Source organism: Gottfriedia acidiceleris, assembly GCF_004138285.1.
Lineage (GTDB): Bacteria > Bacillota > Bacilli > Bacillales > Bacillaceae_G > Gottfriedia > Gottfriedia acidiceleris_A.
This window is the reverse complement of record NZ_SCFN01000003.1, coordinates 230,686-288,356: the sequence shown is the minus strand read 5'-3', so window position 1 is coordinate 288,356 and position 57,671 is coordinate 230,686. Positions and strand designations below refer to the sequence as shown.

General features: G+C 32.9%; 56 protein-coding genes and 1 riboswitch (1 of these 57 running past the window's edge). Of the genes, 47 read left to right on the top strand and 9 right to left on the bottom strand.

The genetic code is table 11. The features are described 5' to 3' along the window. From EP747_RS06615 to mutL, 23 genes are all read left to right on the top strand, one after another. Positions 1 to 852 carry the 3' portion of an ABC transporter permease gene (locus tag EP747_RS06615; RefSeq protein ID WP_129689090.1) on the top strand. It extends 216 nt beyond the left edge of the window, so 852 of the gene's 1,068 nt are visible here — the last part of the coding sequence; its start codon lies off the left edge, out of view; its stop codon occupies positions 850 to 852. Positions 853 to 855: 3 nt separating this feature from the next. Further along, on the top strand, positions 856 to 1,803 hold the full coding sequence (locus EP747_RS06610) for an ABC transporter permease (RefSeq protein WP_129689089.1): 948 nt from the start codon (positions 856 to 858) through the stop codon (positions 1,801 to 1,803). A 789-nt stretch (positions 1,804 to 2,592) separates the two neighbouring features. Continuing rightward, the gene (gene yfmF / locus EP747_RS06605) at positions 2,593 to 3,864 is read left to right on the top strand and encodes an EF-P 5-aminopentanol modification-associated protein YfmF (RefSeq protein WP_419179278.1); all 1,272 of its coding nucleotides are present in this window, start codon (positions 2,593 to 2,595) and stop codon (positions 3,862 to 3,864) included. Further along, positions 3,864 to 5,147 carry an EF-P 5-aminopentanol modification-associated protein YfmH gene (gene yfmH / locus EP747_RS06600; RefSeq protein WP_129689087.1) on the top strand — a complete coding sequence of 428 codons (1,284 nt, stop codon included), beginning with the start codon at positions 3,864 to 3,866 and terminating at the stop codon, positions 5,145 to 5,147. The genes yfmF and yfmH overlap by 1 nt, the downstream gene beginning before the upstream one ends. Positions 5,148 to 5,333: 186 nt before the next feature. Beyond that, a complete protein-coding gene (ymfI, locus tag EP747_RS06595) occupies positions 5,334 to 6,062 on the top strand; it encodes an elongation factor P 5-aminopentanone reductase (RefSeq protein ID WP_129689086.1) in 729 nt (242 codons plus the stop codon). A 112-nt stretch (positions 6,063 to 6,174) separates the two neighbouring features. Beyond that, positions 6,175 to 6,966, top strand: coding sequence for a DUF3388 domain-containing protein (locus EP747_RS06590; RefSeq protein WP_097975425.1), 792 nt, complete (start codon positions 6,175 to 6,177; stop codon positions 6,964 to 6,966). Between the two features lie 20 nt (positions 6,967 to 6,986). Then, a complete protein-coding gene (locus EP747_RS06585) occupies positions 6,987 to 7,880 on the top strand; it encodes a helix-turn-helix domain-containing protein (RefSeq protein ID WP_129689085.1) in 894 nt (297 codons plus the stop codon). A gap of 71 nt (positions 7,881 to 7,951) precedes the next feature. Further along, positions 7,952 to 8,530: a CDP-diacylglycerol--glycerol-3-phosphate 3-phosphatidyltransferase gene (gene pgsA / locus EP747_RS06580; RefSeq protein WP_129689084.1), complete on the top strand. Its 579-nt coding sequence runs from the start codon at positions 7,952 to 7,954 to the stop codon at positions 8,528 to 8,530. A 23-nt stretch (positions 8,531 to 8,553) separates the two neighbouring features. Then, entirely contained in the window at positions 8,554 to 9,813 is a 1,260-nt protein-coding gene (locus EP747_RS06575; RefSeq protein WP_129689083.1) for a competence/damage-inducible protein A, read from the top strand. A gap of 249 nt (positions 9,814 to 10,062) precedes the next feature. After that, positions 10,063 to 11,106: a recombinase RecA gene (gene recA, locus EP747_RS06570; protein WP_129689082.1), complete on the top strand. Its 1,044-nt coding sequence runs from the start codon at positions 10,063 to 10,065 to the stop codon at positions 11,104 to 11,106. A 668-nt stretch (positions 11,107 to 11,774) separates the two neighbouring features. Then, the gene (rny, locus tag EP747_RS06565) at positions 11,775 to 13,346 is read left to right on the top strand and encodes a ribonuclease Y (protein ID WP_129689081.1); all 1,572 of its coding nucleotides are present in this window, start codon (positions 11,775 to 11,777) and stop codon (positions 13,344 to 13,346) included. A gap of 217 nt (positions 13,347 to 13,563) precedes the next feature. After that, entirely contained in the window at positions 13,564 to 14,355 is a 792-nt protein-coding gene (locus tag EP747_RS06560) for a TIGR00282 family metallophosphoesterase (RefSeq protein ID WP_129689080.1), read from the top strand. Between the two features lie 126 nt (positions 14,356 to 14,481). Then, positions 14,482 to 14,742 (top strand): stage V sporulation protein SpoVS, encoded by a 261-nt coding sequence (gene spoVS, locus EP747_RS06555; protein WP_044893696.1) that lies wholly within the window; start codon positions 14,482 to 14,484, stop codon positions 14,740 to 14,742. Between the two features lie 239 nt (positions 14,743 to 14,981). After that, positions 14,982 to 15,908 (top strand): dipeptidase, encoded by a 927-nt coding sequence (locus EP747_RS06550; protein WP_129689079.1) that lies wholly within the window; start codon positions 14,982 to 14,984, stop codon positions 15,906 to 15,908. Positions 15,909 to 16,138: 230 nt separating this feature from the next. Beyond that, on the top strand, positions 16,139 to 17,896 hold the full coding sequence (locus EP747_RS06545) for a 2-oxoacid:acceptor oxidoreductase subunit alpha (protein ID WP_129689078.1): 1,758 nt from the start codon (positions 16,139 to 16,141) through the stop codon (positions 17,894 to 17,896). Beyond that, on the top strand, positions 17,883 to 18,749 hold the full coding sequence (locus tag EP747_RS06540; RefSeq protein WP_129689077.1) for a 2-oxoacid:ferredoxin oxidoreductase subunit beta: 867 nt from the start codon (positions 17,883 to 17,885) through the stop codon (positions 18,747 to 18,749). The genes EP747_RS06545 and EP747_RS06540 overlap by 14 nt, the downstream gene beginning before the upstream one ends. Before the next feature lie 124 nt (positions 18,750 to 18,873). After that, positions 18,874 to 19,419 (top strand): GNAT family N-acetyltransferase, encoded by a 546-nt coding sequence (locus EP747_RS06535; RefSeq protein WP_129689076.1) that lies wholly within the window; start codon positions 18,874 to 18,876, stop codon positions 19,417 to 19,419. A 635-nt stretch (positions 19,420 to 20,054) separates the two neighbouring features. Next, on the top strand, positions 20,055 to 21,005 hold the full coding sequence (mraY, locus tag EP747_RS06530; protein WP_129689075.1) for a phospho-N-acetylmuramoyl-pentapeptide-transferase: 951 nt from the start codon (positions 20,055 to 20,057) through the stop codon (positions 21,003 to 21,005). Positions 21,006 to 21,339: 334 nt separating this feature from the next. Then, positions 21,340 to 22,869, top strand: a complete 1,530-nt coding sequence (gene miaB, locus EP747_RS06525; RefSeq protein ID WP_129689074.1) for a tRNA (N6-isopentenyl adenosine(37)-C2)-methylthiotransferase MiaB — start codon at positions 21,340 to 21,342, stop codon at positions 22,867 to 22,869. Further along, a complete protein-coding gene (locus tag EP747_RS06520) occupies positions 22,869 to 23,315 on the top strand; it encodes a RicAFT regulatory complex protein RicA family protein (RefSeq protein ID WP_129689073.1) in 447 nt (148 codons plus the stop codon). The genes miaB and EP747_RS06520 overlap by 1 nt, the downstream gene beginning before the upstream one ends. 271 nt (positions 23,316 to 23,586) lie before the next feature. After that, positions 23,587 to 24,132, top strand: coding sequence for an outer spore coat protein CotE (gene cotE, locus EP747_RS06515; protein ID WP_129689072.1), 546 nt, complete (start codon positions 23,587 to 23,589; stop codon positions 24,130 to 24,132). 165 nt (positions 24,133 to 24,297) lie between these two features. After that, positions 24,298 to 26,940: a DNA mismatch repair protein MutS gene (gene mutS / locus EP747_RS06510; RefSeq protein ID WP_129689071.1), complete on the top strand. Its 2,643-nt coding sequence runs from the start codon at positions 24,298 to 24,300 to the stop codon at positions 26,938 to 26,940. 111 nt (positions 26,941 to 27,051) lie between these two features. Continuing rightward, positions 27,052 to 28,995, top strand: a complete 1,944-nt coding sequence (gene mutL, locus EP747_RS06505) for a DNA mismatch repair endonuclease MutL (protein WP_129689070.1) — start codon at positions 27,052 to 27,054, stop codon at positions 28,993 to 28,995. Positions 28,996 to 29,259: 264 nt separating this feature from the next. Here the strand turns inward: mutL and EP747_RS06500 are convergent, their stop codons facing one another. Beyond that, positions 29,260 to 29,925: an O-methyltransferase gene (locus EP747_RS06500; RefSeq protein WP_129689069.1), complete on the bottom strand. Its 666-nt coding sequence runs from the start codon at positions 29,923 to 29,925 to the stop codon at positions 29,260 to 29,262. Between the two features lie 250 nt (positions 29,926 to 30,175). On the opposite strand from EP747_RS06500, the gene EP747_RS06495 reads away from it, so the two are divergent. Then, on the top strand, positions 30,176 to 30,553 hold the full coding sequence (locus EP747_RS06495) for a VOC family protein (RefSeq protein WP_129689068.1): 378 nt from the start codon (positions 30,176 to 30,178) through the stop codon (positions 30,551 to 30,553). 49 nt (positions 30,554 to 30,602) lie between these two features. Here EP747_RS06495 and EP747_RS06490 read toward each other — a convergent pair whose 3' ends face one another. Further along, positions 30,603 to 31,088: a QueT transporter family protein gene (locus EP747_RS06490; protein ID WP_129689067.1), complete on the bottom strand. Its 486-nt coding sequence runs from the start codon at positions 31,086 to 31,088 to the stop codon at positions 30,603 to 30,605. Between the two features lie 5 nt (positions 31,089 to 31,093). After that, a riboswitch (PreQ1 riboswitch) is annotated at positions 31,094 to 31,138 on the bottom strand. 184 nt (positions 31,139 to 31,322) lie between these two features. On the opposite strand from EP747_RS06490, the gene EP747_RS06485 reads away from it, so the two are divergent. Then, positions 31,323 to 32,276: a carbohydrate kinase family protein gene (locus EP747_RS06485; protein WP_129689066.1), complete on the top strand. Its 954-nt coding sequence runs from the start codon at positions 31,323 to 31,325 to the stop codon at positions 32,274 to 32,276. A gap of 97 nt (positions 32,277 to 32,373) precedes the next feature. On the opposite strand, the gene EP747_RS06480 is transcribed toward EP747_RS06485, so the two are convergent. Then, on the bottom strand, positions 32,374 to 33,531 hold the full coding sequence (locus EP747_RS06480) for an iron-containing alcohol dehydrogenase (RefSeq protein WP_129689065.1): 1,158 nt from the start codon (positions 33,529 to 33,531) through the stop codon (positions 32,374 to 32,376). A 21-nt stretch (positions 33,532 to 33,552) separates the two neighbouring features. After that, positions 33,553 to 34,089 (bottom strand): flavodoxin family protein, encoded by a 537-nt coding sequence (locus tag EP747_RS06475; protein ID WP_129689064.1) that lies wholly within the window; start codon positions 34,087 to 34,089, stop codon positions 33,553 to 33,555. Between the two features lie 337 nt (positions 34,090 to 34,426). Between EP747_RS06475 and EP747_RS06470 the strand changes: the two genes are divergently transcribed. The 8 genes from EP747_RS06470 (at position 34,427) to EP747_RS06435 (ending at position 41,410) form a co-directional block, all read left to right on the top strand. Continuing rightward, on the top strand, positions 34,427 to 34,747 hold the full coding sequence (locus EP747_RS06470) for a winged helix-turn-helix transcriptional regulator (protein ID WP_129689063.1): 321 nt from the start codon (positions 34,427 to 34,429) through the stop codon (positions 34,745 to 34,747). Between the two features lie 333 nt (positions 34,748 to 35,080). Then, positions 35,081 to 36,196: a 4-hydroxyphenylpyruvate dioxygenase gene (gene hppD, locus EP747_RS06465; RefSeq protein WP_088012860.1), complete on the top strand. Its 1,116-nt coding sequence runs from the start codon at positions 35,081 to 35,083 to the stop codon at positions 36,194 to 36,196. A 12-nt stretch (positions 36,197 to 36,208) separates the two neighbouring features. Further along, a complete protein-coding gene (locus tag EP747_RS06460) occupies positions 36,209 to 36,820 on the top strand; it encodes a flavin reductase family protein (RefSeq protein ID WP_129689062.1) in 612 nt (203 codons plus the stop codon). Between the two features lie 4 nt (positions 36,821 to 36,824). Further along, complete coding sequence (locus EP747_RS06455) at positions 36,825 to 37,721, top strand: fumarylacetoacetate hydrolase family protein (RefSeq protein WP_129689061.1); 897 nt, start codon at positions 36,825 to 36,827, stop codon at positions 37,719 to 37,721. Positions 37,722 to 37,731: 10 nt separating this feature from the next. Beyond that, a complete protein-coding gene (locus tag EP747_RS06450; protein ID WP_129689060.1) occupies positions 37,732 to 38,883 on the top strand; it encodes a homogentisate 1,2-dioxygenase in 1,152 nt (383 codons plus the stop codon). 174 nt (positions 38,884 to 39,057) lie between these two features. Then, positions 39,058 to 40,140 (top strand): histidinol-phosphate transaminase, encoded by a 1,083-nt coding sequence (gene hisC / locus EP747_RS06445; protein WP_129689059.1) that lies wholly within the window; start codon positions 39,058 to 39,060, stop codon positions 40,138 to 40,140. Positions 40,141 to 40,341: 201 nt separating this feature from the next. Further along, positions 40,342 to 40,617 (top strand): hypothetical protein, encoded by a 276-nt coding sequence (locus tag EP747_RS06440; RefSeq protein WP_129689058.1) that lies wholly within the window; start codon positions 40,342 to 40,344, stop codon positions 40,615 to 40,617. A 244-nt stretch (positions 40,618 to 40,861) separates the two neighbouring features. Continuing rightward, positions 40,862 to 41,410 carry a hypothetical protein gene (locus tag EP747_RS06435; RefSeq protein WP_129689057.1) on the top strand — a complete coding sequence of 183 codons (549 nt, stop codon included), beginning with the start codon at positions 40,862 to 40,864 and terminating at the stop codon, positions 41,408 to 41,410. Positions 41,411 to 41,789: 379 nt separating this feature from the next. On the opposite strand, the gene EP747_RS06430 is transcribed toward EP747_RS06435, so the two are convergent. Together EP747_RS06430 and EP747_RS06425 are read right to left on the bottom strand one after the other, a co-directional pair. Continuing rightward, a complete protein-coding gene (locus tag EP747_RS06430) occupies positions 41,790 to 42,266 on the bottom strand; it encodes a GyrI-like domain-containing protein (RefSeq protein WP_129689056.1) in 477 nt (158 codons plus the stop codon). Between the two features lie 273 nt (positions 42,267 to 42,539). After that, positions 42,540 to 43,019 carry a hypothetical protein gene (locus EP747_RS06425; protein ID WP_129689055.1) on the bottom strand — a complete coding sequence of 160 codons (480 nt, stop codon included), beginning with the start codon at positions 43,017 to 43,019 and terminating at the stop codon, positions 42,540 to 42,542. 253 nt (positions 43,020 to 43,272) lie between these two features. Here EP747_RS06425 and EP747_RS06420 point away from each other — a divergent pair, with 253 nt between their 5' ends. After that, a complete protein-coding gene (locus tag EP747_RS06420; RefSeq protein ID WP_268895586.1) occupies positions 43,273 to 44,241 on the top strand; it encodes a helix-turn-helix transcriptional regulator in 969 nt (322 codons plus the stop codon). A gap of 460 nt (positions 44,242 to 44,701) precedes the next feature. Here EP747_RS06420 and EP747_RS06415 read toward each other — a convergent pair whose 3' ends face one another. Together EP747_RS06415 and EP747_RS06410 are read right to left on the bottom strand one after the other, a co-directional pair. Then, positions 44,702 to 45,127 (bottom strand): SRPBCC family protein, encoded by a 426-nt coding sequence (locus EP747_RS06415; RefSeq protein WP_129689053.1) that lies wholly within the window; start codon positions 45,125 to 45,127, stop codon positions 44,702 to 44,704. A gap of 26 nt (positions 45,128 to 45,153) precedes the next feature. Continuing rightward, positions 45,154 to 46,170, bottom strand: coding sequence for an aldo/keto reductase (locus EP747_RS06410; RefSeq protein WP_129689052.1), 1,017 nt, complete (start codon positions 46,168 to 46,170; stop codon positions 45,154 to 45,156). Positions 46,171 to 46,943: 773 nt separating this feature from the next. On the opposite strand from EP747_RS06410, the gene EP747_RS06405 reads away from it, so the two are divergent. Next, complete coding sequence (locus tag EP747_RS06405; RefSeq protein WP_165346889.1) at positions 46,944 to 47,324, top strand: hypothetical protein; 381 nt, start codon at positions 46,944 to 46,946, stop codon at positions 47,322 to 47,324. Between the two features lie 171 nt (positions 47,325 to 47,495). Here EP747_RS06405 and EP747_RS06400 read toward each other — a convergent pair whose 3' ends face one another. Then, on the bottom strand, positions 47,496 to 48,098 hold the full coding sequence (locus EP747_RS06400; protein WP_129689050.1) for a flavin reductase family protein: 603 nt from the start codon (positions 48,096 to 48,098) through the stop codon (positions 47,496 to 47,498). 98 nt (positions 48,099 to 48,196) lie between these two features. Between EP747_RS06400 and EP747_RS06395 the strand changes: the two genes are divergently transcribed. The 12 genes from EP747_RS06395 to EP747_RS06345 all read left to right on the top strand — a co-directional run bounded on the left by EP747_RS06395 (position 48,197) and on the right by EP747_RS06345 (position 57,607). Next, a complete protein-coding gene (locus EP747_RS06395) occupies positions 48,197 to 48,883 on the top strand; it encodes an ArsR/SmtB family transcription factor (protein WP_129689049.1) in 687 nt (228 codons plus the stop codon). Positions 48,884 to 49,085: 202 nt separating this feature from the next. Continuing rightward, on the top strand, positions 49,086 to 49,262 hold the full coding sequence (locus EP747_RS24180; RefSeq protein WP_165346863.1) for a hypothetical protein: 177 nt from the start codon (positions 49,086 to 49,088) through the stop codon (positions 49,260 to 49,262). Between the two features lie 387 nt (positions 49,263 to 49,649). Beyond that, on the top strand, positions 49,650 to 50,567 hold the full coding sequence (locus EP747_RS06390; protein WP_129689048.1) for an ATP phosphoribosyltransferase regulatory subunit: 918 nt from the start codon (positions 49,650 to 49,652) through the stop codon (positions 50,565 to 50,567). After that, on the top strand, positions 50,564 to 51,211 hold the full coding sequence (hisG, locus tag EP747_RS06385) for an ATP phosphoribosyltransferase (RefSeq protein ID WP_129689047.1): 648 nt from the start codon (positions 50,564 to 50,566) through the stop codon (positions 51,209 to 51,211). The genes EP747_RS06390 and hisG overlap by 4 nt, the downstream gene beginning before the upstream one ends. Continuing rightward, positions 51,192 to 52,478, top strand: coding sequence for a histidinol dehydrogenase (gene hisD, locus EP747_RS06380; protein ID WP_205753812.1), 1,287 nt, complete (start codon positions 51,192 to 51,194; stop codon positions 52,476 to 52,478). The genes hisG and hisD overlap by 20 nt, the downstream gene beginning before the upstream one ends. Continuing rightward, on the top strand, positions 52,475 to 53,053 hold the full coding sequence (gene hisB, locus EP747_RS06375) for an imidazoleglycerol-phosphate dehydratase HisB (protein WP_328590708.1): 579 nt from the start codon (positions 52,475 to 52,477) through the stop codon (positions 53,051 to 53,053). The genes hisD and hisB overlap by 4 nt, the downstream gene beginning before the upstream one ends. Beyond that, positions 53,054 to 53,677 (top strand): imidazole glycerol phosphate synthase subunit HisH, encoded by a 624-nt coding sequence (gene hisH / locus EP747_RS06370; RefSeq protein ID WP_129689045.1) that lies wholly within the window; start codon positions 53,054 to 53,056, stop codon positions 53,675 to 53,677. Then, the gene (gene hisA, locus EP747_RS06365; protein ID WP_129689044.1) at positions 53,655 to 54,386 is read left to right on the top strand and encodes a 1-(5-phosphoribosyl)-5-[(5-phosphoribosylamino)methylideneamino]imidazole-4-carboxamide isomerase; all 732 of its coding nucleotides are present in this window, start codon (positions 53,655 to 53,657) and stop codon (positions 54,384 to 54,386) included. Before hisH ends, hisA begins: the two co-directional genes overlap by 23 nt. Next, positions 54,356 to 55,114 (top strand): imidazole glycerol phosphate synthase subunit HisF, encoded by a 759-nt coding sequence (gene hisF, locus EP747_RS06360; protein WP_129689043.1) that lies wholly within the window; start codon positions 54,356 to 54,358, stop codon positions 55,112 to 55,114. Before hisA ends, hisF begins: the two co-directional genes overlap by 31 nt. Positions 55,115 to 55,125: 11 nt before the next feature. Beyond that, positions 55,126 to 55,773 carry a bifunctional phosphoribosyl-AMP cyclohydrolase/phosphoribosyl-ATP diphosphatase HisIE gene (hisIE, locus tag EP747_RS06355; protein ID WP_129689042.1) on the top strand — a complete coding sequence of 216 codons (648 nt, stop codon included), beginning with the start codon at positions 55,126 to 55,128 and terminating at the stop codon, positions 55,771 to 55,773. Next, entirely contained in the window at positions 55,770 to 56,600 is an 831-nt protein-coding gene (gene hisJ / locus EP747_RS06350) for a histidinol-phosphatase HisJ (RefSeq protein WP_129689041.1), read from the top strand. Before hisIE ends, hisJ begins: the two co-directional genes overlap by 4 nt. A gap of 812 nt (positions 56,601 to 57,412) precedes the next feature. Then, on the top strand, positions 57,413 to 57,607 hold the full coding sequence (locus EP747_RS06345; RefSeq protein WP_129689040.1) for a hypothetical protein: 195 nt from the start codon (positions 57,413 to 57,415) through the stop codon (positions 57,605 to 57,607). The last annotated feature ends 64 nt before the right edge of the window (positions 57,608 to 57,671 follow it).

The window sequence follows — 57,671 nt, the reverse complement described above, 5'->3', positions numbered from 1 at the left end:
TTATTTAATATTGGTGCAGCTGGTCAAATGCTTTTCGCAGGATTTTGTGCTTCAGCAGTAGGATTAACTGTCGATTTACCTACTCTAATCCTAGTTCCGATTATGGTAATTGTAGCCTTTATTGCAGGTGCAGCTTGGGCATTTATTCCAGGACTACTAAAAGCTAAGTTCAATGTTCACGAAGTAGTTTCTACGATTATGATGAACTGGATTGCATACTGGACTGTTTATTATTTAGTACCACAATATTTTAAAGGTAGTACTGAAACAGAGTCAAAAATGCTTGCAGATGCTGCGACATTAAAAATGCCATTTTTATCAAATTTATTTGGTGGTTCATATATTAACTTCGGTTTATTTATCGCCGTTATTATGGTAATCGTTGTTTCATTTATTATTAATCGTACAGTATTAGGGTATGAATTAAAAGCTGTAGGTTACAACCGTAGTGCTGCTGAATACGCGGGTATTTCAGTAAATAGAAATGTTATTTTATCAATGATGATTTCAGGTGGACTTGCTGGGTTAGCAGGTGTTGTTCAATTCGCTGGTAATGCATCACTAATTCAAATAGGTGTTTTACCTACCGAAGGATTCGACGGAATTGCCGTGGCCCTTTTAGGAATGAATACACCGATTGGCGTATTTTTCTCAGCTATTTTCTTTGGACTATTATATTCTGGTAAAGGCTTTATGAGTGCAATGACTTCAATTCCACCAGATATTGCTGATGTTATCATTGCAATCATTATTTATTTCTCAGCAACTAGTATTTTAATTAAAAAAGTTATAGATCGAGTATCCAAATCACGCAAGTACAAAAACAGCAATGTAGGAGAGAAGGTGAAATAAGGCATGGATTTAATTATACAAATTTTCCCATATGCAATTGCCTATACGATTCCATTATTAATCGTAGCATTAGGTGGTTTATTTTCTGAGCGAAGCGGTGTCGTAAATATTGGTTTAGAAGGTTTAATGGTTGTTGGTGGTTTCGCTAGTGCCTTGACAATTTCAAAACTTCAAGAAACTCATCAAGGTGAAGTTTGGGTAATCTGGGTAGGAATTCTTGTGGCAGTTCTTACAGGTGCTTTATTTTCTTTACTACATGCTTTTGCAAGTATAAATTTACACGCAGATCAAGTAATTAGTGGTATCGCAATTAATATGATTGCAGGTGCTTTAACAATTTTCTTAGCAAGAAATATTACTGGATCAGGAAACATCAGTATTAACGGTATTACACGTACTGATATTCCAGTCTTAAAGGACATTCCAATTCTCGGAGATTTATTGTTTAAAAACACGTATTCTACAACATGGTTAGTAATCGGAATTCTAATCATTAGTACATTTATACTTTATAAAACTCGTTTAGGCTTACGTCTACGTGCATGTGGTGAATACCCACAAGCAGCTGATGCAGCAGGTATTAACGTATACCGTATTCGTTACCTTGGTGTTATTATTTCTGGTGCATTTTCTGGATTAGGTGGAGCAATTATTTTAGTAACATACTCTGGCGAATTTACAGGAAGTGTTGCAGGTCTTGGTTTCTTAGCAATTGCTGCATTAATTTTTGGACAGTGGAAACCACTTGGTATTTTAGCAGCGACATTATTCTTTGGTGTAGCTACAACAATTGCCAATGTATCGCAAGTTATTCCAAGTTTAGCTCATATACCACCATTAGCATTAAAGTTATTCCCATACGTAGTAACTTTAATCGCATTAGTTATATTCTCAAAAACATCTCAAGCACCAAAATCAGTTGGTGTTGCATATGAAAAAGGTAAACGATAAATAATTGTTTTTGAAGCTTCCTATTTAATTAGGAAGCTTTTTTTATTCTGTTTAAAAGGATGTTGTCAATTAATTACGAATAATATCGTTGTTATTGATTACCACTCAACTTTTTCAAGAAAGTTAAATTATAATTCGTGTTTTTCAAAATTGATTAAAATATATACAACACATCCATAGAAGATTCTGATAAATTGGAAGTTTTTTAGAATAAACGATAAATCAGTGTATTGATCCATTTTATGAAGAAGATGATTTTCAAGAACTAATTCCTCAAGGCATACAAATAACTTCATTTTGGTGTTCTTTGGAATTTGTTAACATCATGATACCTCAGCTATTTGAGGTTACAAAAGTTATCAAGAGATGAAGACTTAATCGGTTTAAATGAATAAAAAGAAAAGACATTGTTTAATGATTATTGGTTTTAAGATTTTACATTTATATTTAGGAAATGATTGGAACGTCAGGTGCGAGACTCCTGTGGGAAAAGAGGGAAGGGCGAGACCCCACAGGCGTGCAGAGGAGGCTCACCTCTCTCTCCACGGAAAGGGAGCATCCTGGAGTGTAAATCGACGAAGTACTTATTTTAAAAGACAGATAATGGAATTAAAAAAATGGCTATCGACTTTTCGACATCCTTAGACGTCTTAAAATTAGAGCTTCTTTTTAATTATTTTGGGTAAACTAAGCAGTAGGTTTTATTTTTGGTAAAATTAGAGATACAATGAAGATATTGGAAATAAATATGAGTAAATAGTATTTGTCTAAGGAGGGTTCAATTTGAATTTGTTACAGTACAAAAATAGTGATATTAACGGTATTAAACTACATGTGGTAACAACTGAAAAGTTTAAAACAAATTCGATTACATTAAAAGTACGTGGAAAACTTGAAGAAGAAACTGTATCATATCGCGGAATTTTACCTTATGTATTGCAGAGTGGAACAAAAGATCTTCCTACCAATGGTGAAATTAGAAGAAAATTAGAAGAATTATATGGGGCGACCTTTTTTGTAGACGTATCAAAAAAAGGTGATTATCATGTTATGTCATTTACAATTGACATTGCAAATGAAAAATACCTTTCAAATCAAGGTTCATTATTGAATGAAGCGCTATTGCTTATTGCTTCTATTTGGCAAAATCCATTTTTAGAAAATGGGGTATTTTCAGCTAAGCATGTTGAAACTCAAAAAAGAACACAAGTACAACGAATTCAGTCCATTAATGATGATAAATTGAAATATGCAAATCAACGACTAGTGGAAGAAATGTTTAAAGATGAACCTTATGCCTTACTTGCGAATGGAAAGACAGAAGATGTCAATTCAATTACAGCTGAGTCACTTTATAAGTACTATGAAAAAGCTTTGCAACAAGATTTAATTGATCTTTATATAGTTGGAGATGTTGCATTTGACCAATGTAAACAATTAGTTGAAGAGAACTTTAGAAACACAACTAATGGAAAATTAACAGTTGATACAACAAAAGCAACGCCAGCCGATTCTCCTAATGAAGTAATAGAAGAGCAAAAACTAAATCAGGCTAAACTACACATCGGTTATACTACTGGGATTTCGATTAAAGATCCAGATTACTTTGCACTTCAAGTATTTAATGGTCTTTTTGGCGGTTTCTCTCATTCAAAATTATTTATCAATGTTCGAGAAAAAAATAGCTTAGCATACTATGCTACTTCTCGTTTTGAAAGTCATAAATCAATTTTAATGGTCATGTCTGGTATAGCTAGTGAAAATTATGATAAAGCAACAACAATTATTGCTGAACAACTTGAAGAAATGAAAAAGGGAAATTTCACTGATGAGGAAATTGGTCAAACAAAATTAGTGATTAAAAACAGTCTACTAGAAAGTATGGACACTGCTTATGGAATCATTGAAACATTATTCAATGACCAAGCTGCGGGAAATGAACGCCCGATCGAGGACTGGTTCCCTGAAATCGAAAAAGTTACTAAAGATGAAATTGTAGCTGTAGCTAATAAAATTAAACTTCACACAACTTATTTCTTAAAAGGTCAGGAGGGAGCATAATGGAAAAAAAGTATTTTGAACAATTGAATGAAACGCTTTATTTCGAGGAGCTTGAAAACGGATTAAAAGTATATATTCTTCCTAAACAAGGCTACAACAAAACATATGCGACCTTTACAACTAAATACGGTTCAATTGATTCTGAATTTATTCCTTTAGGAAAAGATGAAAAATTAGTTGTACCAGATGGGATTGCTCATTTTTTAGAGCACAAATTGTTTGAAAAGAAAGATGGGGATGTATTCCAGGTTTTTAGTAAACAAGGAGCCTCTTCTAATGCGTTTACAAGTTTTACACGAACTGCTTATTTATTTTCAGCAACGAATAATGTAGAACAAAATTTAATGACTCTAATTGATTTTGTTCAAGATCCATATTTTTCTGATCAAAGTGTTGAAAAAGAAAAAGGGATCATTGGTCAAGAAATTAAAATGTACGAAGATAACCCTGATTGGAGACAATATTTTGGGATGATTGCAAATTTATATGGTAAACATCCTGTTAGAACAGATATTGCTGGTACGGTTGAATCAATTTCAAAAATTACAAAAGAATTACTTTATACTTGTTACGAAACTTTTTATCACCCAAGTAATATGTTGTTTTTTGTTGTAGGTCCAATAGACCCTGATAAAACAATGAATTTAATTAGAGACAACCAAAGCAAAAAAACTTTCAAAGATGCAAATGAAATAAAGAGATTTTTCCCAGAAGAAACTCCTGAATCTGCAGAAAAGAAAAAAGTGTTACATATGAATGTACAATCATCGAAAGTACTAGTTGGTGTGAAAGACTTTTCCGCACCTAAAGGTGGAAGCGAATTATTAAAACATGAATTATCAATTTCGGTATTACTTGATTATTTATTTGGCAAAGGCTCAAATACGTATCAACAAATGTATGAAGATGGTTTAATCGATGATACATTCTCATATGATTACTCTGCAGAAAATGGTTTTGCTTTTGCAATCATAGGAGGAGATTCTACTTCACCTGAAAAACTTTCTGAAAAAATAAAAGAAGTATTATTAGACTCAAAAAATCATCAGTGGGAAAAAGAAATTGTCGATCGCGTAGTTAAAAAGAAAATTGGCGGATTCTTACGCTCATTAAATTCTCCAGAATATATCGCTAACCAATTTACTCGATACGCGTTCTTAGATATGCATTTATTTGACATCGTATCTGTGTTACAATCTATTTCTGTAGAGGATCTAAAAGAAAGTGCTAGTCATCTAATAAATGAAGACTTTATGAGTGAATTTTTTGTTCTTCCTCATTGAATGAATTAAAAGCATCCTTTTTGGGATGCTTTTTGAAATTTTAAAAATTTAAGGGTTTATAAAGAATCTAAGTGTAATATGTATTAAAAAAATTTTAAGAGCTTTCCTCCCTTCTCTTTTACCTTTATATTTCTTAATACTCTTTAAGCCTGCATTAAAACCTCGAATAAATGGAGATTATAATAAATGAGAAAAAGAATTCTAGTAATTGGAGCTAGTGGTGACATTGGCTTAGCAATTTCGAAAAAATTAATCAATGAAAAATATGATTTAGTTGTCCATTATAACAGTAAGAAAGAGCCACTTAATGAACTGTTCGAATTGGCTAATGAGATTGACGTAAATTGCCAATTCGTTCAAGCTGACTTATCAGTTAAAAATGGAGTTGAAATGTTAACATCACAAATCATTGATAAAATCGATTCAATTGTTTATGCATCTGGTTTTTCAATCTTTGGTTTGATTAACGATGTAAGTGATGAAGAGATTGATCGAATGACTCAACTACATATCAAAAGTTTGATCAAGGTAGTCAATCATTTTCTTCCTAATATGGTGGCTAAAAAATCTGGCAGTATAGTCGTTATTTCGTCTATATGGGGACAAATTGGTGCTTCATGTGAAGTATTATATTCAACTACAAAAGGTGCTCAAAACGCCTATGTAATGGCATTAGCTAAAGAATTAGGGCCAAGTGGAATAAAAGTAAATGCTGTTGCTCCAGGTGCCGTAAAAACGAATATGTTAAATTCCTTTAGTGAAGAAGATTTAAAAGAAATTGCAAATGAAATTCCAATGAATCGTTTAGCTCTTCCTAGTGAAATTGCGAATACTGTAAATTACCTAATTTCCGAACAATCTTCTTATATAACTGGCCAAATTCTTGGAGTAAACGGTGGTTGGCATACTTCTTAGTAAAATTTCGAGTCGAAAGTTATTTATTTCACATATTTTACCTTTTATATTATGGCGAAATCGTTTATTATTAAATGGAGAGTTAAGTAGTTAACAAATAGGGGGTATAGGTATGGAGTTAATCGAATGGTATTTTGAGTATGAAATACATAAGAATCGCCCTGGACTACTTGGAGATATTGCATCGCTAATCGGTATGCTAGGGATTAATATTTTAACAATCAATGGTGTCGACACAATGAAACGCGGCATGTTACTTGGCTGCGATAACGATGACCAAATTACTAGATTTGAATCAATTTTAAATACTATGGACAATATAACAATAATTAAACTTAGAAAACCAACTCTAAGAGATCGTTTAGCTGTAAGACATGGCACTTATATTCAACGTGACGTAGATGATAAAAAGACTTTTCGCTTTGTCCGCGATGACTTAGGTATGCTTGTTGATTTTATGGCAGAGTTATTTAAAATGCCAGGCCATAAGCTAATCGGAATTAGAGGAATGCCTCGTGTTGGTAAAACTGAATCAGTTGTAGCAGCAAGTGTATGTGCAAATAAACGCTGGTTATTTGTTTCATCAACATTAATTAAACAAACATTAAGAAGTCAATTAATAGAAGACGAATATAATTCAGATAATGTATTTATTATTGATGGCATTCTTTCTCATAGAAGAGCAAATGAGCAACATTGGCAATTGGTTCGCGAAATTATGGCAATGTCTTCTGTGAAAGTAGTAGAGCATCCTGATGTATTTGTACAGCAAACTGAATACTCTTTAGAAGATTTTGATTACATAATAGAATTAAGAAATGATGAAAATGAAGAAATTAAATATGAACTTGTAGACCAAATGGATAAAAATGGACACAACTCGTTCTCAATGTTTGATTTTTAAAGTTAGTTGGGGTGTAACTTGTGACAGAATTAGGAAAATATTTACGAGAAGCAAGAGAAGCGAAAGGCTTATCAATTGACGATGTACAAGAGTTAACGAAGATTCAGAAACGTTATCTTGAAGCAATTGAAGAAGGTAATTATGAAATATTGCCAGGGCAATTTTATGTTCGTGCATTTATTAGACAATATGCAGAAACAATTGGTGTTGACGTTTCTGGATTTCTAACTGAAAAGCCAGTGGTAGAGGAATCAACTGTGGCAAATACAGTAGAAGAAGTAAAGCATGAAGAGATCCCTAGTAGATCATCAAAGCTTAAAGAACCATTAAGCAATGTTAAGTCATCACGAATAATGGATTATTTACCAAGGATACTAGTAGCGATTCTTATCATTGGAATCTGCATTGCTATTTATATGATGTTCCCATCAAAAAATGATGAAAAATCTGCGGATACGAATCAATCTCAATCTAACTCTAATTCTGAAATTGAAAAACCAAAAAATAATGCGCTAGATCAGGCTAAAACGAATAATACGAAAAAAACAGAGAAACCGAAAAATGATGTGACTGAGCAAACGCCAGCGCAAAAAATTACGGTTGACTCTGCAGCGGGTAAACGAACTACTATTTCTTTATCTGGTACGGATGTATTTAAATTAGAAGTAGTTGCAAATGGTGAAAGTTATGTGGATTTAAAAAATGCTGATGGAAAAATGTTCTATTCCGGAATTTTAAAACAAGGACAAACTCAAAACTACGACTTAACAGATGAAAATGAAGTAACTGTAAATATTGGTGCTTCTAATAATGTTGAGCTAAGAATTAACGATGAGGTATTTAAATATCCAGTTAGTCCAACAAATGCTGTTCACCAAAAGATTACGATTAAAAATTTAAAAATGAATCAATAGTCATCTTTAAGATGGCTTTTATTCATTTATTATAAATGCTTCATTTTTAGAAAGTTTTGGAGGGTTTTACCATGAATTTACCAAATAAGATCACAGTGTCAAGGGTTTGTCTAATTCCATTATTTATGATTGCCGTTTTAATAGATTTTGGATGGGGAAAAGTTACATTAATTGGTGATTCGATACCAGTTAATCATTTAGTAGGAGCTGCAATTTTTATCATTGCCTCTGTTACTGATTTTATAGATGGTTATTACGCAAGAAAATATAATCTAGTTACTAATTTTGGTAAGTTTTTAGATCCACTTGCTGATAAATTACTTGTTTCTTCAGCATTAATTATCTTAACTGATTTTCATTATGTTCCTGCGTGGATTACGATTGTCATAATAAGTAGAGAGTTTGCTGTAACTGGTTTACGAATGATTTTAGCTGGCTCTGGAGAAGTCCATGCTGCTGCAATGCTAGGTAAAATTAAGACTTGGGCTCAAATAGTTGCGATTTCAGCATATTTCTTACACGACTTCCCATTGAATTTCTTACCATTTTCGATTGCGGATGTAGCACTTTGGGTCGCATTATTCTTTACAGTATATTCTGGTTGGGATTATTTTTATAAAAATAGAGATGTTCTTCTTAAATCAATGTAATTAATAATATAGGGGGAAATGATATGAAGCGTGCTGAAATCATCGCGGTAGGTACTGAGCTACTTTTAGGCCAAATTGCAAATACAAACGCTCAATTTTTAGCAAAACATTTATCTGCATTAGGATATCACCATCATTTCCAAACAGTTGTAGGAGACAATTCCGATCGACTTAAAAGTGCATTAGAAATTGCTTCATCAAGAAGTGATTTAATCATCTTAACTGGTGGGCTTGGACCAACAAAGGATGATTTAACGAAAGAAGTTGTCTCTGAATATGTTCAAGAGTCACTTGTTTATCATGTTCAATCACTAGAGTATATTGAACAATATTTTATTAAAGTAAATCGACCAATGACTGAGAATAATAAAAAACAAGCATTAGTCATTAACAATGCACATGTTTTGTTAAATAAAAACGGTATGGCACCTGGAATGGTTTATGAAGCGAAAGATAAACAATTTGTATTATTACCAGGTCCACCTAAAGAAATGATTCCGATGGTCGAGAAAGAACTAATTCCTTATTTTTTAAAAGGAAAGGAAGCAAGTACGATTATTTCGAAAGAGCTTAAGTTTTTTGGCATCGGTGAATCGATTTTAGAAACTGAAATTCTTGATTTACTTGAAAATCAATCAAATCCAACGATTGCACCTTTAGCGAGTGAGGGAGAAGTAATGCTTCGAGTTACTGCAAGTGCTAGTAATGAACAAGAGGCAGAAAAACTAATTGGACAAGCTGAAGAAAAAATACGTGAGCGTGTTGGACAGTTTATATATGGTACAAATAATGAAAACTTGTTTACAGTTTTATCAAGAAAGTTAAAAGATTTTAAACTGACTATTTCTGCTGCTGAAAGTTTAACTGGAGGTCTATTCAGTAAAAGAGTGACAGATATTCCTGGTAACTCGTCCATTTTTAAAGGAAGTGTTGTTTGTTATTCTAATGAAATGAAACAAAAACTTTTAAATGTGCCATCAGACATTCTGAATAAAAATGGCGCAGTAAGTGAAGAGTGTGCAAAATCACTAGTTGAAAATATTCAAAGATTAACAGGAAGTAATATTTCAATTAGTTTTACTGGTGAAGCAGGACCGTCTACATTAGAAGATGTGCCAGTAGGAAAAGTATTTATCGGTATTAAAATTGGTGATTCTGAATCAATTGTTAAAGAGTTTCAATTCAGTGGCACTAGAGAACAAATAAGATTATCAAGTGTCAAAAATGGCGCGAACTTGTTGATTAAATTAATTAATTCAAGTTTTGAAAGTCAAGACTTATAAAATGAAATAGAATATTTTATAATATAAAAGCTCGGTTAATTTAGCCGAGTTTTTTAATTTTATAGTTTCGATATTAATAAAAATCTAGTTTTATAGACCGAAAAATACGAAACAAGCGTTTCTATTCTTTAAAATTTAAGTTTAAATACGAAAAATATCGAATAAACGTTCTATTTTTTTGTTGGCAAACGAACAAAAAACAGTTATTATATAGTTAAGAGATAAATGAATCCTGAAGGAGGAATCTAAATGAGTGATCGTCAAGCTGCATTAGATATGGCTTTAAAACAAATCGAAAAACAATTCGGTAAAGGTTCAATTATGAAACTTGGAGAACAAACTGACCGCCAAATTTCAACTATTTCTAGTGGATCGTTAGCACTAGATGTAGCATTAGGTGTAGGTGGATATCCAAGAGGACGAATTATCGAAGTATATGGTCCTGAAAGTTCAGGTAAAACAACTGTAGCATTACATGCAATCGCTGAAGTTCAAGCAAATGGAGGACAAGCGGCGTTTATAGATGCTGAGCATGCATTAGATCCAGTTTATGCTCAAAAATTAGGTGTAAACATTGATGAGTTATTATTATCTCAACCAGATACAGGTGAACAAGCACTTGAAATCGCTGAAGCATTAGTACGTAGTGGTGCAATTGATATTATCGTAATTGATTCAGTAGCTGCATTAGTTCCTAAAGCTGAAATTGAAGGTGAGATGGGTGATGCTCACGTAGGTTTACAAGCACGATTAATGTCTCAAGCATTACGTAAACTTTCTGGTGCAATTAACAAGTCAAAAACGATCGCAATCTTCATTAACCAAATTCGTGAAAAAGTTGGGGTTATGTTTGGTAATCCTGAAACGACTCCAGGTGGACGTGCGTTAAAATTCTATTCTACAATTCGTTTAGAAGTACGTCGTGCTGAACAATTAAAACAAGGTAATGATATTGTAGGTAACAAAACAAAGATTAAAGTAGTTAAAAATAAAGTAGCACCACCATTTAGACAAGCTGACGTAGACATTATGTATGGAGAAGGTATTTCTAAAGAAGGAGAAATTCTTGATATTGGATCTGATTTAGATATCGTTCTTAAGAGTGGTGCATGGTATTCTTACAATGAAGAGCGTCTTGGACAAGGCCGTGAGAATGCTAAGCAATTCTTAAAAGAAAATAAAGAAATACGTGATACGATTAAACAATCGATCCGTCTTCACCATGGTTTAGATAACCCTGTTACTGTAACAGAAACAGACGACGAAGAACAATTCTCTTTATTAAAAGAGTAATCATAAGTTAGTTTAAAACAACAGAAAAAATGTGGGCGCTTATTAAAAGTGCCTGCATTTTTTTATATCTAATATTTCTTATTTCTTTGATTTTCTAAAAAGTAATTATTGGATTTTCAAATGGCGTTAAATGGAAAATAGATAATAATTTCACGAATAAGAAAGAGCTGTTACAAACGGAAGGATAAACGACTCCTATAGAAATGCGACGTGAGACCCTAGAGGACCGAACGTGAAGAGTAAATCAAGTCACTCATGGTAAGTAGGTGTCCTGCATTGGAATCAGGCATACTTCTATTTTCAGGACATATCAAAAACACACACAATATCTATTTTCTTTTATATTTATAAGTAGTACTTCATAAATGAAAAATTCGATCAATTAACTTGCTAATAAAATCTTAATAAATAAATTAATGAATAAAATTTAGATTCTCATGTATGAAATCTAGTAAAAATGTAATAAATATTGATAAATCAAGTAAGTAAGCGATTTACAAGGCTTGACATCATTTGGTAAGAGATTTAATATTTAAGTGTATATTCTAAAAAAATATTACTATTTTGTGAAAAATGAAATGAAGTGTGCTGTATGTTGATGCAATTATTTATACAATATAACAGCCGACAAAAATGAAACTAACTAAATAGCAAGAGGAGGTGAAATCATGGGTGCAAATACTATAATTTTGATCATCTTCGCATTGCTTGCCACATTCGGAGTCGGTTATGCTGTCGGATTTTTTGTCCGTAAGTCCATTGCAGAAGCTAAAATAAATGGCGCAACTAATCATGCAAATCAAATTATTGAAGATGCAAAACGTGATTCAGAAACAATTAAAAAAGAAGCTTTATTGGAAGCAAAGGACGAAATTTACAATATTCGTACAGATGCAGAGAACGAAATTCGAGATCGACGTAGTGAACTACAAAAGTCAGAAAATCGTTTAATGCAAAAAGAAGAGAACTTAGATCGTAAAGATGAAGGACTTTCAAAACGTGAGTCTGTTCTTGAAAGAAAAGAGGAATCTCTTGTTTTAAAACAACAGCAGATAGAAGAAATGGAAAGCAAGATAGAAGCATTAATTGCTGCTCAACAAGAAGAGTTAGAGAGAATTTCTAGCTTAAATCGTGAAGAAGCAAGACAATTAATACTTACTAAAGTCGAAAATGAATTATCCCATGAAACAGCAATACTAGTAAAAGAAACAGAAGCTCGAGCAAAAGAAGAAGCAGATAAGAAAGCAAAAGATATTTTATCATTAGCAATCCAGCGATGTGCTGCAGATCATGTTGCTGAAACAACTGTTTCTGTTGTAAATCTTCCAAATGATGAAATGAAAGGTCGTATTATTGGCCGTGAAGGACGAAATATACGTACTTTAGAAACGTTAACTGGTATAGATTTAATTATTGATGATACGCCTGAAGCTGTAATATTATCAGGTTTTGATCCAATTCGTCGTGAAACTGCACGAATTGCACTAGATAAATTAGTACAAGATGGTCGAATCCATCCTGCACGAATTGAAGAAATGGTTGAAAAATCAAGACGAGAAGTAGATGAGTACATACGTGAAGTCGGTGAACAAACTACTTTTGAAGTTGGTGTTCATGGAATTCACCCTGACTTAATTAAAATATTAGGTCGTCTGAAATTTAGAACTAGTTATGGTCAAAATGTGTTAAAGCATTCGATGGAAGTAGCGAACCTAGCTGGACTTATGGCTGCTGAACTTGGTGAGGATACAAAACTTGCAAAACGTGCAGGTTTACTTCACGATATTGGTAAAGCAATTGACCATGAGGTAGAAGGAAGTCACGTTGAAATCGGTGTTGAATTAGCAACGAAATATAAAGAACATCCAGTAGTTATCAATAGTATTGCATCTCATCATGGAGATGCTGCGCCAACTTCTATTATTGCAGTTCTTGTAGCTGCTGCAGATGCATTATCTGCTGCAAGACCAGGTGCACGTAGCGAAACATTAGAAAACTATATCCGTCGTTTAGAAAAGCTTGAAGAGATTTCTGAATCATACGAAGGTGTAGAAAAATCATTCGCTATTCAAGCAGGTCGTGAAGTACGTATTATGGTAAAACCAGATACAATTGATGATTTACAAGCTCATAGATTAGCGAGAGATATTAGAAAACGTATAGAAGATGAACTGGATTATCCAGGTCATATAAAAGTTACGGTTATTCGTGAGACTCGAGCTGTCGAGTATGCAAAATAAAGTGGTATATGCCACTTTATTTTCTTTTTTGTAACAAAATAAAGTATTTTAAAAAGCTCCAACTAATACATATCTGAAATGAATCTTAGTTGAATGGCATAGATGAACGATTCAGATTGTGCTAGTAATGGGGCTTTTCGTATTTTTGGGTAATCTAAAAGTAAAATCAGTGCTGTGTATTTGTATTTACAGTGGCAAGTTGGAAGGAAGTAACGAAATGAGAATAATGTTTATAGGCGATGTAGTTGGTTCAAATGGTAGGGCAATGGTAAAGGCTAATATTCAAGCTTTAAAAAGGAAATATAATCCTTCAGTAACGATCATAAATGGTGAAAATGCAGCGCACGGTAAAGGAATAACGGAAAAAATTTACCGTGAATTTTTAGAATTAGGTGCTCAAGCAGTAACACTTGGTAACCATGCATGGGATAAAAAGGATATTTTTGAATTTATTGATCAAGCAAAATACTTAGTTAGACCAGCTAATTTCCCTGAAGGTACACCTGGTACTGGATTAGTATTTTTAAATTTTAATGATGTTGAAATAGCTGTTATAAATTTACAAGGTAGAACATTTTTACCACCACTTGATTGTCCTTTTAAAAAAGCTGATGAGCTAATAAAAATCGCTAAAAAACGAACAAACATCATTTTTGTTGATTTTCATGCTGAAGCAACAAGTGAAAAAATTGCTATGGGCTGGTATTTGGATGGAAGAGTAACAGCGGTTGTTGGTACTCATACACATGTTCAAACGGCTGATGAGCGAGTTTTACCTGCTGGTACAGCGTTTATTACGGATGTTGGAATGACTGGTCCATATGATGGGATTCTAGGCGTTACGAGAGAAGCTGTTATTAAAAAATTCTTAACGAACTTACCAGTGAGATTCGAAGTAGATGAAGGTAGAGGTCAGCTAAGTGGTGTGATCATCGAATTAGACAAACAATCTGGGCTGGCAAAATCGATAAAAAGAATACAAATAAATGATGATCATCAAGAGCTATAATATTAATTAAAAGAATTGTGAAAATTTTTAAAAAACTTTTAAATATTTGCAGGAATAACTTCTTGTTATCGAGAATAGTTTTTATTGTACACAATAATAGCTTTGTAAGTACAAGGAGGATCAGGAATGGAAATATTAAAAGTTTCAGCAAAGTCAAACCCTAATTCTGTAGCAGGAGCACTTGCAGGTGTATTGAGAGAGCGTGGTTCAGCAGAAATTCAAGCAATTGGTGCTGGCGCGTTAAACCAAGCTGTAAAAGCAGTTGCAATTGCAAGAGGATTTGTTGCACCAAGTGGTGTAGACCTTATTTGTATCCCTGCATTTACAGATATTCAAATCGATGGGGAAGAGCGTACAGCGATTAAATTAATCGTAGAGCCTCGTTAATAATAACAACCTGTTAGCCTAAAGCGACAGGTTGTTTTATTTTTAATTCAAGAAAGATTAAGTGGTAGCGAGTAAGATTACGCAAATTTGTAATTAAAAAGTGGAGCTAAGACTTTAACTCCGACTTAAAGCTCGTCAATCGACGAGTTTTTTTTTCGTATAATTATTACTTTTATTATTGAATTTATTAATATGTTACACTAATTTCAATAGTTAAAAAAATGGAAGGGTGTTAATTTATGAAAGTTTTTGATGCTCATTGTGATGTATTGATGAAATTACTAGAAAAGCCTTCGATCAATTTTGAAAATGATGATTCACTACAAGTTTCAGTTAATCGTTTAAAACAAGGGAATAGTAAAATACAATGTTATGCCATTTATATTCCCGAAAAAGTACATAAACTAATCAAATTTGATGCAGCTCTTCAATGTGTCACGCTTTTTTATGAAAAAGTAGCAACAGAAGATAATCATATAAAAGTAATTCGTACAAAAGAAGATGAAGTTGGATTAAAAAGTCACGAAATGGGTGCTATTTTGACGCTAGAGGGCTGTGACGCGCTTTTAGGTGATATTAATCGCTTAAAGATATTGCATCGTCTAGGCGTACGTAGTGTCGGTTTAGTATGGAATTATGCAAATGAAGCTGCAGATGGAATTCTTGAAGAAAGAAATGGGGGGTTAACTAATTTTGGAAGAAGTGTAGTTCATTACTTAAATGAGCATAATATGTGGTGTGATCTTTCTCATTGTACTGAAGCCGCGTTTTGGGATGCATTTGAACAAGCAAAATATCCAACTGCGACTCATTCAAATGCTAAAGCGATTTGTAAACATCCAAGAAATTTAAATGATGAACAGCTAAAGGCTATGTTTAATAGAGGAGCAATTGTAGGAATTAATTTCTATCCTACATTTTTAGTCGATGAAGGTGTCGCAATGATTTCTGATATTCTTAAACATATCGATTATATGTGCTCTCTCGGTGGAGAAAAATTTATCGCGATGGGATCAGATTTTGATGGAATAGATACTCATCCAACAAATTTACATCATGTAGGTCTTTATCAAAATTTAACAAATGAATTGCTTAAACACTATACAGAACAGCAGGTTAAAGGCTTTATGTATGAGAATTATTCATCATATATACATTACAAATAACACGTTACTTGTTCAGAATAATAAAAATATAAAAATTAAAGGAATAATTTCTTTCAAAATCATTGATTTTTTTGATTAATAGGTCTAGAATTGAAAGCGAATTAACTCATATCAAAAGATATGTTTTAAATCGCTTTCATTCTTTTATAATAAAATGAATGATATGCAAAAAAATTATCCATTTATAATTTAATTTATTACGAATGAGGGCATTCAAAGGGGTGTAGGAAATGATTGAACAACTTTCGTGGAAAGTTGGAGGACAACAGGGTGAAGGTATCGAAAGTACAGGTGAGATTTTTGCAATTGCGTTAAACCGTTTAGGTTACTACTTATACGGATATCGTCATTTCTCTTCTCGTATTAAAGGTGGTCACACTAATAACAAAATTCGTGTAAGTACAACTGAAGTTCGTGCAATTTCAGATGACTTAGATATTTTAGTAGCATTTGACCAAGAAACAATCGATGTAAACTTTTATGAATTACGCAAAGGCGGTATTGTAATCGCTGATGCTAAATTTAATCCGACAATTCCAGATTCAACTGACGTAACACTTTATTCAATTCCATTTACAGAATTAGCTACTGAACTAGGTACTTCATTAATGAAAAACATGGTTGCAGTTGGAGCTTCAAGTGCAATTTTAGGACTTTCAATCGAAGTTTTCAGAGAAGTTGTAGATGAAATTTTTGGTAAAAAAGGTCAACAAATTGTTGAGAAAAACATAGAAGCAATAGCACGTGGAGCAGAAGAAATGAGAGAAATGCTTGGCGTGAATGTAAATAAAATGCAATTATCAGAAGCTGATGGTAAAAAACGTATGTTCCTAATCGGTAACGATGCAATCGCAATGGGTGCATTAGCTGGTGGTTCTCGTTTTATGGCAGCGTATCCAATTACGCCAGCATCTGAAATTATGGAATACTTAATTAAAAAATTACCTCAGTATGGTGGAGCAGTTATTCAAACTGAAGACGAAATTGCTGCATGTACAATGGCAATCGGTGCTAACTATGCTGGTGTTCGTACATTAACATCATCTGCAGGTCCTGGTCTTTCATTAATGATGGAAGCAATCGGCCTTTCTGGTATGACTGAAGTTCCTTTAGTAATCGTTGATACTCAACGTGGTGGTCCAAGTACTGGTCTTCCAACTAAACAAGAGCAATCAGACTTAATGGCTATGATCTACGGAACTCACGGTGAGATTCCGAAAGTAGTAATCGCTCCAAGTACAGTAGAAGAAGGATTCTACGATATGGTGGAAGCGTTTAACGTAGCTGAAGAATTCCAAGTACCTGTTATCGTAATTACAGACTTACAACTTTCTTTAGGTAAACAAACTGTTGAGCCACTTCAATTTGAAAAAGTACAAATTCGCCGTGGTAAGTTTGATTACAAACAAGAATTACCTGTATCTGAAAACAAAGAGTACTTCAAACGTTATGAAGTGACTGAAGATGGCGTTTCTCCTCGTGTAGTACCAGGTATGAAAGGTGGAATTCACCACGTAACTGGTGTTGAGCATGATGAAATGGGTAAACCATCAGAATCACCAATTAACCGTAATCAACAAATGGATAAACGTATGCGTAAGTTAAATAACCTAAAATTCCCTAACCCAGTGTTAGTGAACTCTAAACACGACGATGCTGATGTATTACTAGTTGGTTTCAACTCAACTCGTGGTGCGATTGAAGAAGCAATGGTTCGTTTAGAGCAAGATGGTATCAAAGTTAACCATGCTCATATCCGTCTAATTCACCCATTCCCAACAAACGAATTAATGCCTGAGCTTAAAAAAGCTAAACGTGTAATCGTTGTTGAAAATAATGCTACTGGTCAATTAGCAAGCATTATTAAAATGAATTGTGGTCATGCAGAAAAGATTTCAAGCTTACTAAAATATGATGGAAATCCTTTCTTACCAAAAGAAATTTACAATACTTGCAAGGAAGGAGTTGTTCTAAATGGCAACATTTAAAGAATTTCGTAATAATATTAAACCAAACTGGTGCCCAGGATGTGGAGACTTCTCTGTACAAGCATCTATTCAACGTGCAGCGGCAAATGTTGGTTTAGAACCTGATAACCTTGCAGTAATTTCTGGTATTGGATGTTCTGGTCGTATTTCTGGATATATTAACTCATACGGTTTACATGGTATCCATGGTCGTTCACTTCCAATTGCACAAGGTGTAAAAATGGCTAACCGTGATCTAACTGTTATCGCTTCTGGTGGTGACGGTGATGGATTCGCTATCGGTTTAGGTCATACAATCCATGCAATTCGTCGTAACATTGACATTACGTATATCGTAATGGATAACCAAATCTATGGTCTTACAAAAGGTCAAACATCACCTCGTAGTGATGTAGGATTCAAAACTAAGAGTACGCCACAAGGTTCTGTTGAATCTGCACTTTCAGTAATGGAAATGGCATTAACAGCTGGTGGAACATTCGTAGCTCAAAGTTTCTCAAGTGATTTAAAAGAATTAACTTCATTAATTGAGCAAGGTATTAACCACAAAGGTTTCTCTTTAATTAACGTATTCAGCCCATGTGTAACTTACAATAAAGTAAACACATATGACTGGTTTAAAGAAAATCTTGTTAAACTTTCTGATGTTGAAGGATATGATCCATCAAACAAAGAAATGGCTATGCAAACATTAATGCAAAATAAAGGTTTAGTAACTGGTCTTATTTACCAAAACAAAGAACAAAAATCATACCAACAATTAATTTCTGGATACAGTGAAGAACCATTAGTTGAATCAGAACTTCAATTAGAAAAAGCACAATTCGAAAAAATAGTTGCTGAATTCATGTAATAAAAAGAAAAACTCCTCATTTTTTGAGGAGTTTTTTTTATTTTACATATAGACATGCTGATAATTTATTATGAAGGAGAATCCCGTTAGATGTTGAAGTAATTTGTAGTTAGGAGTGTTTTTGATGATGAATATTAACATAAGAAGACCAAGAATAGAGGACATTAAAGAGTTAAATCAATTTTTTAAAATAGTGATTACTGACACTTTTATAAAAGAAGGTATTAGCAATCAGGTGGAAAGTATGAATGATGAAATCGAAACGAAAGGAAAATATTTAGAAAATGATTTTGAAAGTAATGGAGAAGAACGATATTTTTTGATTGCACTAGATAACGAAAAGATTATTGGTTCGATTGAATTTGGTCCAGCAAGTGATCTTATTAAAAATTGTACAAACCATGCATTAAAAGGGCTACCTGAGGTCGGTACTGTATTTGTACATCCGGACTATCAAAAAAATGGAATAGGGAATTTATTATTAAATAAAATGTACATTACTTTACAGAATAAAGGGATAGAGGAATTTTGTTTGGATAGTGGCTATACTAATGCCCAAAAAATCTGGAAAAAGAAATTTGGAGAACCTGATTATTTATTAAAGGATTATTGGGAAGAAGAGTATGATCATATGATTTGGAAAATTAAAGTCAGTGATATATTAAAATAGCAATATAGAGGAGATAGGAAGTGATTTCACATTTTATATCGTTCTGAGCTATGATGATATACGAAGTAGGAGGTATTTAAACTTCGGTTTTCATTTGTAGTTGATATGAGCTTTTTTAAAGAAAATTAGCAAATTTGTATTCGATTTAGTAAGCATTAGAGCTTATTTGTTTGTTTTTAATCTAAAAGCATCTACTATTGTACAATTATTAAGCCATAATACCTTAACGGGTATAGGTAATTTTTAATTTTATTTGCAGTTCTACCAAATTTAATTGCAGATTTTCCTTATTTTATTTGCGATTTTCAGATTTTATTTGCAAACTACTGTTTATTGCCAAATTTCATCATTTTTTTGTACAGATTGAACCCTTTATTTGCATTTCCAAAAATCTTATTTGCTGCCTAGACATTGTTTATCACTACTCTATAAATCTACGATTTTGCTAACATTTTACGATTCTCTAAGAATATTTCCCATAATAAAAAATGGAGGGTTTCTATTTGGGACATCCTCCTTTTTTAATTACAGAGTAACGCTTAAATGAATTCCTAAATTAAATAATAGGCAAATAAAGGAAATCGCTTGATATTATCGAATTTCTTTAATAAAAAATAATTGAAAGGAGAAAAATCTTGTTATCCTCACTCGTACCTGCTTTAATAACTTTTATTTTGGTAAGTATTCTTTCACCCTTTTTAATTGCTACGTTAAGAAGATTGAAGTTGACTCAACCGATAAGAGCGGAATTACCAGCTGAACACCATAATAAAAAGGGCACTCCTTTAATGCTGGGAAGTATATTTTTGATTGGTATTTTAGTAGCTTTCCTTAATTATTCAAGTCCACTTATGCTTTTTTTAGTCGGAACTTTTATTTTATTCAGTGTTGTTGGTTTTCTTGATGACTTTTGGAAAGCATCAAAACAGGATCCAGGAGGAATATCAGCTAAAACAAAACTAGTTTTTCAATTTTCTTTTACTATATTTTTACTTATTTTATTAATTAATTTTTTTGAAATAGACACAACCTTTCGGATTACGGATTCTATAAGCATCTTTTTACCATTATGGGTTTATTTGGCCCTAATCACTTTATTTATTGTAGGATCAGCTAATGCTATTAATTTTACTGACGGGATGGACGGACTCCTTGGTATGGTATCAATCCCTACTTTCTTTTTCTTTTTTCTGATTTCAGATCATATTGAAGTGAAAATTTTTAGTCTCATAATGATCGCTAGTTTAGCAGGTTTTTTAATTTATAACCTATATCCAGCTAAGGCATTTATGGGCGATACCGGTTCAATGGCGATTGGTGGTTCTTTATCTTTCTTAGCGATAATTGAAAAAGTAGAAATCTTGATTCCAATGTTGTTTTTTATTTATTTAGCTGAACAGTTTTCTGTTATTTTTCAAGTTTTCTACTTTAAAAAAACAAGAAAAAGACTATTTCTTATGGCCCCTATACATTTTCACTATGGAATTAAATATGGTTGGTCAGAAAATGTCATTGTCATGAATTTTACGATTGTTTCCTGGATAGGTTGTTTCCTAAGCTACTTATATTTTTATTTTTTTATGTAATGTATGAACCCACAGTTATCATACTGAGTATTTTTAATTTAAGAGGATCCTTTGATGGATTCTCTTTTTATGTTGAAAAAGGTGTTTTTTAAGACTTCGAGGGGGCTCGGGTCACGTTCCAAGAGTGAGTAACATATATTGAAAATCAACATTCTTCTATTAATAATTAAAGCGCTTTATTATTTAAAGAATTGTTTTTTTAATAATGAATAAAATTATTCAAATATACTACTATTATCAGCTTTCTTTTTTGCGTAACCCACATTGTATATTGTAGAATAACGTTATATACTTAAGTAATGTGTGGACGCTCGAGAAGAAAGGAGATTGTTTCATGAATGAACAACAACGCCTTCAAGGCACTAATATAAATAATTCAAAAGATAAAAACGATAAAGATTATAGTAAATATTTTGAAAAAGTTTACCAAGCTCCATCTTTAGCTGATGCAAAGCGTCGAGGTAAAGAAGAAGTTACGTATGATCGTGGTTTCGAAATTCCTGAAGAAATGAGAAATTCAGGTGTAGGTAAGAAATTCTTAATCCGTACTTATGGCTGTCAAATGAATGAGCATGACACAGAGGTTATGGCAGGTATTTTAACGACGATGGGTTATGAAGTAGCTACATCAGTTGAAGATGCTGATATTATTCTATTAAACACATGTGCAATTCGAGAAAATGCTGAAAATAAAGTGTTTGGTGAAATTGGTCACTTAAAACCGTTAAAACTTCAAAGACCAGATCTATTAATTGGTATTTGTGGTTGTATGTCTCAAGAAGAAGCTGTTGTTAATCGAATCTTACAAAAACATTCATTTATTGATATGGTATTTGGTACACATAATATTCATAGATTACCATTTATTATTCAAGAAGCGATGTTTAGTAAAGAAATGGTTATTGAAGTATGGTCAAAAGAAGGGGATGTAATCGAGAACCTTCCAAAAGTACGTCGTGGAGAAATTAAAGCTTGGGTTAATATTATGTATGGCTGTGATAAATTCTGTACTTACTGTATTGTTCCTTACACACGTGGTAAAGAACGTAGTCGTCAACCAGAGGATATCATTAATGAAGTACGTGAATTAGCTAGACTGGGCTATAAAGAAGTTACTTTATTAGGTCAAAATGTTAATGCTTATGGTAAAGATTTAGATGATGGTCAATATGGATTAGGTCATTTAATGGATGAAATCCGTAAAATTGGCATCCCACGTGTTCGCTTTACAACAAGTCATCCACGTGATTTTGATGATCATTTAATAGAAGTATTAGCAAAAGGTGGCAACTTAATGCCGCATATTCATTTACCAGTTCAATCTGGTAGTTCTGAAGTTCTAAAACTAATGTCACGTAAATATGATCGTGAACAATACCTTGAACTTGTAAGAAAATTAAAAACAGCAATGCCACAAATTTCATTTACAACAGATATTATTGTTGGATTCCCAAATGAAACGGATGAGCAATTCGAAGAAACAATGACATTATATGAAGAAGTTGGTTTTGATTTAGCATTTACATTCATTTATTCACCACGTGAAGGTACACCGGCTGCAAAAATGGTAGATAATGTACCAGAGAGTGTGAAAAAGGAAAGATTACAACGTCTTAACAATCTTGTAAATGAAAAATCTGCTGAATTTAATAAACGTTTTGAAGGTCAAATACTTGATGTATTAGTAGAAGGAGAAAGCAAGAAAAACCCTGATGTACTTGCTGGTTATACTCCTTATAATAAACTTGTAAACTTTAGAGGTCCTAAATCAATCGTTGGTCAAATTGTAAAAGTAAAAGTTACAAAAGCTAAAACTTGGTCATTAGATGGAGAATTAGTAGAAGAAACAGTAGAGGTGCTATAATGGGAAAATATACAAAAACTGATATCGTTGAACGTGCAAAAGAATTAGCAGTAATGATTTCTGAAACAGAAGAAGTAGACTTTTTTAAACGTGCTGAAGCGCAAATTAACGAAAGTGAAACTGTAAGAACTTATATTGAAGAAATTAAGTCATTACAAAAACAAGCAGTTAATTTAGAGCACTGGGGTAAGAAAGAAGCACTTAAAAAAGTTGAACAAGAGCTTGATGAATTAAACGAAAAACTAGAAACAATTCCAGTTGTACAAGAATTCCAATCTTCCCAAGTAGAAGTTAATGATTTACTTCAATTAATCGCTCACACGATCTCAAATGGTGTGACAGACGAAATCATTAAGTCAACAGGTGGTAACTTATTAAGCGGTGAGACAGGTTCAAAAGTAGCTCATGGACCGGATGCTTGCAAAACAGATAGCTGCGGCCATTAATAAAAAAAGACTCAAGGAAGCAATTAATTTTGCTACCTGAGTCTTTTTTTTATGTAAAGCTAATAAAGTAATTACTAAATAGCCTAAATATCATAATTTTATGTTTATTTTTTAAATTATTCAATTTAGAGTCAACTTTATTAGGCTGTCGTCATACAATTTATCATCACATGTTTTTTTAACTTGTATAAAAGAATTTTCATGTCATTAACACATTCCGCATATGTCACGCATAGAATGAAATGAAAATGGAACGAGGAGGGTCACACCTATGTCTGAACGCGAACATAGAGAGATTATAACGAAGGCAGTCGTAGGAAGAGGCAAGAAATATAACAAAGTCACACATACAATCACACCAAATCATACTCCATCAAGTATTTTAGGCTGCTGGGTTATAAACCATGTATATGATGCAAAAAAATGTAAAGATGGAGTAGAAGTATCTGGTAAATATGATATTAATATTTGGTACTCCTATGGTGACAATACGAAAACAGAAGTAGTTCCCGAGGCTGTTAAGTATCATGAAGTAGTAAAATTAAGACACAGAGATGAAAATTTTACTGGCGAAGATTGTGAAGTTATTGCTAGATCATTAAAACATCCAAATTGTTTAGATGCAATTATTTCTCCAAATGGAAATCGATTTATTGTAACTGTAGAGAAAGAAGTATTAGTTGAAGTTGTAGGTGAAACGAAAATAGTTGTACTTGTTGCACCACATGGTGCACACGACGATGACGAGTTCTTTGATGTAGATGATGAGTTTGAAGATTTAGATCCTGATTTTGTTTTAGAGGGCGAAGAAGAGTAAGCTAGGCTAGGAAGGTGATACTTCCTAGCTTTTTTAATTTATAAAGATTTTGCATTTCCAATTATAAATCAATAAGTTTTCTTTTTCTTAACTTTCGAACTTTCTAAGCCTTTTCGCAAAATGTGATATAATATGCGAAGAATGTTTTTTGATGGAGAGGATAGAATGGCAACTTATACGCCAATGATTGAGCAATATTTAAATATAAAGAAAAATTACCAAGATGCATTTCTATTTTTTAGACTTGGTGATTTTTATGAAATGTTTTTTGAGGATGCAATTAAGGCATCTCAAGTTTTAGAAATTACTTTAACCGGTCGAGCAGGAGGAACTGATGAACGAATTCCAATGTGTGGAGTACCATACCATTCTGCTGCTGGATATATAGAACAATTAGTTGAAAAAGGATATAAAGTAGCTATTTGTGAACAAGTCGAAGATCCAACGGTCGCAAAAGGAGTAGTTCGAAGAGAGGTTGTTCAGTTGATTACTCCAGGGACGCAAATGGAGGGTAGATCAATTGATGAAAAGCAAAATCATTATATCTCAACATTATCAGAAGTAACACCAAGTTCATATGCTTTAGCTTGGATTGATTTGACGACTGGTGAGGGCAATGCTCTATTACTTAGTGGTTCACTTGAAGAAGCAGTTTTAAAAATTGCAGCAACTGGTACAAAAGAAGTAGTTGTAAATGAAGATTTTTCATCTAAAGCGATTCAAACGCTTGAAAAAAGCTTTTCAATTACCGTTTCATTCGAGGAGAACGATCGTTTATCAGAAGAGTTTACAAATGTTGTAAAATCAATTGATCAAATTAGTTTAAAAACTACTGCCGCAAGATTATTAAATTATTTATCAAGAACACAAAAACGAACGCTTTCTCATCTTCAAGAAATAGTAGTTATTAATCAACATGATTTTTTAAACATGGACATGTATTCGATGAGAAATCTTGAATTAGTTGAAACACAACGTTCAAAAAACAAACAAGGTTCTTTGAATTGGTTATTAGATGAAACGAAAACAGCGATGGGTGGTCGGTTACTAAAAAAATGGATTCAACGTCCACTAGTAAGTACTAAACAAATCGAGCATCGTTTGACGATTGTGGAATTGCTAATGGATAACTATTTTATACGTGAAGACCTGAAGGAATTGTTAAAAGATGTATATGATTTAGAGCGCTTAGCCGGTAAAGTCTCATTTGGTAATGTAAATGCAAGAGATTTATTACAATTAAAACGTTCACTTCAAACAGTACCTTCAATTATTCATGCTTTAAAATCAATTAGTCATGAAACGATAGATGAACTAATTAATCAGATTGATCCATGTGAAGAGCTTCAAATGCTTTTAGAGAATGCAATTATTGAAGATGCGCCTTTATCAATTAAAGAAGGAAACATTATTAAAGATGGCTTTCATAAAACATTAGATGAATATCGATTCGTTAGTAAGAACGGTAAAAATTGGCTAATGGAATTAGAGCAAAGAGAAAGAGAAATTACGGGGATTAAGTCCTTAAAAATTGGATATAATCGAATCTTCGGATACTTTATCGAGGTAACTAGATCAAATATTAGTCAAATACCAGAAGGTCGTTACGAACGTAAACAAACGTTAGCAAATGCAGAACGTTTTATAACTGAAGAGCTAAAAGAAAAAGAAACGATGATTCTTGAAGCTGAAGAAAAAATGATTGGATTGGAATATGAGTTATTTATTTCAATTCGAGAACAAGTAAAACAATATTTATCTAGACTTCAAACATTAGGACAAGTAATTAGTCAAATTGATGTTTTACAAAGTTTTTCTGTAGTAAGTGAAAAAAATGGATATGTAAGACCAGCATTCACCGAGGAAAGAGAATATATCGTGAAGAATGGAAGACATCCAGTAGTTGAAAAGGTACTTCTAGGCTCAGAATATATTCCGAATGATACAAATTTCGATGTTGATACTCATCAATTTTTAATTACAGGACCTAACATGGCTGGTAAAAGTACGTATATGAAACAAGTAGCATTAATAAGTATATTGGCTCAAATTGGATGCTATGTACCTGCTGAATATGCGAAATTACCAATTTTTGATCAAATATTTACTAGAATTGGTGCTGCAGATGATTTAATTTCCGGGCAGAGTACATTTATGGTCGAAATGTTAGAAGCTAATTATGCAATCACAAATGCAACAGAAAAAAGTTTAATCTTATTTGATGAAATTGGTAGAGGAACATCAACATATGATGGAATGGCTTTAGCACAATCGATGATCGAATATATACATGATCATATCGGAGCAAAAACGCTTTTTTCTACTCACTATCATGAATTGACAGTATTAGCTAATCAACTTAAGTTCTTGAAAAATATTCACGTAGCAGCAAAAGAGCAGGATGGAAAAGTATTATTCCTTCATAAAATCTTTGAAGGTGCAGCGGATCAAAGCTACGGTATCCACGTTGCCGAATTAGCCAATCTTCCGAAAGATGTAATCATTCGAGCAAAGGAATTATTAAATGATTTAGAATCAAATAATCATTCTTATGTTAAAGAGGAAATTGAAAATACAGAAAAAGAGATTGTAAATAATCAAGTACCGAAAAAAGAAATTGTTAAAACAACCGATAAAGAGGATGCTGAATCTCAGTTAAGCTTATTTGACGATCATCAACCGATGGTTAAAGAAGTTGTTAAAAACCATCCTGTCATTGATCAATTAAAAGGAATTAATATACTAGAATTAAATCCAATGGAAGCATTTAATTTATTATATGAACTGCAAAAGCAAGCTAAAAAATAAAAGAAGGCCAATTGGCCTTTCTTTTTATTAATAGTTAAAATTATGATAATAGCTTAATGTACTATACCTTTTTTATTGTTTAGTGCATTTATTTAGAGAGGAGGTTCACTAATGTCAAAAATACAGAAGTTAGATGAGATTTTAGCCAATCAAATAGCGGCAGGTGAAGTTGTAGAACGTCCTGCATCAGTTGTAAAGGAATTACTTGAGAATGCAATTGATGCAACTAGTACACGTATTTCAGTCGAAATTAACGACGGTGGACTCTCACGAATTTTTGTAAGTGATAATGGCGAAGGGATGACAAAGGAAGATAGTATCCTAGCATTTGAGCGCCATGCAACGAGCAAAATAAAAGATGAAAATGACCTATTTCGAATACGTACATTAGGCTTCCGTGGTGAAGCATTACCGAGTATTGCATCTGTTAGTTATGTTACAGTAAAAACATCAACCGAAGATGGACCTGGGATTGAAACAATTTTAAAAGGTGGCGTATTGCAATCTCAAAAAGAAATTGCTAAATCAAATGGAACAAGTATTGAAGTTTCAAATTTATTTTTTAATACACCAGCTAGATTAAAATATATGAGAACGGTTCAAACAGAATTAAGTAATGTGACAGACGTTGTCTATCGATTAGCATTAGCAAATCCACAAATCGCTTTTGATTTGAAACATAATGATAAATTAATGTTCCGTAGTAATGGAAATGGCGACGCAAGACAAATTCTTGCATCATTATACGGTCTACAAATTGCAAAAAACATGGTTCATTTTAAAGGCGAGTCATTAGACTTTCAAATTGAAGGCTATTTATCCATGCCTGAATATACACGAGCAACTAGAAACTATATATCGCTATATGTAAATGGAAGATATGTTAAACACTATGGCGTAAATAAATCAATAAGCGAAGGCTATCATACTTTGCTCCCAATTGGCCGTTTTCCAATCGTTTCGTTATTTATTAAAATGGACCCTCAATTAGTCGATGTAAATGTTCATCCAACAAAACAAGAAGTGCGTTTTAGTAAAGAGGATCAATTATTTACATTAATTACTGAAAGTATAAAAAAAGTTTTTAGAGGTCGTTCCCTTATTCCAGAAATAAAGTCAACAGCTCCAAAGGAAAAAATATTAAGTGAACAATCTACATTTTCGTTTGAACATTCTTCTATAAAAGAAGACGTAGAAAAGAAATTACCTTTCTCGCTTCAAGATCGTTTTACTACTAATTCGAATTATTCCAATGAAACGAATGAAACAGTCAATGTAGAAAATTCAACTGAATTCGATTCAATTACTCAAATTGATTCATCAACCCCTACCGATTATGAGAATCTTTATTTTGAAAAACATGAATCAAATAAAGATGTAGGATATTCAAATTTTGTAAATGAAGACGACCAAACAAATATAGAAGAAACAGTCATTGTGAACGAAGAAGTATATGATGAGCAAAATATAGACCAACTACCTCCTTTATATCCAATCGGGCAAATGCATGGAACATATATTATTGCTCAAAATGAAAAAGGATTATATTTAATTGATCAACATGCCGCACAAGAACGTGTTTACTATGAATATTTTAAGGAAAAAATAGGGGAAGTTGCATCAGAACTACAAACTTTATTAATTCCAATCACATTTGATGTTTCACCAGAACAAGCTATTTTATTAGACCAATACCATGATGAACTACAAGAAGTTGGACTATTTATCGAGAAGTTCGGATCGAATAGTTATGTCATTCGTGAACATCCAAATTGGTTTCCAGAAGGGCAAGAGGATACATTAATTGATGAAATGATTCAAGAACTATTAAAACGCGGAACAATTAATATAAAGAAACTACGCGAAGAAAAAGCCATTATGATGAGTTGTAAAGCGTCAATAAAAGCAAATCAATATATAACAAACGATGAAATTTTTAATCTATTAGAATCGCTGAGAAAATCAAGCAATCCATTTACATGTCCTCACGGTCGACCAATCGTTATCCATTTTAGTTCGTATGAGCTTGAGAAAATGTTTAAGCGAGTCATGTAATAAAATAAGTTTGAATTTTTAAGGGGCTGTCTCATAAGTCAGGTTAACTGAAATATGGGCGCCCTTTTTTTATTATTATAATTAGTGGGAGGTATTTCAACAGTGCTTTGCAAATTAAGTTGATCTTTGCTTCATCCTTTATTTGCACTGTTGAACTACATTTTGCTATTCTAAATGACTTATTTGCAACTCAGACTAAATTCGCCACGATGCTTCTTTTAATAAAAACGAGGGCTCTCATAACGGAAACCCTCTATTTAAATATTATTTAACAACTCCAATCACAAAACCATCATATCCTTTTAATCCAACAGTCTGAATTGCAGTAGTGTCAATACGAGAGTCTGTAGCTATTAGATCCATTAGTTGACGGACACCTTTGACACTTTCATCGTGACTCGTTTCATAAATTACTTCTCCGTTTCGAACGACATTATCGACAATAATTAAAGCGCCAGAGCTTGCTAATTTTAATGCCCATTTTAAATAGTGAGGATTATTTGGTTTATCGGCATCAATAAATATGAAATCAAATAAATACTTTGATTCTTTTAGAGCTGGTAATGTTTTTAACGCTTTTCCTATAATAATTTCCACTTTATCTTGCAATTTTGCTTCTATGATATTTTGTTTGGCAACTTTTGCATACTCATGGCTAATTTCTAAGGTTGTTAATTTCCCATCTTCGGGAAGTGCACGAGCTAACCAAATACTACTATATCCACCTAAAGTACCGATTTCTAAAATGTTTTTAGCGCCTTTAACCTTTGCTAATAGATAAAGTAATTTACCTTGAGTAGGAGACACATCTATGCTAGGTAGACCGGCTTGATAATTTGCAAGTAATACATTTTCTAAGATAGGATCATTCGGAATTAGTTTTTCTATAAAATATTCATCAACATCGTTCCAAATTACGTTATTAGGCAAGATACTTCCCCCTTACTTTGTACTGTTCCAAAAAAGTATATGGTATTGTTTCATAAAAATGCTTCTACAGGAAAAAGTCATACACATGGAGATAATTGAATGTGTACACAAAGTACATTAAACTTAAGTTTTTGACTGATTGTAAACGCTTGTCAGCAGTCTGAAAGTAGTACTTAATCAGTTTGTTTTACATAATTGTATTTGCTAAAATAGATTGGTAGTAAAATTAACCAGTAGAGGAGATTTTTATATGATTAATAAAATCGGTAAAGTTACTGTTTATGTAGAAGATCAAGAGCAAGCAAAAGATTTTTGGATTAATAAAATGGGGTTTGTTCTAAAAATTGAAATGCCAATGGGACCAGATGCTAAATGGATTGAAGTAGGTCCAAGCGAAAGTGAATTTACTACTTTAGTTCTTTACTCTAAACCATCGATGCAACAATTTAAACCAGAAAAAATAGCTCATCCATCTGTACTTTTTAGTACAACGGATATTGATGCTGCTTATGAAAAAATGAAGCAAAATGGCGTAAAAGTTGATGACCTGATGAAAATGCCATACGGTTCAATGTTTAATTTCTACGATCAAGATGGTAATGATTATTTATTAAGAGAAGACAAATAATACATAATAAAAAGAGTTGTTTCCATTTAGAGAAACAACTCTTTTTTACTTAAATAAGATGCTCGAATTTTACTCGTTTATTTAAATAGTACATAATCGGTATACCCACAACCATCACTACAAATTCACCAATGGCTGTAGTTAAATAAGTCATTGGGAAAGGTAAATGAAATGCTAGCTTTAATTCGATTGCAATTAAGAACATAGTAATCGTAAAGACAATCGTGTTTACAATCATTCTCGGTAAAATACCTTTTATAAACTTTGATGTTGCAATTGTAATTAATAAAGAAATAATCGATTGGCCAACACCAAAGACTAAATCATATGCCATTATTGGAGAAAAGAAAAAATTAGCTAATATAACTCCTAAAACTACTCCATATATGTACTTTTTATTAAAAACGACTAAGTGGTTAAATATTTCGGATACACGAAACTGTACATTCGTAAACCCGAACGGTTGAATAAAGTACGTTACTGCAATATATAGTGCAGCAAATACTCCATTAACAGTAATTGTTTTTAACTTCATTTTGTTTCTCCTTAGTTTTTTTTCGTGGGAGGTTTTCGAACCACGTAAAAAATATATTTTTTAAACGTAAGAATAAATATTATACTTAAAAATATTTTTAGTCAATAATAATAAAGAAATTAATTATGAAAATAAGTTCAAAAAAATACTTTATTAAAAATATATTATACTGGTATAATTAGTGAATCGAAACAATTTATTTTTCTTTCAGTTTAAAGTGAAAGGACTGACAAAATGACAATTCCTTCTAATCCATATATTTTAGTATTTGGTGTTTCTATATGTGATATTATCGGATTTACGAAAAAAAATTATCGTCCATATGATTCAAATCCAGGCAGTGTAAAAGTATCGTTTGGTGGTGTTTGCCGTAATATTGCAGAAAATATGGCAAAGATCAACTTAAATACAAAGTTTATTTCTGTCATTGGTGATGATATCAATGGAATCAACATGTTAAATCACGCAAAAAATATGAACATAGATATGGAAGACACGTTAATTATTAAAGGTGAATCTACTCCAACATATTTAGCCATTTTAAATGAAAGCGGAGAAATGGTCTCTGCAGTAGTAGATTTAGATATCACAAACAATTTTACAAAGGAGTTTATAGACTCCAAAGCAGAAGTTATTCGAAATGCTGAATATATGGTGGTTGACGCGGATAATCCAAGTATTTTAGCTTATTTATTAACAAATTTCCATAATGAAACAAAATTTATTTTAGATCCAGTTTCTGCTTCAAAAGCTTCAAAAATAAGAGATTATATTCAATATTTTCATACGATTAAACCAAATCGACATGAAGCTGAAGTACTATGTGGATTTAAAATTACTTCTGTTGAAGATGTACGAAAAGCTGGCAGATATTTTAAAGAATTAGGCGTAACAAATGTTTTCATTAGTTTAGATGCAGAAGGAATTTATTATAATGATGGAATAGAAGAAGGTATTATCCAAGCAGATGGTGTTTCAGTCGTTAATGTAACAGGAGCGGGAGATGCTTTAGTTGCTGGGATTGGATTTGGCTATATGAATAATATGAGCATTGTTGATACAGTTAAATATTCTGTTTCAATGTCTTCTATTACAATTTCACATGTCGATACAATTAACCCGAATATGTGTTGTAACGTTGTAGATCATCACATTAATGAACTTAATTGGGTAGAAATGCAATTTTAGTTGAGAACCTTTTAATGGGTTCTTTTTTTTGTTTTTGATTAATAAATACTGCTACTAGAATAAAAGAACCTCGCTTAATGCAAGGTTCTTTTCATCATTAAAGAGAGCGTACTAAAATATCTCTTGCACTTTCCTTATCTAAAATTTTGTAACCACCAACTACTGGTTTTACGAAGGATTTTTCTACTAATTCGTCTATACGTGAGTCATCAATTTGATAATCTGCTAAACGGTTCGGTGCACCGATTGAGTTCCAAAAACTTCTTAGTGCCTGGATCCCTTCTTCTGCAACTTGCTTTGTTGTTTTTCCTTCTTCAGAAATTCCAAAAACATTCGTTGCTAGCATTTTAATTCTGCTTGGATCATAGTCTAAGCAGTGACTTAACCAGTTAGGGAATATGATTGCTAATCCACCGCCGTGTGGAATATCGTAAATCGCAGATACTGCATGTTCAATTTGATGTGATGCCCAGTCGCCACCATCTGTACCGTTTAATAACGTATCATTAAAGGCTGTCGTACTAGCGTACATAATTGTTTCACGTAAATCATAGTTTTCTAAATCCTTAACAAGCTTTCCACCAGCTTCGATTACAGTAATTAATAAACTTTCGATAAAGCGATCAATCATAGGTGTATTACTAACACGGTGGAAATATTGCTCTAATGCATGTGACATAATGTCGACAATTCCATAGATTGTTTGATCTATTGGTACCGAGAATGTATAAGAAGGGTCTAAAATTGAAAATTTAGGAAAAACGAATGGATTACTCCATCCTCTCTTTTCATTCATTTCCATATTAGATATGACTGATGTGCAGTTCATTTCTGAACCGGTTGCAGCTAAAGTTAAAACAGTACCAAAAGGAGTTGCACTCGTTGGTTGGGATTTTCTAGTAATAAGATCCCACACATCTCCTTCGAATGGAATGCCAATTGCAATAGCTTTAACACAGTCGATTACGCTGCCGCCGCCTACTGCTAAAATAAAATCAATTTTTTTATCTCTACAGATTTGAATACCTTTTTGCACCGTTGTTAGTCTCGGGTTTGGTTCAACTCCAGAAAGTTCAAAAATCGTTTTACCACTTAGTTGGTTCATTACGTCATCATATACGCCATTTTTTTTAATACTACCGCCACCATAAACGACAAGTATACGATTATATTCTTGTACTTCATTTGCTAATTGTTCAATTTGATTTTTCCCAAACCATAATTTAGTTGGGTTATGTTGTAAAAATGGAATCAAGGTCTTGCTCCTTCTAGTTACTTACTTATTTTTTAGTGTTGTGTTTAGCAATTCCGCTTGTTGAATGGCTAATTGATCTTCCAATATTGCACCAGGTGAATTTCCTGTTCCAATAATATATCCTTCAAGTGTTGCTCCAACAAATTCGAAAATATGTTTAAATTGTAAAATTAATGGTAGTGCTTTAATTTTAGGCTGATCGCCACCAACAATTACGACATACATTTTTTTGTTTTTAATTTTTTCAGCGAATTGTAGATCTTTATTACGAAGACTTTGAGACCAACGATCAATAAAGTTTTTCATGTATCCACTCATACCATACCAATATAAAGGTGTTGAAAAAATAATCGTATCATGCTCTAGCATTTCTTTAACAATTTCCTCGTAATCATCATCAATTGGTTGGAAGCCATTTGGCTCGTGTCTTTGGTCGTTAATAGCCTTAATATTTTTATGACGTAATTGTACTTCCGTCTTGGCAACATCTTTTGTAATGAGATTTGTAAGCTGCTCTGTATTTCCGTTTTCCCTTGAACTACCATGAATGATAAACATATTGTTTCCACTCCTTTTTAAATAAATTATGATTGTAATTATGAATGATAACGATCTTAAAATAAAGTACGTACTAAAAAGTGCCTATAAAACTTCTTGGATAAACTGAGTCTATATAACTATGTTAGGATTTTTTATAACTGATAAATATTTGAACTATAAATTATTTGTATGCTATATTTTATGAACCTTTACTGTAGACTGCAAAATCATTGATAGGACAATAGTTATAATTTCCACAAAATATGGTGATTTTGAAGTTTTCATTTGTACTAAAAAAGTTGAGTAAAATAACTTTAACTTTAATTAAATAGTAATTAGCAATGATGGAGGATTTATGAAAGAATATAATATGCCGATTGAAGCAGCGATTGAGGTAATAGGTGGTAAGTGGAAATGTATTATACTTTGCCATTTAGAAACTGGTAAAAAAAGAACGAATGAGCTTAGAAAACTGATGCCTAAAATAACTCAAAAAATGTTAACACAGCAATTAAGAGAGTTAGAAGCGGATGGACTAATTAATCGTATTGCTTATGATCAAATTCCACCTAAAGTGGAATATGAATTAAATGAATACGGTAAATCTATGAAACCGATTTTGGATCTCTTATGTACATGGGGCGGTAATCATATAAAGAAAAGCAAAACGAATTAATACTATCGTTATAAAATTAAGAAACGACAAAAAATTTATTTAATTGAAAATTTTTTGAAGGAATTTAAAAAGAAGTGTAGAAATATTTATCTTAGAGACTACTATATAAATGTAAAATCGATTCATAAAACGATAATTACATTAATATAGTAGTAAAGGTTGTGTGTTCGTTAGGGAAATTCCCATATATTTCTAAATGGTATTCTTGGCGAATTATCATCCTGTTAAGAATTTTTTTTATGCGGTTTATTTGTTTTGTAAGCGTTTACTTAGCGCTCTTACATAGTTTTTTCTTTTCTTTACAAAAATCGTAATTTATAGGGGGAAATTAAAATGAAACAAGATGAATTAAAACAAACAAATACTAGCTATGATGTTTTTCCAGTACAAGATGTACATCATTTAGAACTATATGTAGGTAACGCGAAACAAACAGCTTATTTCTTCGCAAACACTTTTGGATTTACTCCAGTAGCATACTCTGGTTTAGAAACAAAAGTACGTGATAAAGTTTCTTACGTATTAAAAAATGGTACGATTCGTCTAGTTATTACTGGAACTTTAAAAGAAGATTCTAAAATTGCTGATTTTATTAAAAAACATGGCGATGGTGTTAAAGATATCGCTTTATTAGTTGACGATATTGAAACAGCTTATCAAGGCGCAGTAAGTCGTGGAGCGATTAAAATTTTACCTCCAACTGAAGTTAGCGATGAATACGGAACAGTTAAAAAAGCTGTAATCGGAACTTATGGTGATACAATTCACACATTAATCGAAAAAGGCGACTACAATGGTCCTTTCTTACCTGGATATAAAGATCGTGCTTTCACAATTCCAGTAAATGAAACAGGATTAATCGCATTAGACCACGTAGTTGGTAACGTTGAAAGAATGGAAGAATGGGTTTCTTATTATGAAAATGTAATGGGATTCCAATCAATGATTCATTTTGATGATGACGATATTAGTACTGAGTATTCTGCATTAATGTCAAAAGTTATGACAAATGGAAGCAGAATTAAATTCCCAATTAACGAACCAGCTGAAGGTAAAAAGAAATCACAAATTCAAGAGTACTTAGACTATAACAATGGACCAGGTGTACAACATATTGCGTTATTAACTGAAGATATTGTTGATACAGTTACTAAGCTTAGAGCTTTAGGTGTGGAATTCTTAAAAACACCAGATACGTATTATGATATGTTAACAGAGCGCGTTGGAAAAATTGATGAAGATATTGAGAAATTAAGAGAATTAAAGATTTTAGTTGACCGTGATGATGAAGGGTATTTATTACAAATCTTCACTCGTCCAATCGTTGACCGTCCAACATTATTTATTGAAATTATTCAACGTAAAGGTGCTAGAGGATTCGGTGATGGTAACTTTAAAGCATTATTCGAATCAATCGAGCGTGAGCAAGAACTTCGAGGAAATCTATAAGGAGTTGTAACAATGGAAATTAGACCAGATACTTTACCATGGCAAGATGCTTATAAGCTGTTAATTGGTTCAGTGTTGCCTCGTCCGATTGCATTTGTTTCAACTGTAAACTCAGAAGGTGTAGCGAATGTTGCACCTTTTAGTTTCTTTACAGCGATATGTGCTGACCCGATGTTAGTGTGCTTTGCACCAATGATTAGAGGTACAGACGGCGAGAAAAAAGACACATTAAAAAATATTGAACTGACGAAACGATTCATTATTAATATTGTAAGTGAAGAAATTTGCGAACAAGTTAATAATGCTGCTGCAGATTTTCCGTATGGAGTAGATGAATTTGAACAAGTTGGTCTTACTAAAGTGGATGGGACAACTGTGCAAGTTCCTCGAGTAAAAGAAAGTTTAGTAGGACTAGAATGTGAGCTTCATGAGCTACTACATTTTGGCGAAAACAAAGGTGCTGGAAGTTTAGTAATTGGTAAAGTCGTTAATGTTCATATTAATGATGAATTATATGCAGATGGCAAAATCAATACTGAAAAGCTAAATCCTGTTGGTCGCCTTGCTGGACATTCTTATACACGTGCTATTTCTGATACTTTTGCAATTGAAAGAAAAAGGTGAAGGTATGAAATTTATAACTTTTCAATATGATGGTAATGAGCGTGCAGGTTTATTAGTTGAAGATCAAGTAATCGATCTTTATAAAGCTAGTAATGGCCGAATTCCAGCAGATTTACTAACGATTCTAGAAAACTATGATTTATATAAAAATGAAATAGCAGAAATAACAGGAGAAGGTATACCGCTTTCTTCTGTTCAATTGCGAGCACCATTACCAAAACCACAAAGTATCCGTGACTTTTATGCATTTGAGGAGCATGTGAAAACTGCTCGCGGCAGAAGAGGTCTAGAGATGATACCTGAGTGGTATGACGTACCAGTTTTCTATTTTACGAATCATCGAGCGGTTATTGGACCTGAAGATCATGTAAGCATTCCAACTAATTGCAAAAAGATGGATTTTGAATTAGAAATCGCTTGTATTATCGGTAAAGAAGGTAAAGATATCCCAGTTGAAGAAGCCGATGATTATATTCTTGGCTATACAATTTTAAATGACTGGAGTGCTAGAGATATTCAAGCACATGAAGTAAAGGTTGGCTTAGGTCCATCAAAAGGTAAGGATTTTGCTACTTCTTTAGGACCTTGCATTGTAACAAAAGATGAAATTGAGAAATTTAGATCAGGTAAAAGCTATGATTTGAAGATGACAGCTGCAGTTAATGGAAAAGTCATTTCTAGTGGCAACTTTTCTTCAATTTTTTATTCCGTTCCAGAATTAATTTCTCATGCTTCAAAAAACGTAACACTATATCCAGGTGATGTGATTGGCTCTGGAACTGTTGGAACAGGTTGTATTTTAGAACTTGGTGAAGAAAAACATCGCTGGTTAGAAGATGGGGACGTCGTTGAGTTAAGCATTACAGGTTTAGGTACATTACGAAATACTGTTAGAAAGTGAGGGGAAGCGTGTGTATTATCGTAGTCTAGGTAAGATTCCAAAGAAAAGACATATTCAATTTCGAAAAGAAGATGGATCATTATATAGAGAGCAGGTAATGGGTACAAAAGGATTTTCAGGTACTCAATCAATTTTATATCATAACAATATGCCTACATCAGTTAGTGAGACATCATTTTATAAATCACTTCAGATCGAATTTGAAGAACAGACATCTTTACAACACCGCCATATTCGTACAAACAATTTAGAGCGTACAGGAGATGTTTTAGAAGGAAGAGTATACGTTTTAGGTAACTCTGATCTGTTAATTGCAGTTGCAAACGTAACAGAAGAAAGCAAGCATTTTTATCGAAATGGTGAAGGAGATGAAATGTTCTTCGTTCATTACGGTTCAGGTGAAATCCAAACAATGTTTGGAACAATTACTTACCGTAAAGGGGATTATATCATGATCCCTATTGGAACAATTTACAAAGTAGTTCCAAATGATGATACGAAGTTTTTAATTGTTGAGTCTAATAGTCAATTAACAACGCCAAGACGTTATCGAAATGAATATGGCCAAATGCTTGAGCATAGCCCATTTTGCGAACGTGATTTTAGAGGACCAGAAACGCTAGAGACTTATGATGAAAAAGGTGAATTTACTGTTCTAACTAGAGCAAGAGGGAACCTTTACAAACATGTCTTAACACATCATCCATTTGATGTAGTAGGTTGGGATGGGTATTTATATCCATGGGCATTTAATATTGAAGATTTCGAACCGATTACAGGAAGAATTCATCAGCCACCACCAGTACATCAAACATTCGAAGGTCATAATTTTGTAGTGTGCTCATTTGTTCCAAGGATGTATGATTACCATCCAGAAGCAATTCCAGCACCATATGTACACAGTAATGTAAACAGTGATGAAGTCCTTTACTACGTAGAAGGAAACTTTATGAGTAGAAAAGGAATCGAACAAGAATCTATTACTTTACATCCATCAGGTATTCCACATGGACCACATCCAGGTAAAACTGAAGGTAGTATTGGAAAGAAAGAAACATTAGAACTAGCAGTTATGATAGATACATTTAGACCACTTTACGTAGTAAAAGAAGCACATCAATATGAAGATCCAGCTTATATGGGTAGTTGGATTGAAAAGTAGAGTCTTTTGATTCTACTTTTTATTTGAATTTGAAACAAGCTATTTTCAAGATAACGCAGGCAATATGGAACTAGATAATTTGAAATATTCTTGAAAATAGTACTAGATTAACAGCTTAATAATATGATAAACTGACAACATTATACAAAACTTTGAATAAAAGGAGAAATTAGCATGTACGTGAAACCACAAATTTTGACTCTTCAAGCATACACACCAGGAAAACCAAGTGAAGTAGTCATGCGTGAATATGGTCTAGACAAAGTAGTAAAACTTGCATCAAATGAAAATCCATTCGGATGTTCTCCTAAAGTTTTTGAAGAACTACGTAATGTAGTAAGTAAGTTTGCGATTTATCCAGATGGAGCGACAGAAGAAATTAGTAATAAACTAGCAAATTTCTTAAATATACAGCCAGATCAATTAATATTCGGAAGTGGTGCTGACGAAGTTATTCAAATGATTAGTCGAGCGTTACTAACGAAGGAACATAATATTGTACAAGCATCTCAAACTTTTTCACAATATGCTCATCACGCAGTTATTGAAGGAGCTGAAGTAAGACCTGTTCCTTTAGTTAACGGTGTACACGATTTAGATGCTATGCTTGCACAAGTAGATGCGAATACTAAAATTGTTTGGATTTGTAATCCAAATAACCCAACAGGTACATATATTGGAAGCCGCAAATTAGTCGAGTTTTTAGAAAAAGTACCAAGTAATACTTTTGTAGTTGTTGACGAAGCTTACGTTGAATATGTATCAGCATCAGATTTCCCTGATACAATCTCATTACTAAATAAATTTGAAAATCTAATCGTTTTAAGAACATTTTCAAAAGCATACGGCCTAGCATCATTCCGAATCGGTTATGGTATCGCAAATAGCAAATTAATTCAAGAATTAAATATTGCTAGACTACCATTCAACACTTCAATGCTATCTCAAGTAGCAGCAATAGCAGCACTTGAAGACCAAGTCTTTATTAAAAACTGTGTTGAACAAAATAAAAAAGGCATGGATCAATACGAAGAGTTTTTCAACAGTTATGGAATCGAATACTATCCATCTCAAGCAAACTTTATATTTGTTCCACTTGAAAACAGTCAAGAAATCTTTAAAGATCTAGAATCAAAAGGATACATTATCCGTGCATTCCCTAATGGAATTCGAATTACAATCGGAACTGCTGCTGAAAATGAAGGACTAATCTTACATTTGAAGCCAGCATTAACGAAAAATACTTCTACAATCTAATTAATTGGAAAATCGTCATTTTTAGAAATGACGATTTTTTGTTTTGTCATTATATAACGGAAATGTAGGTTAGTTTAAGAGATGCTTTATAAAAGGTTAAATGGCAGGATAGTTTAATAAGACAACAAAAAATATGGAAATATATGTTAAAATATTAAATGACAAACCTATAAATTAATTATTATTAAAAGAGGTGAAACTATGAAAAATTTTAGTGCGATTTCGATAATATTATTAATTGTCGGATTGGTTTTGTTTGGAATAATTTATATAATTCAAGGCTTCAACGAACTTATGGCTTTAATTGGTTTTTTATCTATATTATTTGCGGCGGTATGTAGCTTGATAGCAATTTCCAAAAGAGAAAGAGGGAACACTAAGTTTTTTGCAGTAACTTCGTTTTTTTTCATATTTTTATTGATTACTTGGTTTGAACCCTTTCTTATTTTACGTATGCTAACTTGGATTAAAAATTAATTTTTAAATAGCCGAGTAAAATTAAAAAACTTAAAACTTAATAATTACTTATTCAACAAAAGAATGCACAAGTTGAACAACGATCGACTGTTTCGGGGTGGTCTTTTTTGTTGAACTAAATGGTAGTTTAGTTGAAAAAGAATATAAAAAAATAACATAGAAATATATAGATTAAAATGATGTTACCAAGACGGTAATAACGTTTCATCAAATAGTATTAGAATTAGATAAGGGGGGATATGGTTTGGAGAAAAAGACATGGTTAGTGTCAATATTGATGATTATTTTGTTATTTGGTTGTAAACATATTAATAATGACATTTTAGATACATCAAATTTAAAAAAAGTTAAACCAAAGGGAAATCTCACCGAGGAACAATTAAAAACCATACCAGTAAGCTATGAGGCTTCCTCATTAGACGAGGGATTAGATGCACTTCCGTTTAAGGTGAAAATTCCGAATGATATTCCGTTTGATGCTACACCTTTTCTAATTTCTACAATTGATGATGTTAAACATGATGGGAAAAATTTGAGAGTTAGTTTTACATCATTTTCAAAGGATAAAAATGATGAGATTATCTTAATGATTACTGTCCACAATTTTAAAGTAGAGTATAGTGGTTCCAGTGAGAATGTTAAGTTATCAGACGGAGTGATAGGTCAATATTATGGAAATACGCTCACCTTTAAGAAAAAAAACATTTATTATGAAGTTAGTTACAATAACAAAAATATTTCGTCTGAACAGCACAAGAAAGACATTATCAAAATTGCAAATCAAATGTTATAAATAGTTTTTTAATAGTAAAATAAGATCTAAATAATATATCAAGGTGTGTAACTAACGCATGCGTAAGTTGAATTATATAGGGGCTGATTATTCAGCCCCTATTACAATATTAGGAGAAGTTTGTTTTTACCAAGGATTTTAATAAATAATAGTCTTATCATGATTGAAATGGGAAATATAGCGGGTGCTTGGGGAGTAGTTTTTTTACCATTTATTAGAAGTAAATTACCCTTAACCCCCAGTTAAGATTCGAAAGCTTCTGTTTGGTTAAATCCTACCTTTCAGATAGAGGATATCGAATAAACTAATACAGAGCCCCGAAAAATCGAGGCTTTGAGAACAACTGAAAAAAATCCTTTTTTTACATGATTTTTTATTATTATTTTTTAACCACAGGTACCCAAAATTCGCCGTAGAAAGTGCCGTCACCGTTATCTTTGCGATAAGTCGCATTTGGACCGCCAACGTAGGCATAGTCAGTAATTTGGGCCAAGACTTCGCTAAAAGCACGATAAGTTAGCTGATCAAACAATGTTTCCTTATCGCCATTACCTGCGACCACGATGTACTCGCTCTCTGGAAACTCGATGATACGAGTTGCGTCAGTCACTGATTTGCTAGCTTCTACCGCAAAATAATTCCACGGTTTGCCTTGATAAACCTCATTGACCGACCATTCGCGATTGTTTTTTGCAGCGTTTTTGAGCTTATCAAAACGCCCATCAGCCTTTAATCCGCCCCAAAACTCAGCTTTTTCTTTTTGTAAAGCTTTCATGTCTTGAAAATTCGACTGGATTGAAAAACCATAAGCGGTCAATGTGAATGATTTTTTATGTTCAAGTGTGTAAATTGCCATGTGAGTACTCCTTTTTCCAGATTTATCTTCTGAGAGGTCGAGCTCCGCTACAAGATACCAATGAATCCCAAATTGGTCAAGTAAAAAGCCCTCTTTACCACGAAAAGCTTACAGTGAATTCTGCCAAAATGTTCTCAAAAATCAGAGACTTTTGCCCAAAGGGATTCCAGTTCACAATGAATTTAGTGAGTTTTTTCAAGTGTTTTGCCTCTTATATTAGGTCTGTCAAATTTGACAGACCTTTTTTAAAAATTTTGACAAATTTAACGGAGTTTAGCCTTCAATTTTTTTTACACGAAGCCACATTTCGCCGTAGAATTCACCGTTTTCAGCTGCTTTGATGAATGTTGAGTTACCAGGACCAACGTATTTGTAGTCTGTGATTTCTTCCAACATGCCGCTGAAAACCTTGCCTGTGATTTCATCAGCAAGGCGATCTTTGTTTGTGCCTGTGCCAGGCACGACCAGGTAGTCGCCAGCGAGGAAATCGAGAACGACCGCGCCTTCCATGTCGAACTCTCCCATCACGCCAAAGCCGCGCCAAGCCTTGTGGTCGATAACGTAGTTGATTTGATATTCTTGCCCGTCAGCTATCGCTAGAAGTTCAGCTAGCTTGCCATTTTCAGTGATTTCAGCTTTTTTCGCTGCAGTTTTTGCAGCATTACCTGCCCAGTCGTTGTAATCTTCAAGTGAAACACCGAAAGCAGTCATTTTGTAGTTTTCTGAGATAGTTTTGATTGAGTATATAGACATTTTATTCTCTCCTTTGTGGATTTATTTATTACAAGATTGATTCTATTTGCCAAATGTATCAAAAAATGATACTTTTTTTAGAAGATCAAATAAATAAAGTTTTATTAGCTTTTCTCTTGAAAATCTAAAATTTAAATAATTATTAGCTTTTCTCTTGAAAATCTAAAATTTAAATAATTATAAGCTTAATGTAAATAAAGTTTTACTGTCATTACTGATATTTATTTTGCTACATTTTTGCTACAATAAAAATATGAAGAAAATAGAACGAGTGAACCTGATCATGCGCTACATAAATAATCGCGCACATTTTACGATTGCCGAGATTCAGCGAGAGTTCAAGATATCCCGCGCGACGGCGATCCGCGACATTAACGAGATTCAGGCGATGGGATTTCCTCTTACGTCCGAGCTTGGTCGAGGTGGAGGCTACTTTGTCCTGCAAAATCAGTATCTGCCCGCCACCCGTTTCACGCCAGAAGAGCTGAAGGCGATGTTTATCAGCTTTATCGCCTCGAAAAATTCGCAGCTGCCTTATCTGCAAAATCGACGCTCAATCACTGAAAAACTCATCGGTATAGCGTCGCAAACCCAACAAGACGAGCTGATCGAGCTGAATAATATCTTGCTTTTTGAAAATACAAATCCTGCCAATCCGAATCTTTTAGAGCTCGATGATGCTGCGCCAGCTGAGTTGAACAAACTGATTTCTCTTGCTGTACGGGATAAGCATTTGCGGGTGACTTATGAGCTAACTCCTGGCTGGCCGCAGTTGATGGACGTTTTTTTGCTGCATATTTTTAACTCGAACGCTCAGTGGCTGGTCGAGGTTTATGATTTTGATTCAGAGGAGTTTCGTTATTTGCCTGTTGAGATGCTGCGGGATTCGGCAATTTCTGAGCGGGAGATGAAGTGGTCTGAGCAAGATATATTAAACAAAAAACTGCTTTTTGCACGTGAGTCCAATCTTGTTGTGAAGCTTGATACGACTGGGATTCAGCGCTTTAAGCGTATGCACCCGCCTGGGATTATTTTATCATTTACTGGAATGTTTCAATCGAGTGGGATTTTCAATGTTCAGCTGGATATAACCGATGTTGAGGAGCTGGAGTATTATGCGGATTGGCTTTTGTTTTTGGGAAAAGGGGTCGAGTATGAGAGGATTCCTTATGAGCTGCGCGTGATTTTGGAAAAGCGTTTAGACAATTTAAGTTTTCCTTGAGTTTTATCTGAGATTTTTTAAGATTATCTGACTATACTTTCAAAAGGAAGGATTCTAAAATTATATATTTTAATAAATATTTTTGTTTCAACTAACGCATGCAATAGTTGCATAACAAATAGGAGCTGATTGATTGATCAATCAGCTCCTATTTCAGTATTTCTTCTGAACTATTATATATGTGTTTTTTCGATTGAATTAAATTCTTTCTTTAAATAATTTATAAATTTATCATTCATCAAAGAAACTTGTTTATTATTCGATCGAATGAATCCAAAAGGTACGAAGAAACCTAGGTGTTCTTATAGTATTTCTGATTCCATTTGCAGATTCTTTTTTGGGTATTATTCCACTTGGGGTAATTTGCGCTACAAACGTCAATGTTTTCGGATTTTGAAGAAGATATAGAGGATAATTAATATTTTATCATCCCCTATTTCATTATTTGATAATTTAATTACTATACTGTTAAAACTTGAAATGCTTTTCTTAATGCTTCCAATCCATCTTTATATATCCCATTGAATAGATTGATTACATCTTCATCAGTTACTTCCACAGGAGTAAAACTACCAGACCACTCAACAATTGATTGATTACGATCGGAATGTTCTTGAACACGTATTGTCGATTGATAGTTTGTAACTGGGAATGGTGCTTTCATTATTGAGTACGTATAAAAACGCTCTTTATCATTGAATGCTTCAAGACGTTCAACAATTGTATCTCCATCCGGATTTGCCAAACTACGAACACGTCCACCTTCTAATAATTCACTACTTGGGATATATGGTAACCAATCTGGTAGCGAATTGAAACCGCCAATTAATTGCCATACTTTTTCAGGATTTGCAGGAATTTCCATTGTAACGATTGTGTTAGCCATTTTATATCGCTCCATTTATATAGTTATTATTTAATGTCTATTGGTAGTGGTGCATTTTCTGCAACTAGTTTTTGTTCTCTCATTTCGTGCCAGAATGTAGCTGGAATTACTTCATTTAATGCAGCTTGGTCTTCGGCAATTCGCTCTGGTTTACTTGCACCTGGAATGATTGTTGCAACTGCTGGATTTGATATTGAAAATTGAAGGGCTGCAGCTTTCACACTGATACCATGTCTTTGTGCAATTCCTTTGATTTTCTCAACTTTCGCGATCATTTCAGGTGATGCTTTTTGATATTCAAAGTGAGTTCCACCAGCTAGAATACCTGAGCTATATGGACCACCAACGATAATATCAACATTTTGTTTAGCAGCTTCGGGCATTAATCGTTGAAGTGCTCGCTCATGATCCAGAAGTGTATAACGACCAGCTAATAAACTAACATCAGGCTTGTATTCTCCTAATTCTAATGCGATTTCGATCGGTTCTACTTTATTTACACCAAGTCCCCAAGATTTAATAACACCTTCGTCTCGTAATTGAGAAAGTACACGGAAAGCACCAGTGCGAGCAATTTCAAACTGCGCTATCCACTCGTCTCCATAAAAGTCTTTTGCAATATCATGAACATAAACAATGTCTAAACGATCAGTTTTCAAACGATTTAAACTTTGTTCGATTGAACGTAAAGTTGCGTCAGCACTATAATCGTTCACAAGCTTATTCTTACGACCAAATTCAAATACTCCACCTTTTTCACCTAAGTCTCTTGCAGAAACGTCTTCTAGTTCATCAAGAATTAAACGACCAACCTTTGTACTTAAAATATAATCATCACGATTGTATCTTGATAATACTTCTCCTAGACGCATCTCTGCCAGACCTGCACCATAGAGTGGAGCTGTATCAAAGTAACGAATGCCATGATCCCAAGCTGCTACAACAGTTGCGATTGCTTCGTCATCTGGGATGTTACGGAACATATTTCCTAGTGGAGCAGTTCCGAAACCTAGTTTTCCTTTAAATAAGTTTTTCTCTTCCATATAAATCCTCCTATATATACTAATCTTCATGTAAACATGAAGTTAATTTAAATAATGTTGTTAGAGAGTAGTAATTAGGTGATTAATGATGTCATCTAAGGAAACTATTCTCTACAGTTGCTATTATGGAATAAATTAATAAAGAAAAGAAGAACGTACTTTTAAGTGCGATAGTAACTTGTATGTTCTATAGGCACCTTTTGGTTACATATGTATAGGCAGTTTTTTGGGGATCCAAAATCAACATTTTAATTGGCACAATCAATAAAAAACAAGCTAATTACAATATATGGTAATGTTAACTTATTCAATATGTATCAAAAAAGGAGAGGGGATAAATATGAACCTACAAAATTTAAATTTCGATTATAAACAAAAAGAGAAGAAAAATGGCCACCTCCATATTGAATAATTGACAGTATCTCATGCGAATAATCAATTTACCATAAAGGAGAAATTAGTAAAGCTAATAAAGCTGACTGTCAAGTATTAGAAAAAGCAGCTGTTTGGGAAGCAGAAGATATAATAGATAGAATTACAGGCGATGATACATGGACCAATTTTTAAAGAGGAATAAAATCCTAATTGAACTAAAGCATGCATAAGTTGAACAACATGATCGGCAAATAGTCGATTTTTTTTATTGCGCTAAAAAGCAGTTTAGTTGCATTAGGATTATTTGATATTCTGTGAAAAAAGGCGAAATTCCCCCAAATTACATAAGTCGTTAAGTTGATATAATTATCTTAAAAATATTTGAAGGTGGAGTAAATTTGAAACAAATTATATACATACTTCTTTGTATTAGTGTTTTTTCATTACTTTCTGGATGTAATACGGATAACAAGAGTTTTTCAGAAGTGTATCACGGAAATTTAAATGAAATTAGTAAAATTGAAGTTACTAACGGTCAGAATGGGGAGATCTCAGTAATAACAGATCAGAAGGCAATTAAAAACTTTATTAGTGATATTAAAGTTATTAAAGTTACCCAAAATAAAAACACTAATGTAAAGGGATGGTTATACAGTGTTACATTGTATAATCAAGACAAAAAGTTAATGAGTTTCACAACTAGTGAAATAGCAGGAAAGACAAAAAAAGATAATGCAAAATTAGTTAATGCAATTGAAACATTATTAAATCATAAGTAAATTGTATTGACCTAATGCACTGCTTTAGTTAAAGAACACGAGTTAAATCTTTTTTATTAATTTTCCCTATTAAAAAATTTAACAATTAAGTCAGATTCCTTACAAGTTGGAATCTGACTTTTATATTTTAAGCATTATTTATTTTTAGTACTGGCTATATAGAATTTATACTTATATTTCCGAACGAAAAGTTTTACCTAACTGATTTCCGAGACCGAAATAATGACGGAAATTGTATATTAGTGGACTCCATTTATTTGGATCAATATGATTTTCTTCAATGATGATTTCATTATGAGCATGTACATGTAAAACATGTGTCTCAACAATTGCAAAATCAGGTGAATGTTCAGGTATTCGAATGTTTTTTACGATTGCCTCAATTTGAATTGGGCATTCCGTAATTCGTGTAGGTTTTACGGTTTGTGACTCTGTAGCGGTTAATTTACTGATATTGTATTTTTCTTTTTCATATGTAAATCCAATATTTTTCTTAGAATCAGGAACGGGATTTTTTCCTGTATAAGGGGCTAAAAATTCAACATTCTCCCATAATAAAGGGCTAGGTACATTAATTACACATTCAGGATGACGCTGTAAATTTTCAATAGCTTTCCCGCCAAGTCCAATTCCTAATATTATGCAATCTCCTAAAGCCCATGATGAAGACATAGGGCTAATATTAACTGTCCCGTCCTCATTCAACGTATTTAGTAAAATCACAGGTGTTCCATAGTATAGAATTTTAGGTTTAATCAACTTTGTATGACTCATTTTTTTCCTCCTATTATTATGTACTTTAAATTTATTGTAGAATATAAATATTTCAATTATCATCGAAATATGGATTACATAACGGAAGGAGAATGAAAATGAATGCAAATCCTAATGTAGCAGTGGTTGCTACGCTTGTAAGTGAAACTTCACGTGCAGCAATATTAACTGTCCTTTTAGATGGTAGGTTTCATCCTGCAAGCGAACTGGCATATATGGCTGGAATAAAACCACAAACAGCTAGTTTCCATTTAGCAAAATTGGTCGATGCGAAATTAGTTAGCGTAGAAAAACAAGGAAGACATCGTTACTACGGTATTCGAAATCAGGAAGTTGCTCAAATAATGGAGACATTATTATCAATAGCCCCTCCAAGTGAAATTAGGTCTTTAAAACAAGCTTCAGAAAATACAGCAATACGTTTTGCTAGAACATGTTATGATCACCCTGCTGGTAAGTTTGGGGTACAATTAACTGATTCTTTAATTAATCTGGGAGTTATAAACGAAGAAAGGCAAGAATTTATTGTTACGGAAAAAGGAGAGAGATTCTTGACTGATTTTCAAATTGATCTTGAAAAGATTAAGAAGAAGCGTCGATCATTTTCACATAAATGTTTAGATTGGAGTGAAAGACGTTACCACCTTGGTGGAGCATTGGGAAATGCTCTTTTAGAACGGTTTTTAGAATTAAATTGGATTCAACGTATGCCAAAAACAAGAGCATTAAAAATAACATTTGAAGGAAAAAAAGGATTTAAAGAAACATTTTCTTTTGATATCTAAAGTAACAATTTACGAAAATCAACCTGAAAAAGCTGGATGCCCTGATAATACAAGCTCATGCATAAGTAGTACTCCAACTGGCAGTTTAGTCGCAATGCAATTACAGAATATTAATTCTTGAAGAGAATATACTTGTCACAGAAGAATAAATATTAACATATGAAAATGAAAATATAGGTTCAGTGGAAATGGGGATTTAGATATGAAAGAAAGGTCAGAAAAAAGACTTAATGTTCCAGTTGGTTCTAAAAGTGCAATTACTTTTGGTTCTGCTTTAGCCATTTCAATATCTTGGAGTATTCATAAATCAGTTCTCTGGGCAATAATTCATGGGTTTTTTAGTTGGTTTTATGTTATTTATTATGTCTTTACTAGATAAGATTTTTGGTTCAATATTTTACTATAACAGAGGCATTCGTTATTAGAATAAAAACGTTTTTCAGTTTAATAGATTCAAAAAAATTAAAAAATCTTAATGTAAACCCTTTCAAAATTTTTATTTTTCAAAAGGGATTGACAACTTATATCAAATTCATTAAGATGAATAAAAATAAAACGAAAAAGGAGACATGAACATGTTTTTCGCACGCACGAATAATGGGCTACAACATCATCATCCACCCAGGGTTTGAATCTATGGACAAAAATTGACCGTAGATGCAAGCCCTCTTCGTGTTACGAAAAAGGTGCTTGTGTCGTGCCAGAAGGCCATACAGGCATTTAACCTGTATGGCCTTTTTGTTTTTTTAGAAGGGGGAATGTTCAATTGGATGGGAAATTAAAGCAGTCATTAGTCAATTATCGATATAAAAGAAAAATGGAAGATTATGCACTAGAACGAGGATATATCCCATTTCATCCTCAGCTATTTGAAGAGTATGATTCATTTTCGAGTCGAAACCCAAGATTAGCTAGAGAAGACTTAGTTGTTGTTTTAACACGCTTACAGCAAATTTTATTGTTAAGACCTGATTTAACAAGTGCATTGATGAAAGAAATTTATCCGATCGCGCTGAAGGAAGAGAAATGTAAAGTATTTTATCAATCAACAATCTATCGAAATAATGGGGTGGAGCTTGAAGAAATTAATCAATTTGGTATTGAAAATTTAGGGCAAATTACTGAAGCATCTGAAATAGAAATAGTTATTATGGCAATTGATTTATTAAGCAATATTCCTTTTATTTTAGAAATCGGGCATACAGGATTTATCGAAGGATTATTTAAAGAGTGTAATTTAACCGAGTCGCAAAAAAACAAATTGAAAAAGCTAATTTATTTAAAAAACATAGATGAATTAGAACGATTTATTCAGGCAATTAATTTACCGTTTCAAGCTAGAAATGTTTTTGAACAGTTATTTAGTTTACAAGGTAAAGGAGAAAAGCTTCATTCATTACTTAGAAGCTTAGTATTAAATAATGAAATGGAAAATGCTGTTGAAAAGGTAATCAAATTTCAAGAAATTAGTCCAAATATTCTTCTCGATTTATCAATCGTAAATGAATTTGATTATTATGACGGAATCGTTTTTAAAGGGTATTATGATCAGTTAAATAAAGAGGTTTTAAGTGGAGGACGCTATCTTCTGGTGTCTGAAGATTCGGAAAACAGTATTGATGCAATCGGATTTTCGATTGATACAAATGCTTGGATAACATGTCAAATGAGGGATGTAAAGTGAGTTGGCTAACAGTAGCAGTTGCAAAAGGAAGACTTGAAGATGAGGTTATTAAAATATTAAGTCAGTCTGGTTACCGAAAAGTAATTGATTCTAAAACTAGAAAACTAATTTTCGAAGATGAGTTACACAAAATTAAATATTTAGTAGTGAAACCTGTGGATGTCGCTACATATGTTGAACGAGGTGTTTGCGATCTTGGTTTTGTAGGAAAAGACATTCTGCTAGAACAAGAGAAAGATGTATATGAGTTGATGGATTTAGAACTTGGAAAATGCATTTTTGCAGCAGCGGGTTTTCCAGGTACGTTAATTGATCGAGGTGATGAAACGTTAAGAGTTGCCACAAAATATCCAAATATTACTTCAAAGTATTTTCAGTTTAGGCAAAATATTGAACTTATTTATTTAAACGGTTCTGTTGAATTAGCACCAATTGTAGGAATGTCAGATATTATTGTTGATTTAGTAGAAACAGGTAGTACTTTAAAGGCAAATGGATTAGTCATCTTAGAAGAAATGATTCCGATCAGTGCTAGAGTGATTTCAAATCGTGTAAGTTATCGATTTAACTATTTCCGTATTACTGAATTTATAGAAAAAATTAAGAAGGGTAGGAACATATATGCTGGAAATTTTATCGATTAATCATAAAAGCGAAAAACTTGAAAATATTATCAGCCGAACGAATTTACCCACTGTTGAGATCACAAAAAGCGTAGAAAAGATTTTATTAAATGTGAAAGAAAATGGAGATGAAGCTGTTCGCAGATATTCTTTAATTTATGATGAGGTCAAACTTAAAAGCTTTGAAGTAAGTGAAGATGAGTTTAATGAGGCTCTAGAACAAACTGATGAAAATTTAGTAAATGCATTGATTGAAGCTAAGAAAAATATAGAGACATATCATGAAAAGCAACTGCAAGATGGTTATAAAATAAATGAAAAAAATTCATACGTTCAACAATTAATTAATCCGATTGAAAGAGTTGGTGTGTATATACCAGGTGGAAAAGCAGCGTACCCATCAACAGTTTTAATGAATGTGATTCCAGCAAAAATAGCAGGAGTGAATGAAATTGTCATTGTAACGCCACCAAATAAAGAAGGAAAAATTAAACCCTCCATTCTAGTAGCTGCGAAATTAGCTGGTGTTACAAAGGTATTAAAAATTGGTGGAGCGCAAGCAATTGGGGCACTGGCTTATGGAACTGAAACAATTGAAAAAGTAGATAAAATAGTTGGTCCTGGCAATATTTATGTGGCACTTGCTAAGAAAAGTGTTTCAGGAATAGTAGGAATTGATATGGTTGCAGGTCCAACTGAGGTTGTCATATTAGCAGATGAAACAGCCAATCCAAGATTTATTGCTGCTGACTTAATGGCACAAGCAGAGCATGATGAAATGGCATCTAGTATTGTTATTACGAATTCAGAAGAGTTTGCATTAAAAATACAGCAAGAAATACCAAACTTATTAGAAGAACAACCAAGAAGAGAAATTATTAAAAGCTCATTCGAAAATTATGGAGCCATTATTGTCGTGAAAACAATCGAGGAAGGAATTGAGCTTGTTAATAAGCTAGCGCCTGAACATCTTGAAGTAATGATAAAAAATCCAGAGTCAATCGTTCATAAAGTTAAAAATGCAGGTGCTATTTTTTTAGGAGACTATACTCCAGAGCCTGTTGGCGATTACTTTGCGGGAACGAATCATACATTACCGACTAGTGGAACTGCAAGATTTACTTCGCCATTAAATGTAAATGATTTTCAAAAGAAAACATCTGTAGTTTTTTATAATAAGGCTGCCTTAAGTGAAGCAAGAAAACATATTGAAGTAATCGCAGAAGAAGAAGGACTATTTGGTCATGGTAAAGCAATTAGTATTCGATTTGAGGAGGATTCAAAGTGAGAACTGCAATGATATCAAGACAAACAAATGAAACAAATATTCGTTTGACATTAAATTTAGATGGTGACGGAGAAAATACTATTCAAACTGGTATTGGTTTTTTAGATCATATGTTAACGCTATTTTCATTCCATAGCGGAATAAACTTAGAAGTATTTTGTGAGGGTGATCTTGAAGTAGATGATCATCACACAACAGAGGATGTTGGTATCGCATTAGGTAAAGCCTTATTAATTGCATTAGACGAAAAAGTTGGCATTAATCGTTACGGTTCTTGCTATATTCCAATGGATGAAACGCTAGCAAGAGTTGTAGTCGATTTTAGTGGTAGGCCGTATCTTGTTTATAATGATCGAACGGTAAGAGAACGAATTGGAATGATTGATACACAGAATTTTAAAGAATTTTTTAAAGCATTAAGCTCTGAAGCTAGAATGAATTGTCATATGGAAGTTTTATATGGGGAAAATGATCATCACAAAATTGAAGCTTTATTTAAAGCATTTGGCAGAGCGGTTAAACAAGCAGTTGAAGTAACTTCGACTAAATTACCTTCCACGAAAGGAATGTTATAAGTGAATATTATTATTGATTATGGTGTAGGTAATTTAGATTCACTAAAAAGAGCATGTGAAGAAATTGATTTTCCTGTAGTAATTACGAATGTAATTGAAGTGATTGAGCAAGCTTCTTCTATTATTCTACCAGGTGTTGGGGCATATGAAGCAGCGATGAACGAATTAAATCGACTTGGTTTAGTAGATTGTATAAAGACAAAGGCAAAAAGCGGTACTCCGATTTTAGGAATTTGCCTGGGAATGCAATTACTATATGAATTTAGTGAAGAAAACTTCGGGTCGAATGGGCTTGGCTTAATTAAAGGTCAAGTAAAGCGTATTCCTGACATTGTAAAAGTTCCACATATGGGCTGGAACAAGTTAAATTTTACTAAACAGGAATCATTATTAAAATATGTAAATGAAGGCGAATATGTCTATTTTGTACACTCATTTTATATTAGTTCAATAAATGATGAACTTTTAGCTTATTCCGAATATGGGGTTAAGATACCAGCAATTATTAAATCCGATAATATTTACGGAATGCAATTTCATCCTGAAAAAAGTGCAGAAACAGGTCTGAATTTATTAAAAGCATTTAAGGAGATGTGTTTATATGATTCTATATCCAGCAATTGATTTAAAGGACGGTAATTGTGTTCGCCTTGAGCAAGGAGATTTTAATAAGAAAGTAATTTATAAGAGTTCACCACTTGAAGTTGCGTTAGATTTTGAAAAAGCAGGTGCAAAAGTATTGCATATTGTTGATTTAGATGGAGCAAGAACTGGAGAACGGAAAAATGCTTCAATTATAAAAGAAATCGTTCAAAACACGAATTTAAACATTCAGTTAGGTGGAGGAATAAGATCGCTTGATTCGATTTCGTTCTGGTTAGAATTAGGTGTTGAAAAAGTAATTTTAGGTACAGCTGCAATTAATAATAGACAACTTTTAGAACAAGCTGTTTTAAAATACGGTGATCGAATCATTGTAGGAGTAGATGCAAAAAACAGTTTTGTAGCCATAAATGGATGGGAAGAGTCGACAAATCAAAATAGCTATGAATTTTGTAAACAACTAGAATTACTCGGTGTGAAAACAGTCGTATACACTGATATATCAAAAGACGGCATGTTAAGTGGACCGAATGTAGAAGCATATAAAAGATTAGCTGAAGAAACAAATTTAAATATTATCGCTTCAGGTGGAGTGAGCTCGATCAATGACCTGATGTCACTTCTAAGGTTAAATATTTACGGTGCGATTTCTGGTAAAGCATTATATGAAGGAAAATTTACAGTTGAGGAGGCACTTAAATGCTTGCAAGAAGAATTATACCGTGCTTAGACGTTCGTAATGGACGAGTCGTGAAAGGAAAACAGTTTTCAAGTATTCAAGATGTTGACTCACCTATGAAACTAGGAAAATATTATAGTGATAATGGTGCTGACGAACTAGTATTTTATGATATTACGGCCTCAAATGAAGAAAGAGATATATCATTGAAATTTGTTTCTGAAGTGGCGAAGGAATTGCGTATTCCGTTCAGTGTTGGAGGTGGAGTACGTTCGATTGATGATTTTACAAAACTATTAAGAAATGGAGCCGATAAAGTATCAATTAATTCTGCCGCGATTTTAAATCCGAATTTAATTAAAGAAGCATCTGATCGTTTTGGATCGCAATGTGTTGTGCTTTCAATTGATGCAAAGTTAAATAAAGATGGCAATTATAAAGTGTTTATAAATGGTGGTCGGAAAGAGACTGAATGGGATGCGATTGATTGGGCTAAGAAAGGCGTGGAGCTTGGAGCGGGTGAAATTGTCTTAAATAGTATTGATGAAGATGGTATGAAAAGAGGTTTTGATATCCGGCTGCTGCAAAAAATTACAAATGCAGTTAATGTGCCGGTTATCGCATCTGGTGGCGCTGGTAAAGTCGAACACTTTTATGATGCGATTGAATATGCAAACGTTGATGGAGTTTTAGCTGCATCAGTATTCCATTTTGGAGAGATCAAAATTAGTGAATTAAAAGACTATTTAAATGAAAAAAATATTCAAGTTCGACTATAGGAGGAGAAAACATGTTTTTTGATATCGAAAAAATTCGCTTTAATGAACAAGGATTAGTACCAGCAATTGTGCAAGATATTGATACGAAAGAAGTATTAATGCTGGCATATATGAATAATGAATCAATTAAACTCACACTTGATACTGGATTTGCGACATTTTATAGTAGAAGTCGTAGGTCAATTTGGAAAAAAGGGGAAACATCGGGGAATCTTCAATATGTCAAATCGATTTCTTATGATTGTGACCAAGATTCAATTTTACTACAGGTTGAACAAGTAGGAGTAGCTTGCCACACAGGAAGTTACAGTTGTTTTTCCGAAAAATTAACTTTAATGCAAGAAAAAGATATTGTTCAGAATGAATCATTAAGTTATTTGCCAAATCTTTATGAAACGATACGAGAACGAAAAGAGAATCCGATTGAGGGATCTTATACAACATATTTATTTAATCAAGGTATTGATAAGATATTGAAAAAAGTAGGCGAAGAGACAAGTGAAGTAATTATTGGAGCTAAGAATGAAGGAACTGAAGAATTAATTTATGAAATTAGCGATCTTGTCTATCACACAATTGTTTTAATGGTGGAAAAAGGAATAAAACTTGAAGAGATAAACAATTGCTTAATAAATAGGAAGGAGAAAGTAAAATCTTGAAAATTGATGGGCACACGCATACACATTATTGTCCGCACGGAAGTGGTGATGACGTACAATTAATGATCGAAAAAGCGATAGAACTTGGGTTCGATGAATACCATATCACTGAACATACACCAGTACCATCATCATTTCAAAACTGCTTAAAGCCAAATGATGCAGTTGCTTCGCTTGCGATGTCTGAAAATGAATTAGACGAATATATTAACGAAATGTATAAAGTAAGAGATCAGTATAAGGATCGAATTCGTATAAAAATTGGATTTGAATACGATTATTTACCAAGTGAATCAGTATGGTTTAAAAACTTTTTAAAAGAATACGGTAAATATTGTGACACAGGACTTTTATCAGTCCATTACTTAGAAGGAATAAATGGATGGCATTGTATAGATTATAAAGCTGAAGATACTCTTTCTGGTTTAGTAAATTACTATGGGAGTGCAGAAGCGTTTCAACTTGCTTATTACGATGTAGTAAAACAGTCAATAGTTGATGATTTAGGTCCATTTAAACCAAAAAGAATAGGTCATATGACTTTATGCAATAAATTTAAGCAATTTTTGAAATGTGATGATACAGAAAAAATACTAAATAAACAAGTTGAACTATTAAAGCTAGTAAAAGAAAAAAAATATATTTTAGACTATAATACAGCAGGATTATTTAAAGAGTATTGTGGTGAAACATATCCACCAAACCATGTCGTTGAAATCGCGAATGCATTAAATATAGAGTTAATGTATGGATCAGATTCTCATAGTGTAAAAGACGTTGGAAGAGGATATGAGGTTTATTCTTCAAATAGTAAAAAATCTTGCTGACGATTAAGTGATATTAAAAAGAGGAAACTGATCTGTTAGGTCATATGAGTAAGTAATTTACACCAACTTGCTAATTAACTAACTCATGAACCTCTTAAGAGTAACTAATTTTAATCTTTTTGCTTTTTTACTAACCCATGAACATTTTATGATTATGTATTATTTCAACACGCTGACGATAAATTGATAAATTATTGTCAACGTGTTGAAATATATTGTAGTCAATATTGAAAAATACTAATAATAAATGAATATCTATGAAAAAATAGTCTATTTATTATTGTTTTATCTGTCATCTTATTGATAAACACTGATTTTGGTTGATTTATAAAGGTTTTAACTAACTTGCAAAAATTATAATATCTTGTTTTTTGACGATCAATATTTGTAAAGATGTGTAAGTCGTCATCAGAAGTTATTTCAATTGACTATTCCATTGTTTTTAAGATTATTATTTTTTTATAAAGAACTTGATTGGAACGAAAGGGGGCTCGACTCCTATGGGAGAAGCGGGAAGGCTAAAGACCCCACAGGCGGCGCCGAGGAGGCTCAGGTCTCGCCCCATGGAAAGCGAGAACCCTGTAGTGGAAATCAATATGACACAACTTACTTATCAATGATGAATCCAACAATTTAATTGAAAAATTCTATTTTCAACAGCATGACGATAAATTGATAATTTATCGTTTTTTTTGTGATAATTTTCTTGAAAAAATGAAATTCCCCCAAATTACAAAAATCAAACGTTGATGTATAATTAAGAAAAATTAGAAATTTTTTCTAAATATAGTTTATATAAAGGGAGAATTTGAATGTCAAATATTATTTGGGTCGTATTAGGGGCTTTATTAATGAGTACGATTGATTATTTGATGTTTCATTTTGGACTTGTTAATACCGAGTATCAAAGATGGGACTGGTTTGAAAAACGAACAAAGTTTCAAAAAATTAGTGTACTTTCTAGTGTGTTTTTAGTTTTATTTGTACTTCACTTTGTAACTTCATAGTTAATGCTACTAAGAGAGTCATGGTTGTGACTCTTTTTTGTTTTTAAAGAAGTATCTTCGGCTA

Excerpts from the sequence above, each read along its gene's own strand:
- EP747_RS06610 (WP_129689089.1), top strand. The coding sequence starts at position 856 with ATGGATTTAATTATACAAATTTTCCCATATGCAATTGCCTATACGATT.
- yfmH (WP_129689087.1), top strand. The coding sequence starts at position 3,864 with ATGGAAAAAAAGTATTTTGAACAATTGAATGAAACGCTTTATTTCGAG.
- ymfI (WP_129689086.1), top strand. The coding sequence starts at position 5,334 with ATGAGAAAAAGAATTCTAGTAATTGGAGCTAGTGGTGACATTGGCTTA.
- EP747_RS06590 (WP_097975425.1), top strand. The coding sequence starts at position 6,175 with ATGGAGTTAATCGAATGGTATTTTGAGTATGAAATACATAAGAATCGC.
- pgsA (WP_129689084.1), top strand. The coding sequence starts at position 7,952 with ATGAATTTACCAAATAAGATCACAGTGTCAAGGGTTTGTCTAATTCCA.
- EP747_RS06575 (WP_129689083.1), top strand. The coding sequence starts at position 8,554 with ATGAAGCGTGCTGAAATCATCGCGGTAGGTACTGAGCTACTTTTAGGC.
- recA (WP_129689082.1), top strand. The coding sequence starts at position 10,063 with ATGAGTGATCGTCAAGCTGCATTAGATATGGCTTTAAAACAAATCGAA.
- rny (WP_129689081.1), top strand. The coding sequence starts at position 11,775 with ATGGGTGCAAATACTATAATTTTGATCATCTTCGCATTGCTTGCCACA.
- EP747_RS06560 (WP_129689080.1), top strand. The coding sequence starts at position 13,564 with ATGAGAATAATGTTTATAGGCGATGTAGTTGGTTCAAATGGTAGGGCA.
- spoVS (WP_044893696.1), top strand. The coding sequence starts at position 14,482 with ATGGAAATATTAAAAGTTTCAGCAAAGTCAAACCCTAATTCTGTAGCA.
- EP747_RS06550 (WP_129689079.1), top strand. The coding sequence starts at position 14,982 with ATGAAAGTTTTTGATGCTCATTGTGATGTATTGATGAAATTACTAGAA.
- EP747_RS06545 (WP_129689078.1), top strand. The coding sequence starts at position 16,139 with ATGATTGAACAACTTTCGTGGAAAGTTGGAGGACAACAGGGTGAAGGT.
- EP747_RS06540 (WP_129689077.1), top strand. The coding sequence starts at position 17,883 with ATGGCAACATTTAAAGAATTTCGTAATAATATTAAACCAAACTGGTGC.
- EP747_RS06535 (WP_129689076.1), top strand. The coding sequence starts at position 18,874 with ATGATGAATATTAACATAAGAAGACCAAGAATAGAGGACATTAAAGAG.
- miaB (WP_129689074.1), top strand. The coding sequence starts at position 21,340 with ATGAATGAACAACAACGCCTTCAAGGCACTAATATAAATAATTCAAAA.
- EP747_RS06520 (WP_129689073.1), top strand. The coding sequence starts at position 22,869 with ATGGGAAAATATACAAAAACTGATATCGTTGAACGTGCAAAAGAATTA.
- cotE (WP_129689072.1), top strand. The coding sequence starts at position 23,587 with ATGTCTGAACGCGAACATAGAGAGATTATAACGAAGGCAGTCGTAGGA.
- mutS (WP_129689071.1), top strand. The coding sequence starts at position 24,298 with ATGGCAACTTATACGCCAATGATTGAGCAATATTTAAATATAAAGAAA.
- mutL (WP_129689070.1), top strand. The coding sequence starts at position 27,052 with ATGTCAAAAATACAGAAGTTAGATGAGATTTTAGCCAATCAAATAGCG.
- EP747_RS06495 (WP_129689068.1), top strand. The coding sequence starts at position 30,176 with ATGATTAATAAAATCGGTAAAGTTACTGTTTATGTAGAAGATCAAGAG.
- EP747_RS06490 (WP_129689067.1), bottom strand. The coding sequence starts at position 31,088 with ATGAAGTTAAAAACAATTACTGTTAATGGAGTATTTGCTGCACTATAT.
- EP747_RS06485 (WP_129689066.1), top strand. The coding sequence starts at position 31,323 with ATGACAATTCCTTCTAATCCATATATTTTAGTATTTGGTGTTTCTATA.
- EP747_RS06475 (WP_129689064.1), bottom strand. The coding sequence starts at position 34,089 with ATGTTTATCATTCATGGTAGTTCAAGGGAAAACGGAAATACAGAGCAG.
- EP747_RS06470 (WP_129689063.1), top strand. The coding sequence starts at position 34,427 with ATGAAAGAATATAATATGCCGATTGAAGCAGCGATTGAGGTAATAGGT.
- hppD (WP_088012860.1), top strand. The coding sequence starts at position 35,081 with ATGAAACAAGATGAATTAAAACAAACAAATACTAGCTATGATGTTTTT.
- EP747_RS06460 (WP_129689062.1), top strand. The coding sequence starts at position 36,209 with ATGGAAATTAGACCAGATACTTTACCATGGCAAGATGCTTATAAGCTG.
- EP747_RS06455 (WP_129689061.1), top strand. The coding sequence starts at position 36,825 with ATGAAATTTATAACTTTTCAATATGATGGTAATGAGCGTGCAGGTTTA.
- hisC (WP_129689059.1), top strand. The coding sequence starts at position 39,058 with ATGTACGTGAAACCACAAATTTTGACTCTTCAAGCATACACACCAGGA.
- EP747_RS06440 (WP_129689058.1), top strand. The coding sequence starts at position 40,342 with ATGAAAAATTTTAGTGCGATTTCGATAATATTATTAATTGTCGGATTG.
- EP747_RS06430 (WP_129689056.1), bottom strand. The coding sequence starts at position 42,266 with ATGGCAATTTACACACTTGAACATAAAAAATCATTCACATTGACCGCT.
- EP747_RS06425 (WP_129689055.1), bottom strand. The coding sequence starts at position 43,019 with ATGTCTATATACTCAATCAAAACTATCTCAGAAAACTACAAAATGACT.
- EP747_RS06420 (WP_268895586.1), top strand. The coding sequence starts at position 43,273 with ATGAAGAAAATAGAACGAGTGAACCTGATCATGCGCTACATAAATAAT.
- EP747_RS06415 (WP_129689053.1), bottom strand. The coding sequence starts at position 45,127 with ATGGCTAACACAATCGTTACAATGGAAATTCCTGCAAATCCTGAAAAA.
- EP747_RS06410 (WP_129689052.1), bottom strand. The coding sequence starts at position 46,170 with ATGGAAGAGAAAAACTTATTTAAAGGAAAACTAGGTTTCGGAACTGCT.
- EP747_RS06400 (WP_129689050.1), bottom strand. The coding sequence starts at position 48,098 with ATGAGTCATACAAAGTTGATTAAACCTAAAATTCTATACTATGGAACA.
- EP747_RS06395 (WP_129689049.1), top strand. The coding sequence starts at position 48,197 with ATGAATGCAAATCCTAATGTAGCAGTGGTTGCTACGCTTGTAAGTGAA.
- EP747_RS24180 (WP_165346863.1), top strand. The coding sequence starts at position 49,086 with ATGAAAGAAAGGTCAGAAAAAAGACTTAATGTTCCAGTTGGTTCTAAA.
- hisA (WP_129689044.1), top strand. The coding sequence starts at position 53,655 with ATGATTCTATATCCAGCAATTGATTTAAAGGACGGTAATTGTGTTCGC.
- hisF (WP_129689043.1), top strand. The coding sequence starts at position 54,356 with ATGCTTGCAAGAAGAATTATACCGTGCTTAGACGTTCGTAATGGACGA.
- hisIE (WP_129689042.1), top strand. The coding sequence starts at position 55,126 with ATGTTTTTTGATATCGAAAAAATTCGCTTTAATGAACAAGGATTAGTA.
- EP747_RS06345 (WP_129689040.1), top strand. The coding sequence starts at position 57,413 with ATGTCAAATATTATTTGGGTCGTATTAGGGGCTTTATTAATGAGTACG.